We start from the raw sequence: 56,116 nt of genomic DNA, 5'->3' as shown, positions 1-56,116 counted from the left end.
TGGAGCCAGAGCGTCCGAGGCCCCGCCGTCACGTCGACAAGGCATCAGCGCACCGGCAACATGATCACCGCGAACATCGCACTGCTGTCCGACTCGACCCCCGGCCACTACGGCATCGCGGGTGACCAGGGCCTGGAGGGCCACACCGAGCTCCACCGCAACGGCAAGCTCGTCGACGGCCTCACGCATCCGGACGGTGGCGTCTTCCAGGTGCCGCCGGGCAAAGCCAGGTACCGCCTCGAAGCCGCCACGGACCGGGTCCGGACGGCCTGGGAGTTCGACTCGGAGGAAGGCACCGGCCCGCTCCCTCTCACCGCGGTCCGGTTCGAGGCGCGCGACGGCGGCAACCTCCCGTTCCGCCTGGACAAGACCGCCACGGCCGGTCGGACCAAGAAGCTCACCGTGGACGTGTCCTACGACGACGGAAAGACGTGGGAGCGAGGGTCGTACGTCCTGCTCGGCGACCGCGGGGTTCTGCTGAGCGTGAAATCGGGTCCGGTTTCCCTGCGAACACGTGTGATGGACGTCTACGGCAACTCAGGCGCACAAACCATCATCCGTGCGTTGACATAGATTGGAAATGACAACTCAGGAGGATGAGCGATGACGACCACCGCGGCCCGGCCCCGCATCACGGTACGGCGCGTGGTCTTCACGCTCGTCCTTCTGACGGTGACCACGCTGCTGTTCTGGGTGCCGTTCGAGGGCCTGTTCGCGGCGAGCGCGGAGTGGCCGGACCCGGTCCGCCCGATCGCCGCGATCGTCTTCGCGGCCGGTGCCATCGCCATGATCGTGCTGTTCACCCAGCGCAACAGCGACCGTGCCGCACGGATCTCCCAGTTCCTGCTCGGTTTCGTCTGGATCGCGTTCGTCTGGACGTTGATCACCGACGTGCTGAGGCTCGCACTCGCGCTGGGCGGCGTCGAGAACCCGTTCCGCTCCCGCCTGATCGCGGTCCTGCTCGCCGTGCTCATCGTCACCGTCACGATCTACGGCGTCTACGAGGCCATGCGCGTGCCGCGGATCAAGCGCCAGGACGTCGCCATCCCCCGCCTCGACCCCGCGTTCGACGGACTGACCGTAGCGGTCATCACCGACACCCACTACGGCGCCATCAACCGCACGAAGTGGTCGCGGGGAATGGTCGACGCGGTCAACAAGCTCAACGCCGACGTCGCCGTGCACGTCGGCGACATCGCGGACGGCACTGCCGAGCAGCGCCTGGAACAGGCCACCCCGCTCGGCGACGTCAACACCCAGCACCGCTTCTACATCACCGGCAACCACGAGTACTACTCGAACGCGCAGGGCTGGATCGACCTCATGACCCGCCTGGGATGGAAGGCCCTGCACAACGAGCACCACACGCTGGAGCGCGGCGATGCCCGCCTGGTGTTCGCGGGCATCGACGACATCACGGCCGACCACTCGGGCGAGCCCGGCCACGCCGCCGACCTCGCCCTCGCACTGCGCGGGGCCGATGACACCGCCCCGGTCGTGCTGCTCGCGCACCAGCCGTCGGAGATCCGCAAGGCCGTCGACGCGGGCGTGGACCTGCAGCTGTCCGGGCACACGCACGGCGGCCAGATCTGGCCGTTCCACTACCTGGTGCGGCTGCAGCAGCCGGTCGTCGCCGGCCTGAGCAGGCACAGCGACCGCACCCAGCTCTACACCAGCCGCGGCGCCGGGTTCTGGGGCCCGCCGATGCGCGTGTTCGCGCCGAGCGAGATCACCCTGCTGACCTTGAAAGCGGGCTGACTCTCACAGGCCGGTGAGGTGCCCGCTGTCGTTGAACCTGACGAGCCTCGGTGACTTGCCGGTCGTGTAGCGGATGACCGTCAGCGCGGCGTTGTCGTGGTTCAGCGTCAGCCACCGCTCTGGCGGGGCGTCCAGCGCGTCCCGGACCAGCCAGCTGATCAGGAACGAGTGCGTCACCACCAGCACCGGGCCGTCGCCGGGACGCGCGAACCGCGTCTCGGCCTCATGCGCCAGGGCGGGCCCGCGAGTGCGCTCCGACTCGGGGAACTGGTCGAAGAACTCGTCGTGATCAGGGACGAAGTGCGGCACGTAGTCGTCGGCCGCTGCCTCGACCCTGCACGGCACGCGCAGCACTCCGGCGATGATCGACGCGGTTTCGGTGGCACGAGGCAGCGGACCGTGGTGAACGGCCGCGAAACCCGTGCCGCGCAACCGTTCCGCGAGCAGCTCGGCCTGCTTTCGACCGCGTGCGGTCAGCCGGGACTCGTCCTTCGTCGCCTCACCGTGCCGGACCAGATGCAAATCTCTCGTCACGCCGTGCAGTCTGCCTTGATGGCACTCGCGGCGTGATGGGCGTAGGTGGGTCCGGAGCTGTTCCAGTCCTGACCTCGGGTGAGCAGCTGCACGGTGAGGTTTCCGCTGGCCTTGAACTTCCCCGCGCTGACCCACTGGCCGCGCTTGTCGACCTGCTTGATCGCGAACGACGCCATCGGGGTGCCGCCGACGCCGTTGCGGTCGAAGATGTAGTACACGGTCGGGTTACCCCCGACCTCCTCGAGGTTGCCGTTCGGGATGTGCACCGACACGTCGCACGTGCCCGACGCGGCGAACGTCCACATGCCGTACGCGGAGCTGTCGTCACGGCGTGCATCGCCGGACATCGGGATCGACACGAAGGTCGAGCCGCACTTGCCGTCCCCGTGGTCGACCCAGCCCTTCCTGCCGTCGCGGTACGAGCCGACGTTGGTGTAGCCGCCGCAACCGGGGCCCGTCGTGAACGACTTGGCACCACTGGGAGCCCGGTTGCCGTCGTTCGCGGGCGGTGGCCCGGCCGGTGTCGTCGTCGGGATCAGGCCCAGCATGGAGGACGCGAGCGTCGGGTTCATGCTGTTCGACGGCGCCGCAGAGGACTCGTCCGGCAACGCCTCCGGCGGCGTGATCAGGCCGGGCACGTAGCTGTGCGAGGGCTGCGCGAGGTCCGTGCCGCCGTCGCCCGACCCGCCACCGAAGGACACGATCGCCACTCCCGCGAGGACTAGGAGTGCGGTCACGGCGGCGATCGCGGCGATGCGCGGGTTGAGCGGACGGCCCGGTGGCTTCTCCTCCGGCACCGGCAGATCACCGGCCGAGGCCCAGCGTTCGCGGCCCCTGGCGCGCGCGGCCTCCATCAACACTGGGTCCGGCGCCAGATGGCGCTCGGTCGGTGGTTCGTCGGGGAACTCGGTGGGCACGGAGCGCAGTGTGCCAGGGACACAGGGCCACTCGAACGCGTGGTTCTTTCACGAACGTGTCGTTTGAACTCAATGCACCGCACGCTGTGTAGGCCGCTCGGTCGTTTCGTCTACGTTCCGTCACAACGACTGACCAGCAGGGTCCTCGAAAATTGACTGGTGAGTCAAGCTAAGTACCGTCCCGCACCTGCGCACACCGGGCCCGCGGGCCGGAAAAACCGGATCTTGTCCCGGTTTCCTGGTCACGGTCGTGAAACACCTGCGAAACGCCTTGGTCTCGCGGCGTTTCAGAGGGTGCTTTGCCCGCTGTGGCACGAGGTTTAGGGTGCCCGGCATGTCAGGTAGACAGGTAGTCGTGCTGCTGGCCGCCCTCGTGGCCGGCTGCGGCACGACGATCCAGGGTTCCCCCGTCGCCGCTCCGTCGTTACCCACGGCGTCGCCATCGCAGACCGTGACCGTGGTGACGCCACCGCCGAGCAGCAGCGCCGCACCCCCGCCGTCCTCCGCTCCCCCGCCTCCACCGCCACCGGCGAAGTTCGGCAATCCCAACGGCACCGCCGCGGTGCCACCGGAAGCCGCCGCCGAGGACACCTCCAAGCCCACCCGCGTGATCGGCACCGGCACGCCCGCGAGCTGCACATCGCAGGCCGTGGTCGACGCGGTCGCCGCCGGCGGGATCATCACGTTCAGCTGCGGGCCGAACCCGCTCACCATCCCGATGGCCGCCACCGCGAAGGTCCGCACGAACTCCGGCGCGAAGGTCGTCGTCGACGGCGGCGGCCGGATCACGTTGAGCGGCCAGGGACAACGCCGTGTGCTCTATCAGAACACCTGCGACAAGGCGCTGGGCATCACGACCTCGCACTGCCAGGACCAGGACGCGCCGACGCTGGTCGTCCAGAACATCACTCTCGCCGACGGCAACTCGACCGGTGACGCGGCCGAGGGCGGTGGCGGCGGCGCGTTGTTCGTGCGCGGCGGCCGGCTCAAGGTCGTGAACTCCCGCTTCTCCGGCAACAAGTGCGATGCCACCGGCCCCGACCTCGGCGGTGCGGCGATCCGCGTGCTCGACCAGTTCCGCGACGGACCCGTGTACATCACGAGCAGCACGTTCGAAGGCGGTGTGTGCTCCAACGGCGGTGCGTTGAGCAGCATCGGCACGTCGTGGGTGGTGCTCAACAGCCTGATGAAGGGCAACAAGGCCATCGGCCGTGGCGCCAACCCGGCGCGCGGAGGCACGCCGGGCGGCGGCAGCGGTGGTGCGATCTACAACGACGGCAACACGTTCACCCTGCGGGTCGTGGGCTCGCTGATCGAGGACAACCAGGCCAACGAGGGCGGTGGCGCGGTGTTCTTCGTCAGCAACGACAACTCGGGCAGCATGTCCGTGGAGGGCTCCACGTTGCGCCGCAACCCCAGCCTCGGCTTCGAGACCATCAAGGGGATCTTCTACCTCGGCGCGGGAGACAAACCGAAGGTCACGGCCTCGACGATCCAGTGACCCTGCCCGCCACCAGCAACAGCGCCAGCCCGAGCACGCACATCGTCAGGCTGAACCCGTAGACCCAGCGGAAACCGAGCTGCTGGGACGCGCCGAGCAGCGCGCCCGCGATCATGCCGCCGACGATCTGGGTGTTGCTGAACATCGTCGACGCGTGGCCTGGGCGGCCGAGGTCGAGGCTCTGGAAGTAGGTGAGGCCCACACCCATCACGAGCGAGATGACGGTGGCGTGCAACAGCTGTGCGGCCATCACCTGCCAGACAGCGTCGGTGAACAGCATCAGGCCGTGGTAGCTCAACGCGATCACCGCGCCCACGAGCACGAGCTTGTGCTGCGACATGCGGTTCGCCAACGACCCGAACCACAGGATCATCGGGATCTCCAGCGCCGCGCAGAGCCCCATCGCGAGACCGGCGTCTCCCGCGGTGCCGTGCAGCTCGGTCGTGACGAACAGGGGCAGGCCGCTCACCGCGAGCCCGACCGCGCCCTGCAGGAACACGAACGCCGCGGCGACGACCGACATCCCGCCACGCGACGGCCCGGTCTCCTCCTCCTCGACCTTCTCCTCCGGCTCGGCCACGGGGACCGGGAGGGTGAAGGCGAGCACCGCGACGCCGAGCTGCAGCAACGCCGTGGCGGTGAAGAGCCCGACCCACCCGGTCTCGGCGACCATCAGCGCGGCCAGCGGCGGCCCAGCCACCCACGCGACGGACAGGAGCGTGCGCAGGACGCTGACCATCATCGACGGTCCCCGCGAGACCGCGCGGCCGTAGGCGAAGATCTGCGGGAGCAGCGAGGACGTGATCGCCACGAAGATCACGGACGTGCCGAGCAGGAACCAGTAGTCGCGCAGCACGGCGAAGAGGCCGTAGCCGATCGCTCCGGAGACACCGCCCGCGACGAGGAGGTACCGGCGTTGCACCCGGCCGTCCGACAGCTTGCCCATGATCGTGCTGGCGAGCACGGACGCGAGCGGGCTCGCGATCAGGAACGCACTCAGCTGAACCGGCGTGACCTTGACCTCGGAGGTCAGGAACAGCGAGTTGAACGGCATTGCGAACGCCATCGAGACGCCGGAGACGACGCTGATGACGGAGAGTTGGAGGAACGTCCGGGAAAGGAGCGGCGAGGAGGATCGCTCGCTGAGTGCCGTCACCACGCCATCGTGCGTGTTGACTGGTGAATCAGGAAACCAGATTTCTCATGATGCGGGCAAGATCTCACACAACGACGATCGCGCCGTCCCTTCGGTGATCTGCACCACCCCTGAGCAGCCCGGATCCGGTCATTTCGACGACCTGGCAACCGCCGAAGAACATGCTCGGAGCGCGGAAGAACGTCACCGGAAGCTCGCTTTCCGGTTTGATTCCCGGTTCCACGTGAAGATGATCTCCACTGAGGTGCAGGCGTGGCGCGTCGACGGCGACCTGGGCCGGCATGCCGCGGTCGAGGACGTTCACGAGCACCTGCAGGATCGCGCCGCAGATCCGGCTGGAACCCGCGCTGCCGAGCACCAGTTCGGCACCGCCGTGGTTGGTCACCACGGTCGGCGCCATCATCGACGGCAACCGGTCGCCCGGCGCGTGGCTGAAGAACCCGTCCGGTGACAGGTCCTCCTCCCCCATCATGTTGTTCAGGTGCACGCCGGCGATGGAGATCCCCGAGCCCGCGCCGTTCGTCGTCGTGACCGAGCACGCCGTGCCGTCGGCGTCCAGAACCGAGATGTGCGTGGTGGAGCCGAGGCGGTTCAGGTGCGTCTTCGGCGTGGCCATCGCGCGAATGAGGTCCTGCTGCGACGGGTTGTCCGGCAACGCTTCCAGCATCTGCGTGAGCAGCGCGCCACCCGCCGCGGGTGGCGGGTTCGTGTGGATGTCACGGCCACGGTGCCGCACGTGCAACGGCTCTCTGAGCGCGACTTCGTAGGCCGCGAGGTCCGCTTTGGTGAGGCCGCCGCCGTTCGAGGTGATCGAGTCGGCGATCGCGACCGCGATGTCGCCGGTGTAGAACGGGGCCGCGCCGTCGCTGCCGAGCCGTTCGAGGGCGTCGGCGAGCTCGGGCTGGACGAGGAGCTCGCCTTCCTCGAAGGCGTTGAGGCCCGCGCTGTGGGCGAGCGGCAGCAGCAACGACGTGACGTAGGCCTGGTACCGGTTGACCCGGTGGCCTTCACGGGCGTGCTTCGCCGCGATGGTGACAAGTTCGTGCAACGGCGCCCTGCCGTAGGTGGCGGCCTTCGCGGCACCGGCGGGCATGCCGTAGGCGGCCACGGACGACGGTCCCACGTGGAATTCCTGCTGCGCGTCACCGAAGTGGACGATGATGGGGTCGAGCGGGGCCTTGTCGCCGTTGCTGTCGCGCCCTGGGGCCTCGGCGGAGAAGTCGAGCAGCACAGGGGTTTCACCGGCCGGTGCGATCATCATGTATCCGGCGGCGCCGAGACCGGTCAGCAACGGCTCGGTGACGCACGACGTGAGCATCGCCGCGACGGCCGCGTCCACGGCGTTCCCACCGGCACGCAGCATCGCCGCGCCCGCCTGTGCGGTGAGCGGGTGGCCCGCCGCGATCGCGCCTCGCACCGTTGACCTCCACGAAGAGAAGGCAAACAACGGTAGACCTGTATGCGATCAGCGAGCCACCCGACCCGCTTTCTACTTCTTCGTCGCGGTGTAGTTCCGGAAGTTGATGTAGGTGTCGAGGATGTCCGACGACGCGCTCTCGACGGACCGGTAGATGCCCCACTTCGGGCGGACGTAGTCGCCCTCGTCCGGGATCCGGACGCCGGAGCGCTTGCCCTGCACCGCGATCGGAGCGTTCGCCCCCGTGCCGTTGCGCAGCACGAAGCCGACCGTGCCGCTGGAGCCCGGCGTGATCGTCCACTCGACGGTGACCCACTTGTCGCGCAGCGGGGCCAGGTTCGTGGAGGCGATGTCCGGTGCGCCGGACGTGGCGAACGCGCGCGCCCGGATGGTCTCGGTGCTACCGCTGCGGCTCAGCGACAGGGTCGTCCACGGGCCGCCGTTGGTCTTGGGCGTCTTGGTCTGGAAGATGTGCGTGAATTTGCTGGTGCCGTGCAGCGAGGACGGCATGTACATCTCGTACGAGATGACCCACGTCTCGCCGTTCTTCATCTTGATGGCGCTGCCGTTGCTGACCATGCCCTTGGACTCGGTGCGCTGGCGGTCGCCGCCGCCGGTGGTGTCGCGGTCGTCCTTCCAGATGTTGAACCGGTAGTGGTCGCCCTCGACGACGATGTACTTGCCCTTGCGGCTGGGGAACTTGTTGCCGCGGTCGACCTCGATGCCCTCGAACGCCTTGAGGCCGTCGGTCTGCGGGTTGGGGTTCCACGCGGGAGCGAGAGCGGCCGCGGGGCTCACGGTGACGAGCATCAGGGCTGCGGCCGTGAGGGCTGCCCTGCGGGTGATGCGCGATTCCATCGTTCGGTGCGTCCTTCCTGGCGGCGTACGACAGGGGAGCACATCGGGCGGCGGAGAGCGATGTCCTTACGTCACCGAAGGTAGGAGGTCTTGGCCTGCGGTGTCAACGAAAGTGCCACCGAATGACGGAAGTTGCCAAGATTCATCGGAGCTTGAGCGCCACCGAGGGTTGAGGGGCCGGGCGAAACGGGTATTTCGACGACCATGGAGTGGATCACTCGGCTGATGGAGACGCTGGGCTCACCCGGCGCGGGGCTGGCGGTCGCGCTGGAGAACGTGTTCCCGCCGGTGCCGAGCGAGGTGATCCTGCCGCTGGCCGGGTTCACCGCCGGTCAGGGCAAGATCTCGCTGATCGCGGCGGTCCTGTGGACCACAGCGGGCTCGGTCGCCGGCGCGCTCGTGCTGTACGGCCTGGGCGCGTGGCTCGGGCTGGAGCGGATGCGGCGGATCGCGGACAGGCTGCCGTTCGTCACGGTGTCCGATGTGGACAAGGCCGACGAGTGGTTCGACAAGCACGGCATCAAAGCCGTGTTCGCCGGCCGGATGGTGCCGGTCGTGCGCAGCCTGATCTCCATCCCCGCCGGGGTGTCCGGGATGCCGATCGCGAAGTTCACGCTCTACACCGCGGCGGGCAGCCTGGTGTGGAACACCGCGCTGATCCTCGCCGGCTACGCGCTCGGCGAGAACCACCAGCTGGTCGACCGCTACCTGGGCTGGGTCTCGACGGCGGTGCTGGTCGCGCTGGCCATCGCCATCTCCTGGTTCGTGATCTCCCGCGTCACAGCACGCCGTTCGTAGACCACCGACGCCAGCGCGATCGCCAGGCCCGCCAACGACAGTCCGACACCCACCCACGCCGTGGAGGTGTAACCCCAGCCCGCCGCGATGGCCAGGCCGCCGAGCCACGCGCCCGCGCCGTTGGCGACGTTGAGCGACGAGTGGTTGGACGAGGACGCGAGCGACGGCGCGTCCGGCGAGGCGTCCATCAGCCGGATCTGCAGGGCGGCCGCCAGGATCTGGATGACGAAGCCCAGCAGGAACAGGAAGAGGAACATGAGGACCGGAGTGCTCGCGGTCAGTCCGAAAAGGACCAGGATCACGCACACCGCGATCAGGCCGCCGAACACCGAGCCCATCGCGGACCGGTCCACGAACCGGCCGCCGAACGTCGCGCCGAGCGTCATGCCGAGGCCGAACACCGCGAGCATCCACGGCACGACCGAAGCGGGCAGGCCGGCGACCTCGGTCGTCAGCGGGGCGACGTAGGAGTAGACGGCGAACATGCCGCCGAAGCCGATCATGCCGGTGAAGATCGCGAACCACACCGTCGGGCGGCCGAACGCGCGGACCTCGCTCTTCATCGACGCGCCTTCGACCCTCTGCAGCCTCGGCACCCAGAGCGCGATCGCCGCCGCCGTGATCACCGCGATCACCGCGACCGCGAGGTACGCGGTGCGCCAGCCGATCTGCTGGCCTGCCGCCGTTGCGAGAGGTACGCCAACGAGGTTCGCCACGGTCAGTCCGACCATGACACGCGCGACCGCTGTGCCGCGCCGTTCGGGAGCAACGAGCGTGGCGGCGACAACGGCCGCGATACCGAAGAACGCGCCGTGCGGCAGCCCGGCGACGAACCGTGCCACCAGCAACAACGTCTTGTCCTGAGCGGCGGCCGACAACCCGTTGCCCAGGGCGACCGCGAGCATCAGGCCGATCAGCATGCCCTTGCGCGGCAGCTTGGCCCCGAGCACCGCGATCAGCGGCGCGCCGACGACGACTCCGGCGGCGTAGAGGCTGATGGCGTGGCCCGCCTCGTAGTCGGGGATGTGGAAGGTCTCCGCGATCTGCGGCAGCAGTCCCATCGTCGCGAACTCGGTCGTACCGATGCCGAACCCGCCGAGCGCGAGAGCGGCCATGGCGCGGGTGGTGTTCACTGCTGCTCCGAGGCTCGGGTTAGTTAGCTACCGGAACGATTTTACGGTCGTTCTGACGCGCTTCAGAAGCCTCTGGCGCGGTGAAGCCCATCACGCCTGAACGAGATGAGGGGAGCTTTCATCAACCTCAGGCTGATGAAAGCTCCCCTCATCAAGAGAGCACGCGGTGGATCAGATGCCGAATTGGATCAGATCCTGGGGACCTCGACGAAGGTCCTGCCGTTGAGCGGCTGCGGCGCACGGGCGTTGCCCGCGGTGAACAGCCCCTGGAAGCGCGCGATGGTCGCGGCCGTCACGTGCTGCTCGCCGGTGAGGTACCACTCGACACCCTCGGTGAACGGCGCCGTGGTGAGCGAGCCGGTGTAGTGCAGCGTGTGGTGGTTGAGCGGCAGCAACCGGTTGAGGTTGACGGGCTCGATGTCCACCGGCTCACCGCACTCGGGCGCGAGCTTCGCCAGGACGTCGTCCACGACGGAGTGTGACCCGATGACCAGCGGAACGCCGACCACCAGCAGCTTGCCCGCCGCACTGCGGTGCACCAGGTGCATCTCCAGCGGCGTGTTGCGGCCGAGGAACTGGTGCTCGGACGGCGTGTGGAAGTGGAACTGCACCAGGTCGTACCGGGTGCCGGCGACGGTGACGTGGCCCGATCCGGGCTCGACCTCCGCCTCCTCCGTCTCCTCGTGGTCGCGGGTCGTGCAGCCGTCCGGCTTGTCCGCGTCCTTGCGGATGTACTTCAACTCCAGCGCGGAGACCCCGTACGTGACGTCGAGCTTGGGCGCGTGCGGATCGAACCGGATCGCGTTGGGCGTGACGTTGACGGGACTCTGCTTCGGTGTCCCCGACTCAGCCGTGCCAACCGCGAAGAAGGTCGCGGCGAGCACAAGCGGCAAGAGAGCCGGAAGGGACCGTCGTAGGTTCATTCGCTCACTTTTCACCCGATCGAGTGAAAAGGGCACCGAAGTGTGGCCACGCTCTCACGGTTCCGTATTAATTCCCGGTCTCAATTGGACTCCAGCCCTCTATAGCGCCTGGTCAACGGGGGAGATCTGGACGACTTCGGGGCAACGATTGGTGAACAAAGGCGTTCTTGATCTCGATTGTCCGATTCGCTCATATTTGCCGGTTTCGAATTGAGCGACCTGGCTCGCCACAAGTTCAACGCGTGCTACAGGATTGACTGATGGGGTTGAGCGAGCTCATCGCGAAGTACGAGGTACCGGGAGCACAGGTCGCCGTGCTGGCCAACGGGGAGATCCAGGACGAGGCCGCAGGCGTGCTGAGCCTGCACACCCAGGTCGAGACCACGACCGACTCGGTGTTCAAGATCGGCTCGATCACCAAGATCTGGACGGCCACACTGATCCAGCAGCTGGTGAACGAAGGCGTTCTGGAGCTCGACCGTCCCGTCCGCGACCACCTGCCCGGTTTCCGGCTGAGCGACCCGGCCGCCACCTCGGCGCTGACCGCCCGCCACCTGCTCACCCACACCGGCGGCATCGACAGCAACCACTTCACCGACACCGGCACCATCGAGGAGTTCGTCGCCGCCCTCGCCGACGCGGACCACTGGTTCCCGCCCGGCACCGTCTTCTCCTACTCCAACAGCGGGTTCGTGGTGCTCGGCCGGCTCGTGGAGGTGTTGCGCGGCAAGCCTTTCCACGACGTGCTGCGCGAGCGTCTGGTCACGCCGCTGGGTCTGCGCACCGTCGCCACCAACGCGGACGAGGCGATCCTGCACCGCGCCGCGGTCGGTCACGTCGAGTCCGTGCCCACGAAGAAGTGGGCGGTCGCCTTCTCCACGGCACCCAGCGGCTCGCACCTCGCGATGAGCGCACGCGACCTGCTGGAGTTCGTCCGCCTGCACCTCACCGACCCGGCGCTCGCGGCACTGCGCGAGCCCCAGCTCGACTCGGTCCCGGACTTCGGCGACGGCGTCGCCGGCTGGGGACTCGGCTGGATGCTGTACCCCGGCGGCGTCATCGGCCACACCGGCGTCTCCAAGGGACAGAAGGCTTTCCTGCGCGTCGACCCGTCGGCTGGTCTGGCGGTGGCCGTGCTGACCAACAGCACGAACGGCGAGCAACTGGCCCACGAGATCTTCAGTGAGGCAGGCATCGAGGCGGAACCACCACCTGTCCCGCCCTCGAACCCCGCACCCGTTGACGACTGGATGTGCGGCACCTACCGCAACACCCTGTACGACATCACCCTGACGATCGAGGACGACCAAGCGTTCCTGATCTACCGCCCGCGCAACGAACTCGCCGCGTCCTTCCTCGGCAAGCCCGAGAACCGCGTCGAGGTCGTCCGCCTGGGCGACAGCACGATCATCACCACCGACGGCCGGCGGGTCCACTCCCTGGTCGGCTCCGACGAGAACGGCCGCGCCAACTTCCTGCACAACGGCGCCGCCGCGTGGAGGATTGCCTGATGGTCACCGTCGCCGACGTCCGCGCCGTGGCACTGTCGTTGCCACGCACCACCGAACACCTCATCCGCGACCGCGTGAAGTTCCGCGTTGGCCAGATCGTCTACGCGGCCCTCTCCCGCGACGAAACCGTGCTGGGCTTCGGCTACCCACGAGAGGAACGCGAAGCCCTGGTCGCGAGCGACCCCGTCAAGTTCGCGTTCCCGAGCCAGTCCGACATGCGGTTCCAGTGGGTGCACGCCTCCATGGCCGAGCTCGACGTCGAGGAGATGACCGAGCTCGTCATCGGGGCTTGGACGATGTGCGTGCCCAAGAAGGTGATCCGCGCCCACCTCGGTGAGGATTATCTTTAGTCAACACTGAATCTATAGAGCTGGCTGTCCTTCAGCGCACAGGCAGCCGACCCCTCGTTCGATCCACTCCTGCCCTGCCCACTCGGGGTGCCGCTCGACCAGCACCGCACGCACCTCGGCCACGACGTCCGCTTCCTTCATCGCCGAGTCGCGCCGGCGCCAGGTCTCGTCCCGCAACTCGCGCAGGTAGTCCCGCACGCCCTCCAACACCTCCGGACCACCTGTTGTCCCGTGCCCCGGCACGACGACCCGAGGCTCCGCGGCGATCAACCGGCCCATCACCTCGATCCACGCGATGCCGGACACGTCGGTGTCGTGCGGCGGGAACCACGGGAAGATCGCGAACTGCCCGGTCTCGGCCAGGTCGCCGGTGAACAGCACGCCCGCGTCCGGCACCTCGATCACCTGGTCTCCCAGCGTGTGCCCGCGCCCGGTCGGCCGCAGCACAACGGTCCGGCCGCCGAGATCGAGTGAGTGCACCCCGTCGAACACCACGTCCGGCACGGGGATCGTGACGTCCGCCAGCCGTTCGGCGATCGCGCCACCGAGCCCGCGGAACATCTCCAGGTAACCGGATCCCTTGCGCGCCAAGTCATCGGCCTGCGCGCGGTTCACCACGTACGAGCCCTCGAACACGGACGCACCGAACGCGTGCTCCGGGTGGAAGTGCGTCGTCGTCAGGTACAGCCGCCGCCCGCGAGCCACCTCCGACGCGAACGCGAGCACGTCGGAGGCGTTGGCAACACCCAGTCCCGTGTCCACCACGAGGACGGCCTCTCTGCCGCTGATGACGCCGATGTTGGGCACGAGGCCGACGTGGTTGTTCGGAATCACCACGACGTCGGAGGCGATCTCGACGGCATCGGAAACCTGGACGACGGGGTCAGGAACGTTCATGCTCCTACCCCACCGCCGCACCACCGGGTTCGTCCAAGACCGGCTCGGTGCACCCGATACCGGACGAGTATCGTGGCTGATCATGGAGCTGCGGACGCTTCGCTATTTCGTCGCGGTCGCCGAGGAGCTGCACTTCGGCCGTGCCGCGCACCGGCTCCACATGAGCCAGCCGCCGCTGAGCCGGGCGATCAAGCACCTCGAGACCGACCTCGGCACCACGCTCTTCCACCGCTCCCCCGCCGGCGTCACGCTCACCGACGCCGGCCACACCCTGCTGCACGAGGCCCAGGCGCTGCTCGACCAGGCCGACCGGATCCGCGCCAAGCTCGCGCGGGCGACCATCACCGTCGGCATCCTCGCCGACCACGGCGCCGCCGCACTCGCCGCCGCGTTCCGGCGCCGGCACCCCCACGTCGAGATCCGCATCCGCGAGGCCGACCTGACCGATCCCACCTGCGGCCTGCGCTCCGGCCAGGTGGACGTCGCCCTGACCCGCGGCCCGTTCGACTCGACCGGCCTGAAAACCCTTGTCCTGCGCCGAGACCCGGTCGGCGCGGTCCTCAGGGCGGACGATCCGCTCGCACAACGGGACGGTCTCACCATCCAGGACCTCGCCGGCCGGGACTGGTTCCAGTTCCCGGAAGGCACCGACGAGATCTGGCAGAGCTACTGGAACGGCGGCGAACCCCGCAGGGGACCGACCGTCCGCGCGGTCCAGGAGTGCGTCCAGTCCGTGCTGTGGAACGGAACCGTCGGCCTGGCCCCGCTCGGTCACGACCTGGGCGAGCTGAAGGTCGTGCCGCTGGCGGACATGCCGCCCAGCCCGGTCGTGATCGCGTGGAAGAGGGATGACCCGCTGACCAGAGCCTTCGTCGAGGCAGCGACTCAGGCGTACGGGTCTGCCTGACTTTACATCTCACCCCTACTTGTCAAACCGGTTTACATCTCCTACCGTTTTGTAAAGCCGACGGGAGGAACGAGATGATGACAGGCACTGTCACGCCCGGTTCGACCGAGCAGTGGAAGGACGGCAAGCGCTACCTGTGGCTGATCGGCCTGGTGGTCCCGTCGCTCGCCTTCGCGGCACTGGGGCTGCACTCGCTGACCGGGTGGGGTGTGTGGCTGTGGACCGGGCCGATCGTCGTGCTGGTGATCGTTCCGGCCATCGACCTGATGGCGGGCCTGGACCGCTCGAACCCGCCTGACGAGCTGATCGAGGCGCTGGAGCAGGACCGGTACTACCGGTGGATCACGTTCTTGTACCTGCCGGTCCAGTACGCGGGCTTCGCGACGGCGTTCTGGGTGATCGCGACCGGCGATCTGTCCGTTGTGGACAAGGTCGGTCTCGCGGTGTCGATCGGCTGCATCGGCGGTATCGGCATCAACACCGCACACGAGCTGGGACACAAGAAGGAGAGCCACGAGCGCTGGTTGTCGAAGATCGCACTGGCGCAGAGCTTCTACGGCCACTTCTACATCGAGCACAACCGCGGTCACCACGTGCGCGTCGCGACGCCGGAGGACCCCGCCAGCGCACGGGTCGGCGAGAGCTTCTACCGGTTCTGGCCGCGCACGGTCGCCGGGTCGGTGAAGAGCGCCTGGCACCTGGAGAAGAAGAGGTACGGCCGACGTGATCGTCATCCGTACCGGATCGGCAACGACGTGCTCAACGCGTGGCTGATGTCGGCGGTGCTGTGGGGCGCGATGCTCTGGTGGCTGGGGCTCGGAATCCTGCCCTACCTGGTGTTGCAGGCCGTGGTCGGCTTCTCGTTGCTCGAGGTCGTGAACTACATGGAGCACTACGGGATGCTGCGGCAGAAGGTCGGGACACCCGGCCGTGTCCGCTACGAGCGGGTGAATCCCAGCCACAGCTGGAACTCCAACAACATCGCCACGAACGTCCTGCTGTACCACCTGCAGCGGCACAGCGACCACCACGCGAACCCGGTGCGGCGCTACCAGACGCTGCGGGACTACGAGGAGTCCACGGTGCTGCCCACCGGCTACGCGGGCATGATCCTGCTCGCGCTGGTGCCGCCGTTGTGGCGCCGCGTCATGGATCCGCGGGTGCACGTCCACTTCGAGGGCGACATCAGCCGGGCGAACATCCACCCGCCCGCACGGGCGAAGGTGCTGGCGCGCTACCCGCTGCCGCAGGCGCCGGCCGGCTCGGCACCGGCGCCCGACACCACCGTCGTGCCCGGCGGCGACGCCGAGGGTGGCCGTTGCCCAGGATGCGGTTACGTTTACGACTCCGCGGTCGGCGCTCCGCGCGAGGGGTTCCCGGCGGGAACGCCGTGGTCGGCGGTGCCGGACTCCTGGTGCTGCCCGGACTGCGGGGTGCGGGAAAAGGTCGACTTCGTCGCCATCGGAGCCCCATGACAGCACTGCGCGACGCGATCGTGTCGGTCACCGCCAAGCTCATCACGGACCAGGGCTGGCAGGCGGTCACCATGTCGCGACTGGCCGCCGAGCTGAACGTGAGCAGGCAGACCGTCTACAACGAGGTGGGTGCCAAACCCCAGCTGGCGGAGGCCGTCGTGCTCGCCGAGCTCGAACGCTTCCTCGCGGTGGTGACCGACGCCTTCGACAAGCACCCCGCCGACGTCCTCACCGCGATCCACGCCGCCGTGCGCGGCGTGCTGGAGCTGGCTCGGGACAACGCCTTGCTGCACGCCGTCGTCTCCGCGACGCACGGAGCGAACACGGAACTGCTGCCGCTGCTCACCACTCACACCGACGGGTTGCTCGACGCGGCGAAAGCCGTTGTGTCGCGCTGCCTGCGGAGCTACGAGCTGCCGCTGGAGCCGCCCCAGCTCGAGATCGCGGTGGATCTGGTCGTCCGGCACGTGCTCAGCCACGTGATGCAACCGTCGAGCTCACCGGCCGAGACGGCCGACGCGGTGACGTGGGCCGCGGCGAAGTTGCTGTCGTCAACTACGCGGCCCTGAAGGGCCGAGCATGAGGACTCGATCCCATGGGCGTTGTTTGCGTTCCTCGTCCACGGCTGGCTGCGCGTGTGCGGGCCGCATCTACCAATGGCTGTTCAGGCAGCTGCCGGGTCGGGCACGTTGACGTGTACCCACACCGACCGTGCCCGGTTTCGGATGTTCACGGCGGCGACGACGTCGGCGGGTCCAGCGAGACCGCACCGGCGACAGTGAAAATGGTCCCTGCTGGGACGGTTGGCGCGGTCGGTGTGCCCGCACCGCGGGCACCTCTGGCTGGTGTACCGCGCGTCGACGAGCAGCACCGGCACACCGGCGCGTTTCGCTTTGTAGCGGAGGTGCTGTTCGAGCCGGTGGAACGGCCAGGTGTTGAGTGTGGCTCGCTGGTGCCGGGAAACCGTGACCCGGTCACGGATACCGCCAGGTCTTCCAGGGCGATACCGCGGCCGGTGCGTTCGGCAACAGCCACAATCTGCTTGGCGATCCTGTGGTTCACGTGATGAGCGTGCCGTGCTTCTCGCTTCGCGCGACGTTTCAACCGGCGGGTCGCGGACTTGGTGCGCTTGGCCTGCAACTCGGCACGTTTGCGGGCATGCCAGCGCCGATAGCGCCGCAGCCGGCGCCCCTGGAAGTTGTCCAGATCGCTGGTGGTCGCCAGGTTCACGATGCCCCGGTCCACCCCGATCCAGTCGACCGGTTCGAACTCGGGCTTTTCCTCGACATCGCAGGTGGCGATCAGAAACCACATAGCGTCGCGGAACACCAGGTCCGACTCGCCCCGCCGATACGCCCGCAGCGTCGTGAGCTGCTCCGGCGAACCCGTGAACCGCAGGTGCTTCACCCTGCCCGCAACAGTCCAGATCGACACCGTGCCCGCGTCGTGCTGCCACGACAAGCAGCGGTCATCGAACGGCTGCGCCGCCTCAGACCGGAACCCGATCGGTTCCGACTCCGCCTTCACCCGCCGCCTACTACCCGCAGGGCCGAGGTTGCCGTTGCGGATGTTCGCGTGCAACGCGGCGTAGGCGTCCGCGACCTTCTTGATCACATGCTGGGCGGCCTGCGCACCCAAACCCCGCGCCTTCAACGCGGCGTAGGTGGGCTTGCGCAGCGCATACTCACGAAACACACCCGTCTCGAACGCCACCCGCGACACCTCATCGGCGGCGTCGTTGCACGCCTGCAGAGTCGACCGCAACGCCGCCGCCTGCTCGGCGGTCGGCAGCAGCTTCACCTGCACGACGAGCTTCACCCGACCGACCATACCGAACACGCGTTCGACACAGCCGCCTGGGTTCGGACCACGACGTCATATCCCAGCGTCCGGGCTTTCCCGCAGTGCCAGGGCGCCGCGGAACCGCAGAGCACATTCCTCCCGGCCGTAAACGGCCGGGGTTCCTGCGACAGCCTCGCTGAACACGGTCAGTCGCCGAGAGCGGCCTCCAGGAGGTCGCCCAGCTGGTCGAGCTGCGCGGCCGACAGCGCGTCGAACGAGGACGCGACGACGCGGTCGACAGCGTCCTGACCCGCGGCACGCAGCCGGGCCCCCTCATCGGTGAGCCGGTGACGCACCGCCCGGCCCGGCCCCGAGACCCGTTCGATGAGCCCGCGCTCGGCCATGCGCACCGCCAGCGAGCCGAAGGACTGGTCGGTCTGGAAGGTCAGCACCGCGAGGTCGTGCAGGGAGGCGTCCGGCTGACGGTGCAGGTGGCGCAGGGTGTCCCACTGCACGAGCGACAGCCCCAGCGGGGGCGGCGTTCACACGATGACCGCCTTCGCGGACTTGCTGGCCGAACGCACCCACTCTCGGGTGCTGGTGCCCACCCACCCCGGGTTCGGCGGCACGCCGAGACCCGCCGGGCTGACCGGCGTCGCCGAGCTCGCCCGGCTCTACGTCACGATGCTGGACGAGCTCGCCCTCACGAACGTGACGGTGATCGGCAACTCGTTCGGCGGCTGGCTGGCCGCCGAGATCGCCCTGTGCGCGAGCCCTCGCGTCAGCGCGGCGGTGATCGTCAACGGGATCGGCATCGAGGTCGACGGCCACCCCATGACCGACATCAGCGGCTTCACCCTCGCCGAGATCCAGTCGTACTCGTGGCACGACCCCGGCAAGGCGCCCGCACCGCCGGCCGGTGCACGCACGGGCCCGAGCCCGGACGTCCTGGCGCTCATCGGCTACACCGGCCCGTCCATGTCCGACCCGGCCCTGGCCGACCGGCTCTGCGACGTGGACGTCCCCGTCCACGTGTTGTGGGGCGAAAGCGACCGCATCGTCGACTCCGCGTACGGCAAGGCCTACGCCGCCGCGATCCCGTCGTCGACGTTCACCACGCTCCCCCGCACCGGCCACCTGCCGCAGCTCGAGACACCGGAGGAACTGCTCGGGGCGCTGCTCGCCGCCGGGTGACCCCGCTAGAAGTGGTCCCTCCGCGTCAGCTCGTGCTCCATCGCGTCGGCGCGGGAGACCAGCAGGGTGAGCGGGCGCTCGAACTCGTCCCTGATGCTCAGGTCCTCCAGCGGCGCCACGTGCTTGAGCAGCGCGAGGCCGTCCACGACCGCCGCACCGCCGAGCTCGGGCAAGCCGGCCAGTTCGAGAAAGCGGAGGAGGTCGACCTCGTCGGCACGTCCGACGGGCGAGGAGATCTCCACCCATTCGCTGCCGTCCAGATCCGGCAGGTGGTGCACCGAGACCTGCTGCGTCCGTTCCCCCGCCGTGTCCAGCCGGAAGCGGAGCCAGTCATCGGTCTCCTCCAGCACCTCGTACCGGAGCCGGACATAGTTGATCACTTCGATCCACGACGTCACGCCAGGTCCCTCTCGCCGGTCTGCCTGGTCACACCGTAGCGTCGCGACCGTGGCGACACGCCGAACACCACCGGCATTCCACTGTGGACGTGACCGGCCGTCAGCGTGCGGAGCGCCTCCGCGGTGCGCGATCAGCGGTCACCACCGGCTCTGTGGAGCGGCCGGCGACGAGTGCGGAAAGCGAGCGGAGGAAGGGCTCACGATCGGCCTCCGGCAGCCGGGCCAGCACCTCGTCGTAGAGCTCACCCAGCACGCTCTCGGTGGACGCGACCAGCTCGCGCCCCTCGTCGGTGACTTCGACGACCCGCGCGCGGCGGTCCGTCCGCGACGGCGTGCGCGTTGCCAGGCCGTCCTTCTCCAGCGCGTCGACGGTGTGCACCATCGTGGACTTGTCCAGGCATGCGAGGTCGGCGATCTCGCCCTGCGTCTTCTCACTCTCGTCGGCGCACATCAGCACAGTCACGGCACGCAGGGAGGCGCCGGCCCCCTCCAGCCGCTGAGCCGCCATCAGTTCGATGTCGCGGCTCAGCAGCAGGAGCTGGACGACCAGGTCGCTCGTGGTCCGGGCGCTGTCCATCCCCCGAGCGTACTGCTCCATTCCGAAACCATCGCGAGTTCAACTAACCCCGGCTGTAGCCCCATTTGGTGCGCGTCGCCGCGTCCTCGATGCCGGTGAAGCCCTCGTTCGGCACGAAGTGGTCCTCGCCGAAGTCCATGTCGGTGTCGTCGGCGTTGCCACCGATGCCGTCGGCGCCGACCGCGAACATCGCCGCGGGATTGCCGCCCTGGTCCATCAGCGTGTCGTGCTCGTTGAACTGGTGCTGGTGCCACGAGCCGGACAGGTGCCCCAGCTCGTGCGCCGCGATGTTGCCCAGCGCCCGGCCGATGAACTTGACCTTGTCGCTGTCCGCCCTGACGTAGGTGTTGAGCGAGACGGACGGACCCGCGGGCTGGCTCAGCAGGTCGAGCTGGACCATCGCGGTCTCCTCGTGCCCGAAGTTGCCGGGGTCGATGGACTGCGCGATCGCCACCGTCGGCACGCCCGACTCGGCGATCGTGCCCCCGATGACGAGCCGGCTGACGTTCTTCTGGCCCCACGGGTCGGCGTGGTCACGGCTGTTCAGCAACTTGACGCCGAAGTTCCCGTGCAGCGCCAGGTTTTCCCGGATCGTGCCGACCGCGGCGGACACGACCGCGTTCTCGTCCTTTTCGGACAGACCCCAGTTCGCCAGGAACTTCGAGAGCGGAGACAACTGCTTCTCCCCCGGCACACCCCAGACCGACGTGTCCACGAGCGCGCCGTTGAAGTCCACGAACACCGTCTGCGGACCGGCCTTCTCGCTGCCGGGCCGGAACGCCTTGACCGTCAGCTCGTAGCGGCCGGCGCCGTCCTCGACGCCGACGTAGTAGCGACCGTCGCGCGGCGCCAGGTGGTCCGCGGCCGCGTTGCCACCGCCGGGCAGCGGGTTCTCCTTCGGGTAGACGCCGGAGAAGTCCTGCCGGGAGCCCATCACCTCGCGGCCCCTGGTGTCGTGCACGACGATCTTGCGCGCGGAACCCGTGACGGAGGTGCCGACGACGTCGCCCGCTTTGAGGTCGACGGCGAAGAAGTCCTTGTCCCCCTTGCCTTCACCGGCCGCGAGCGTCAGCTCGTAGGTGCCTTGGGTGTTCTGCGTGCCGGTGACGCGGACGAAGTGGTCGGCACCGGCGGTGAGCTCGATCTCGAGGCCGGCGTCGGTGCTGACGCCGACCGTGTCGTTGGCCGCGATCTCGTTGCCTGCCGCGTCGAACACCGTCAGCACGGTGTCGAGGTCGCTGCCGTCGGTGCGGGTGGCGATGGTCGTGAGTCCGGCACCGCGCAACCTGTGGAAGTCCTGATCCTGCCCCGCGATCTTGCCCGTCGTGCGGATCGCTCGGTGGGTGGTGCCGACGCCCGTGTCGCTCGCGGATGCCTGCGTGTCGTTGGGCTCGGCGAACTCACCGACCGTCGGCATGGTCGGGTCGGCGAGCAGCGATCCGGTGAACACGGCGCCGCGGTGCTTGCGGAAGTCTGTGGACTCGGCGGTCCAGGGACTGTCGTTGCGGCCACGCGCCGAGGTGGGCTCACGTTCCGCGTAGGTGTAGCCGGGCGCCTGGGCGTTGAGGATCCGTGCCTTGGTCTTGGCTTCCCGCGCCCGTGCCGCCGTGGTCAGGTCGGCCTTGGCCGGATCTTCGAGGAAGGCCAGCAACGGATCCGGTTGTACGGGCGCCGGTGCCGCCACGGCGGTCTGCCCGCTCAGCACCAGCGCGGTGACGGCGATCGCTCCCAGCAAACGCATGCATCCCCCAGTGGTAGATCAACCAGACCTACACCGTGGGGAGGACCCGAGACCAGGATTCTGGCCGAATCAGGACATGTGTACGGACACCGCGTAGTCGCCGTTGCGGAACTCGTCCCGGTCCCAGGTCGCGAACCGCTCGGCCAGCTTCAGCCCCGCCCGCGCGCAGTGCTCGTCGTACTCCTCGACCGTGTACCCGCGATCAAGGCTGAACCCGGCGATGAGGATCTTGCCCACGTGCCTGGCCACGCCCGCGACGAGCTTGTCCTGCGTGCCGGGCTCGGTGAACAGCGGCACGTTGCCGGCCATGACGACGACGTCGAACGTGCGTTGCAGATCGAGTTCGGCCAGGTCGGACTGCACCCACGTGATCTCGGGCGCGCGTTCCCGCGCGTGGGCCAGCATCGACTCGTCCCGGTCCGCACCCACGACCTCGATGCCGTGCCTGGTGAGCTCGATGGCGACCCGTCCGGTGCCGCACCCGGCGTCCAGCACGGTCTTCGGCGCGTACGCGCGCACGAACGTCGCCTCGCCGTGCACGTCCATCCCCGACTCGGCGAGCGAGTCGAACCTGCGCTGATACTCAGCCCCGTTCCACACGCGTTGAGCATAGATCCGAAGATCGGCGGATACCGAACGCCGGAGAGCGCTGCCAAGGTCGAGAGCATGACGCGCTTTCTGCTGGCAGTGGCGTTGCTCGTGGCGGCGGCCTCTCCCGCGCACGCCGCACCAGCCCGATGGGTCGGCACGTGGGCCGCCGCGCCGTCCTCGGCCGTACCGGGAACCGAGAACGGCTACCCGAACTTCTCGGTGCGCAACATCGTGCACGTCAGTGCCGGTGGCCGCGAAGTCCGCGTGCGTTTGTCGAACGCCTTCGGCCGCACCCCGGTGGTGTTCGGCCAGGTGACCGTGGCCCGCGCGGCCGACTCGGACACACCCCTCGCGGTGCCCGGCACCATGCGCACGCTGACGTTCGGCGGCTCTTCGTCCGTGACGGCCCCTCCCGGCGCCGACGTGGTCAGCGACGGCGTGGCACTGACCGTGCCCGCCGACTCGGACCTGCTGGTGAGCGTCTACACCCCGTCGCCGGGCGGTCCTGTCACACACCACCAGCTGACCATGCAGAACTCGTACTTCACCCGCGACGGCAACCACACGGCGGAGGAGTCCGCGGCGGCCTTCCGCGAACGCACCACGAACTGGCACTTCGTCTCGGGCGTCGACGTGCGCTCGTCGACGTTGCGCGGCAGCGTGGTCGCGCTCGGCGACTCGATCACCGACGGCGCGAACTCGACGTGGGGCGCGAACCTCCGCTGGCCCGACCAGCTCGCCGACCGCGTCAACACCCGCCTGGGCGTGCTGAACGCGGGCATCAGCGGCAACAGGCTCCTGCTGGACGGGCAATGGGCGGGCCCGAACGCGCTCGCCCGCCTGAACCGCGACGTGCTGACCCAGTCCGGCGTCCGCTCGGTCATCGTGTTCGAGGGCATCAACGACATCCAGCAGACCCCGCACGAAACCAACCCCGACAAGATCATCGCGGCGTTGAAGCAGATCGCGTCCCGTTCGCACGACCGCGGACTGCGGGTCATCGGGGCGACGATCACGCCGTTCAAGGGCTGGAACAGCTACACCGACGAGCTGGAAGCGGTGCGGCAGGCCGTGAACGCGTTCATCCGCACCAGCCAGGACTTCGACGCGGTCGTGGACTTCGACGCGGTGATCAGGGATCCGGCGGACCCGCAGCGGATCAGGCCCGACTACGACGAGGGTGACCACCTGCACCCCGGTGACAAGGGGTTCGAGGCGATGGCGAAGGCGGTCGAGATCGCCACACTCTGACGTCCGACGAACTGATCGCCAGGCGCTGAGAGACCTGGAGGGAGAGCCGGCGTTGGTGCTGCCGGCTCCCCCAGCAGGTCGGGTGCTCTGCGCGGTGACGTACGCCTGAACGCCTAGCCCTTCATCCAGTGGTACTGGAGGTGCACCTCCCACGGCTTCGCGACCCGGTCGAGGAACATCAGGCTGTCCATCCGGCAGTTGCAGGCGTTGCCCTCGCGGCTGTTCTGTGGGTAGCTGCCACCGATCTTGATCCCGCGCGGATCAGTGGCCGACGTGAGATCCGGCTCCGGTTCACCTTCCAGCTTCCACGGATCGCCCGCGACGACGTACTTGCCGGCCAACGGCTTTCCGTTGCGGTACAACGCCATCGCGCCGGTGTCGAAGTCGAACGTGGCCGCGAGAAACACCCATTCGCCATCGGGCAACAGCTTCTGCCAGGGTTCGGCCGCCGCGAACGTCTGCGAGTTTCCACCGTCGATCCTCCTGGCCAGGGCGACGAGCTTGAGCTCGCCGTCGACCTGGATCAACTCCAGCAGCGCGCGCACCGCGTGGCCGTTGGAGTCGCCGGACAGCACGCCGGCCAGACCGATCGCGCCGTAGAGGTCGTTCGGGTTGGCCGAGTTCGAGTTCGGGGCCGGGTTCTGGCCCGTCATCTTGACCCAGCCCATGATCGACGCCTGACGTGCGCCGTTGAAGGCACGCAGACTGGGCACTCCGGTCTCGCTGTACAGGCCCGCCTTCCAGTCGTCGTTGCCCGCGCTCAACGGATTGATCTGCTTGAGCTGCAACGAGTTGCGGCTGCGCCGGAACGCACCGTCGCGCACTCGCATGTCGGCGCCGCCGTTGATCAACGACAGGGCGGTGCCTGAACGGCCGCTGTCCTTTTCCAGGGCCTTGTTGCCGCGCACCGGGTGCTCGAAGTCGTAGTACGACACCAGGTTGCGGGACAACGTCGGCAGCACCGTGCCGAACGTGGCTTGGGCGGGTGCGGCCAAGCCGACGCCGAAGGCAAGAGCAACACCAAGTACCAGCAGTCGTCTCATCACTCGAGCCCCTTGCCCTGCACGCGCAGGTCGCGCAGCCTGCCGATGTTGTCGAACGACCCGAAGCCGACACGGCCCGAGGAGAAGGTCTTGTCCACAGCGGTCATCAGCGGATACGGAGACCCGTCCACGTACACCGCGATCTCGCCCGAATCGGCGCAGTGCTTGACCCGTACGCGATGCCACGCGGTATCAGTCACCGCAGGAGCAGCACCGACCGAACGTGCGGCATCCCATTGATGGTCGAGCCGCAGGCGGTCCGCGTTGTTGACGACGAAGATCCCGTTGTGCGGATAGATCTTGTTGTCGGACGAGAGATGCGCGTAGTAGAACTCGGTGTCGGACTTGTAGCCGAACACGATGATCACGTCCCGGTTGGACTCGGACACCGGGGTGTCCAGTCGGACCGAAGCGTCGATTTGCACCGAACCGAACGTCGGGCCCTTCTTCAGAACCGCGTACTCGAACGGCCGACGCGGGCCGGGGCGTGCGGAACCGGGTTGTGCCAGCACGACTTCACGACCTGGGAACTGCCACAAAGCGGGCGTCACCGGCTCCCATGAACGGGCAGAGGAAGCACCGTGGACGAAGTCGTGGCCGGAGCGACAGGAGGCGAAGGTGCGAGCGCCCGTCACCTTCCAGATCTTGCCGTTCGCCTTGGCCAGCAAGTAAAGCTCGCCGTCAGCGTCCTGGCCGAACCTCAGGTCGACGCGGTTCGGGTCGTTGACCAAAGCCTTCAGAGTGGTCAGCCGGCCATCGGCGTACACCATCATTTCGCGCGTCGTGGCCATCGGCCTGCCGGTGCGCATCTCGCGCTCCTCGGCGTAGTAGATGAGGCCCTTCACACCCTCGCCGTAGATGTACTTGCCGCGCAACGAAGGGATCTTTGACCCGCGATAGACGAAGCCGCCCATCAACGCGTTGCCGCTGTCGGCGCACGGACGCGAGGAGGCGAGCCGGTTGTGGTCGAACGCGGTGACGGGATAGGTGTAGCCGTGCTTCGCGTCGTCAGCAGGCAGCGGGAACACGCCGCACGAAGGGTCACCGCGGCGGAACTCCCAGAGGCCCTCCCGCTCGCTCCAGCCGAGGTTGGCGCCCTTGCGCACCTCGTAGACCGAGTCGACGGCCTTCTCGCCGATGTGGCCCAGGAACATCTTGTGCGCACCGCGGGAGTCCCAGCTGAAGCGGTACGGGTCGCGCATGCCGTACGCGTAGATCTCGCCCAGTGCGCCCGCCTTGCGCAGGAACGGGTTCGAGCGCGGGATGCCGTACTGGCCGTTCACGCCGTTCTTGCCAGCGGGATCGATGCGCAGGATCTTGCCCTGCGGCAGCGCCAGGTCCTGCGGCACCGTCGTCGAAATGCCGATGCCACCGTCGCCCGAGGCGATGTACAGCAGGCCGTAGTCCTCGTCCCACCAGTGGGCCGTCGGGTTGAAGCCGATCTCCTGGAAGCCGTGGATGAACGTCGCGTAGCCGACGCGCATGATCTCGCGGCGGGTCCCGGAGAACACGTCGGCGCGAGGGTCTGAGGCGGTCCACTCGGTGATCACGCCGTGGACCTGCATGTTCGCCGGGGACGGCAGATCCGGCTTCTTCGACGTGAGTGCGTCACCGGTTTCGGTGTGCACGGTGTAGAACTTGCCGTTGCGCTTGAAGTTCGGGTGGAACGCCGCGAACCCGAAACCGCTGCCCAGGCCGCGGTGGGTGTGGAAGTCCGGGCCGACGGCCGCGCCCAGGTCCAGGAACGCGTGCTCGACGCCGTGATCCAGCAGGTACAGCTTGCCGTTCATGTCCGGCACGAACAGCCGGCCGGAGCCGTCCGGCACCTCGCCGAGGTAGTTGATCCGGTTGTAGCGGCGCAGCCGGGCGTCGGTCGGCGGTGGCACCGGTTTGGACTCCGGCAGCTGCGCGACCTCGGTGAGCTCCAGGCCGATTCCGGACGCCCCCGGCGTCGGCAACGGGTCGGCGATCGGCGCATCCGGCTGAGCCGATGCGATGGGCACGAACAACGCTGAGAGCACGAATGTTGTGACAGCCAGCCGAGAGAACCGTCTGTACATCCCCACCACCCTGTGGGCCAGGCCGTGCCAGCACGGCAGCGGAAAGCGCTTTCCAATGCAGCGGCACCCGGAATCTACCTAGCTAATAGGGTGGTTACAACCCTCACCTCCGACCTTTGGTCACCCACTCGTACTGTCCGCGCACCTCGTCTGCCGTCAGGGCGCGGTCCAGGAACATGAGTCCGTCGAGCCTGCAGTTGCACGCGTTGACCTCGCGGTTGTTCTGCGGATGACTGCCGCCGACCTTGATTCCGCGCGGGTTCGTGGCGGACGTCAGGTCGGGCTCGGGAGCTCCGATGACCTTCCAGGGATCTCCTTTGACCGCGTAGGAACCGTCGACCTGCTTGCCGTCGACGTAGAGGCCGATCGTGCCGTTGTCGAAGTCGAACGTCCCCGCGAGGAACACCCACTTCCCCGGCGGCAGCAACGTCTTCCAGTCGGCGTTGGCCACGAAGAACTGCTTGTCACCGCCGTCCACCCGGCGGCCGAGCGCGATCAGCCGCATCGCGCCGTTGTGGTTCTCCGTCTCCAGCAGGGCGCGCGCGGCATGCCCGTTGGAGTCGCCGGACAACACGCCCGCGATGCCGATCGCGCCGTAGAAGTCGCCGGTGCCTGACGAGTTGGAGTTCCGCGCGGGCGCCTCGCCGGTGATCTTCACCCAGGTCATGATCGACATGCCGCGCGCCTTGTTGAACGCCTTCATCGACGCGACGCCGGACGAGCTGTAGACGCCGGCCTTCCAGTCGTCGTTGCTCTTGTTGTTCGGCCGCACCTGCTTGAGCTGCAACGATGTCTTCGAGCCCGGGAACGCGCCGTCCACCGTGCGCATCGCCGCGCCGCCGTTGATCAGCGAGATCGGCGTGCGTGAGTCGGCACGGCCGATGTCGTCCTCCTTCTTCGCGTCACCAGCGGAAGGGTGCTCGAAGTCGTAGTGGTTGACGACCGCGGACGCGATGCCGGGGAACACTTCCGAAGGAGGCTGGGCCTGCGCCGGTGCGGCGAGCGCGAGGACGAGGCACAGTCCCGGCAGAGCTTTCCTCATCGCTGTCCCTTCCCGCTGATCCTGAGGTCGGCGACGCGGCCGATGTTGTCGAACGAGCCGAACCCGGCACGTCCCGACTTCAGCACCGTGTTCGTGGCCGTCATCAACGGCTGCGACGAGCCGTCCACGTACACCGCGATCACCCCGGTGTCCGCGCAGTGCGTGACGCGGACGCGGTGCCACTTCATGTCCGTCACGGCGGGCGGCGCGCCGACGGAGCCGTTCCACTGGTCGTCGATGCGCAGCCGGTCGGCGTTGTCGACGAGGAAGATCCCGTTGTGCGCATAGATCTTGTTGTCCGACGACAGATGCACGTAGTAGAAGCGCGTGTCCGACTGGTGGCCGAACACGATCACGACGTCGCGGTCCTTCTGCGAGACCGGCGTGTCCAGCCGCACCTGGGCATCGACGGTCACGTTGCCGAAGACCGGCCCCTTGGTGACCACGGCGTACTCGTTGGGCCTGCGCGGACCCGGCCTCGCCGCACCGGCCTTGGACAGCACCACCTCGTTGCCGGGGAACCGCCAGCGCGAGGCCGTGACGGGCTTCCAGTCCCTCGCGGCGGTGACATCGCTGACGACATCGCTGCCGGAGTCACAGGCCTCCAGGGTCTGGACGGTGCCGGTGACCTTCCAGATCTTGCCGTTCGCCTTGGCCAGCACGTAGAGCTCGCCCGCCGCGTCGGTGCCGAGTCGCAGGTCGACGCGGCTCTTGCCGGCCAGCGTCTTCATCGTCGTGCGCCTGCCCGCCGAGTCGTACACCGCGAGCTCGAACGTCTTCGCGATCGGCGCACCGGCCCGCATGTCCTTCTCGTCCGCGTAGTACAGCAGGCCTTTCACGCCCTCGCCGTAGACGTACTTGCCCTGCAACTGGGGAATCGCCGTGCCGCGGTAGACGAAGCCGCCGATCAACGCGTTGCCGCTGTCGCCACAACCCCCGTTGGGCCGGTTGTGGTCGAAGCCCGCGACCGGATACGTGTAGCCGAACTTCGCGTCGTCGGCGGGCAGCGGGTAGAGCTGGCACTTGGGGTCGTTGCGGCGGTAGGTCAGGTGGCCTTCCCGTTGCCCCCAGCCGAGATTGGCGCCGGGCTTGACCTCGTAGACCGACTCGACGACCTTCTCGCCGATGTGGCCGAGGAACATCTTGTGCGTGCCGCCGGAGTCCCAGCTGAACCGGTACGGGTCGCGCATGCCGATCGCGTACAGCTCGGCCAGCGCGCCCGGCTTGCCCAGGAACGGGTTCGAGGGCGGGATGCCGTACTTCTTGTTGCCGCTGTTGGTTCCCGCCGGGTCGATGCGCAGGATCTTGCCCTGCGGCACCTTCACGTCCTGCGGCACGTCCGAGCGATAGCCGATGCCGCCGTCGCCCACCGCCAGGTACAGCAGTCCGTCGGCGGGGCCGAAACCGATCTCCTGGAAACCGTGCAGGTACATGGCGAACCCGATGCGCAGCAGTTCGCGCCGCGTGCCCGCGAACGTCGCGGCCTTCGGGTTGGTGGCGGTCCACTCGGTGATCACGCCGTGCACCACCGCGTTGGACGGCGACGGAAGATCCGGCTTGCGGTTCTTCAGCGCGTCCTTGGCTTCGGTGTGCGCGGTGTAGAACTTGCCGTTGGAAGCGAACTGCGGATGGAACGCGACGAACCCGAACCCGCTGCCGAGTCCCTGGTGGTTGTGGAAGTTCCCGCCGATGGTGGCGCGGACGTCGAGGTACGTGCGCTGCCCGCTGCCGTCGCGGTTGAGCGTGTACATCTTGCCGTTCATGTCCGGCACGAAGAACCTGCCGGAGCCGTCCGGAATTTCGCCGAGGTAGTTGACCCGGTTGTACTGCTTGAGCCTGCTGTCGCCGGCGGCGGGCGTGGTCGACGACTGCGGCAGCCGCGCGATCTCCTGCAGCTTCACGCCCGTTCCGGACGGTGCGGGTGCCGGAAGTGGGTCAGCGACAGGCCCGGGTTGCGCGGCAGCCTGTGGCACCAACGAAGCCGCTGTGAGCGCCAGTGCCGCGAACAGGACCGAGAACGATCGTCTGGACACATCCACCACCTCGTGGGTCAGCTTGGAAAGCGCTTACCACGCGGCGGCTTGCCAGACTTTACCCACGGGTGCTCGGCCTCACAAGTGCGCTGGTCAAGCCCGGTCAAGCTTGAGTCAGGAAGATGTAGCCGGTCGCCAGCACCAGCGAGAACAGCGACACGCCGAACGCGTACCCCGGTGGGGTCACCGGTGGCGACGCCAGCAGGACCTTCTGCCCCTCCTCGGGCGGCAGCCACAACGCCAGCATCGCCTTCGTGGAGCCGAACAGCTGCCACACCACGATGACGGCGAAGCCGACGCGGTTGACAGGCGGGATGTGCTGGATGTTCGGCGCCAGCACCAGCCAGCCGATGAACAACAGGAACGCCACCACTGTTCTGATCAACCATCCGCCCGCGGTGACGGTGCGGTCCGCCGTCCGCCGCATCAGGTTCATCACCGACGCGGCGAGCAGAAGGGTCACCAGCACCACCGGGACCGCGCGGACGAAGTCCCCGGCTAAGATCAACCCGAGCGGCGGCGCGGCGGCGGTGCCGATCATCATGCGGCCGAACCTCAGGTAGTTGGTGATGTAGCGAGGCGCGCGGAAGGTGTCGACGCCCGTGGGCACGGTGACCATGCCGCGCTCGCCCGGCATGCCGGTGACTGCGGTGCGCAGGAACTCGTACAGCTCCTCCGGTTGTTGCTCCCGGAAGTCGAGCCACTGGTAACGGCGCAGCTCCGCGTCGTCCTCCGCCAGGTGCAGGCTCGTCGCCAGCACAAAGACGGCACGATCACCGAAGACCTCCCGCGCGTTGCGGATCACCTCGGCCGGGGTCCGCGTGCTCACCACGACGAACGCCCACCGCGGATCGCCCTCGTCCTTGGCGAACCCGGCGGCCTCGCACGTTCCGGCGATCACGTTCGCGATCGGCTTGTCCTCGGGATGGCACCACACCCAGTAGGTGGCGGCGGAGCCCACGCCGGTCACCTGTTTCAACGCGTCGATCTTCGGCCGGTAGAGGGCCCACATGTGGGCGAACCGGCGCATGCGGCGCTTGCTCACCCGATGGCCTTTGAAACGGCCGCGAATGTGGTCGTAGCCCAGCCCGGTCGGCATCTCCAGGTGGATGGTGCGTGAGCGCGCCACCAGCACCGCGCCGAACACGGCGGCCGCACCCGCGGCGAGGTAGAGCCACGCCGAGTCGGTCCGCGGGTCCGGCCCGGCCGCTGCGAGATAGGACCTGCCGCCCACGATCAGCGTTCCCACCACGGACAACACCACGCTGAGGCACGACGCGGCCAGCCCCTCCCGCAACCACGAGGGCGACACCGTCCGCCGGAACAGGCGCACCATCAGGTAGATCAGCCCGCCCGCGACCAGGACGTTCGCCAGCGCCGCTGCGAAGCCGATCCGCGCCAGGCCAGCATGAACCGGCTGGAGCACTTGGCCGATGTCCCAGCCGAGAGTGGCGCCCACGCCCGCTGTCACCGTGCAGAACAGCAGCACCGCCCACAGCAGAGCCATCTGCCGCGACAGGGGGAACCGGCGCCGGGGGCGTGGCTCGACCTGGCCCCAGATGACGCCGACCAGCCTGCGGGCCTCGGCGAAGAAGCTGCCGCGCAGATCGTGCACCGACGTGAGCTCCGGCGGCAGTTCGGTGTCGTGAACCAGCGCCACGTGCACCGGAGTGCCGTTGCGGAGCGCGCGTTGCCACTCCCCCGTGACCCACTGGGATTTGACGGCGGCGGGCGACCCCACGACGACGAGGGCGTCCGCGTGGTCGATCGCGGCGTTGATCGCGATCTCCCAGTCGGTGCCCGGCCGCAGGTGCTCGACGTCCAGCCAGGTGCTGACTCGGCCGGACGCGGCGAGCACCGAGGTGAGCGCCTCGGCAGCGTGGAAGTCCCGCCTTGAGTAGCTGACGAATACGTTCGGCACCGATCAATCGTGCCCTGTCACGGCTCCGAGCAGGTCACGGATGTGCGCGGTCACCGAGGAGAACGCAGGACGGGCCATCGTCTCGGAGTAGTCGCGCTCCGAGGGCAGGTCGACGTCGATGACCTCCTTGACCACTGCGGGCCGTTGCGTCAGCACGATCACCCGGTTCGCCAGGTACACCGACTCCGCGATCGAGTGCGTCACGAGCAGCACGGTCGTGCCGGTCTCCCGCCACACCCGGTGCAGCTCCACGTTCATCTGCTCGCGGGTCAACGCGTCCAGCGCGCCGAACGGCTCGTCCATCAGCAGCACGCGTGGCTGATGCAGCAGCGCGCGGCACAACGCCACGCGCTGCTGCATGCCACCGGACAGCTCGTGCGGCAGGGCGTTCTCGAACCCTGAGAGTCCGGTCATTTCAATGAGCTCGTCGGCGCGCTTACCGGCCTCCGCCGGGTTCATGCCGCGCATCTCGGCCTGCAGCAGGATGTTGCGCCGCGCGGAACGCCACTCCAGCAACGCCGCCCGCTGAAACACGAACCCGATGTCGTGCCGCGGCCCGCGGACCTCCTCGCCGAGCAGCGTCACCGAGCCCGAAGACGGCTTGAGCAGGCCGGAGACCAGCTTCAACAGGGTCGACTTGCCGCAGCCTGACGGCCCGACGATCGACACGAACTCGCCGGGAGCGACGTCGAGCGAGACCTGCTGGATCGCCGTGACCTCCGTGCGCTTCGACTGGAAGCGCACGGAGACGTCGTCGATCGCGACGGCGGAGGTGGTGGTTCCCAGAGTCACGCTCATCCCTTCGGGGCAACGCTTTCTTCCCAGTACGCCGAAGGCTCGGACGCTTCCTTGATGATGCCGGTCTTCTGGAACGTGTCGATGGTCTTCTTCCAGTCGTCCACCGTGTTGACGCCCGGCGCCTTGTCCTTCGTGGCATCGGTGTGCAGCAACGTCAGCGTCGTCTTGAACTGCTCCAGCACGACCGCCGGCGACGGCAGCTGCTCGGCGGCGCCCTTCATCGACTCTGCCGCGGCCTCCGGTGCCTTCTCGGCCGCCGTCCACGCCTCCTGCGTCGCCGTGACCATCTTCTTCACCAGGTCGGGGTCCTTCTGCAGCATGGACTTGCTGGTGAGCAGCCCGTTGCTGAAGTAGTTCAGCCCGAACTCGGAGAACCGCAGGTACGAGACGTCCTTGCCGGACTTCTCCTTGATCGTCGGCCCCTGGTCGGACGCGAACCCGAGCAGCACGTCGGTGCGGCCGGAGATGACCGCGGCCATCTTGCCGGCCGGGTCGATGTTCTGGACGGAGACGTCGGACTCCTGCATGCCGTTCTGCTTGAGGAACGCCGGGAAGGTCTTCGTCAGCGCGTCACCCGCGGTCGTGGCGACGGACTTGCCCTTGAGATCCTCCGGCTTCTTGATGTTCTTCTCGGTGAAGAACTGCACCGACGCGGGCGTAGTCTGCAGGAACACCCCGATGCTCTTGGCAGGCACACCCTGCTCGACCGCGGTGGCGAGCGCGGACGTGTCCGCCCAGCCGAAGTCCGTCTGGCCGGCGCCGGTCGCCGTGACGGTCTTGCCGGAGCCCTGGCCCGCCTGGATCTTCAGCTTGATGCCGTGCTTCTCGAAGATCCCCTGCTTGACCCCGTAGTAGAACGGCGCGTGCTCGCCGTACGGGTACCAGTTGAGAGTCAGCGTGACCTCTTTGGTCTCGCCGCTGCCGCCCTGTGAGGACGTGCCGCCACCGCCTCCGCAGGCGGCAACCACCAGCATCGCGGGGAGAAGGCCTGCGAGCAGTTTCTTCATGATCCGCCTTTCGCTAGAAGGGTTGTGACGGCGGCGCCTCGCCGGCTGGCGTGCCACGGCAGCATCAGCTGTTCCGCGAGGTCGAGCAGGAGGAAGAGCAGGATGCCGACGAGCGAGATGACGATCAGGCCCGCGAAGAGCATCGGGGTGTCCATGTTGCCGTTGGCCTGCAGGATCACGTAGCCGAGACCCTCGTTGGAGCCGACGAACTCACCGACGACAGCACCGGTGACGGCCAGCGTCACGGCGACCTTCAGGCCGGCGAACAGGTGCGGGAGCGCGGCCGGGAAGCGGATCTTCACGAACGTCTTGACCGGGCCGCCGCCCATCGTGGCCGCGAGCTCGAGCATCTCGGTGTCGACCGATTTGAGACCGGTGACCGTGGAGATGACGACCGGGAAGAACGCCATGAGCACGGCCACGATCACCTTGGGCTCGAAGCCGAAGCCGAGCCACACCACGAACAGCGGCGCGATGGCGATCTTCGGGATGACCTGCGCGAACAGCAGGATCGGGTAGGCCGTGCTCTCGATCGTCCTGGAGTAGACCATCGCGACGGCCATCAGGACGCCGAGGACGCCGGCGATGACGAAACCCAGGATCGTCTCGTACGTGGTCACCCAGGTATGACCCCAAAGGTAGGACCATTTGTCCACGAGCAGGTCGAACGTCTTGCCCGGCGACGGCACCAGATAGGCCTCGACGAGGCCCGTGACGGTGATGAGGTGCCAGATCGCGAGACAGGCGACGAGCAGTGCGGCCGGACGCCACGCCCGCTCGATCACACCACGCCAGCGGTCCCCCGAAACCGGTTTCACGAAGCTCCCTAGGTCGAAAGCGCTTTCCCGTACGCTATGTCCGGCTTCACCGACCGGTCAAGGTGGAGGATCGATCAAGCTGGACCAGACCACCGACTTGACGTCTCCACCGTCGAAGGTCATCCGATCATTGGCACCGGCGCGTAGGCGTTTCCCGCGTGGTCACGACCGCGCGCGAGGTAGACCTCGTGCGAGCCGGACTTGAGAAAGCGGACAGTGGTCGGCATGTACCGCATGGTGTAGCCGCAGCGCCGCATTGTGCTGCGGTTCGGCGGACTGCCGTGTACCAGCATCGCCGAGTGGATGCTGCAGGCGCCCCGCTCCAGCTCCACGTCGACGGCGCGCGACTCGTCGACGGACGTTTCCTGGTTGAAGAACGAGTCGGCGTTACCCGTGTGCTCGACAGGGGCGAGATGACTGCCGGGGATCACGCGCAGGCAGCCGTTCTCGACCGTCGACGGGTCGATCGCCAGCCACACGGTGATCGCGTCGCCCGCCGGGTCGATGCTGTCGCGCCAGAAGTGCGCGTCCTGGTGCCACGGAACGGGTTTGCCGTCGCCGGCGGGTTTGCAGATGAAGTGCGACGAGAACAGCGCGATGTCCGGGCCGATCAGCGACTCGACGAGGTCCAGCACGTCCGAGTCCAGCAGCCACTCGAACAGCGCCGGGTCGGTCAGGTGCGGCACGTCCATGTGCTCGGGACGCTCGCCCTCCGGCAGCGCCGCCAGCTTCCGCTCGAAGTGCTGGGCCAGTGCCTCGAACTTCGACGGGGCCAGCAGGCGGCCGTGCGTCTCGTAACCGTCGGTCTGGAACATCGGTTCACCTCACGAGTAGGCCGGTCTCCTTGTCATAGCGCAGAACGCGTGCGGGCGGTGCGTCCACGGTCACCGTGGTGCCGATGGCGGGTTCGTCGTCCTCGGGCACGACGTACCCGATCTGGTCCTCGCCGCAGTCCAGCGTCACCAGCGACGTGACGCCGAGGTTCTCCACAATGGACACCGTGCCGGTGAACAGTCCCGAAGCGGCCGGTGTCAGGTACTCGGGCCGGACACCGACGACGACGTCTCCGCGCGGCACCAGGTTCATGGGCGTCGAGCCGATGAAGTTCGCCACGAACGTGTCGGCCGGCCGCTGGAACACCTCACGCGGCGTGCCGAGCTGCCGGATCCTGCCCGCGTCCATCACCGCGATCCGGTCGGCCAGCGCCAGTGCCTCGGCCTGGTCGTGCGTCACGAACACGGTCGTCAGCTCCAGCTCGCGCTGCAGCTTCTTCAAGAACGTACGTGCTTCCAGCCGCAACCGGGCGTCCAGATTGGACAACGGTTCGTCCAGCAGCAGCACCTCTGCCGACGCGGCCACCGCACGGGCCAGCGCCGCCCGTTGCTGCTGGCCACCGGAAAGCTGCCCTGGGCGGCGATCCAGCAACGCCCCGAGGCTCAGCCCGCCCGCCGTGCGCACAGCGGTCTCCTGCTGCACGGACTTCGCGACACCGCGCACCCGCAACGGATAAGCGATGTTCTCCGCCACGGTCATGTGCGGGAACAACGCGTAGTCCTGGAACACCATCGCCACCCGGCGGTCACCGGGCTGCAGCCGGGTGACCTCACGCGGCCCGATCGACACCGCACCCTCGGAGGCGCCTTCCAGGCCTGCGATGGTGCGCAGCAAAGTCGTTTTGCCGCAGCCGGACGGGCCGAGCAGGGCGAACAGCTCGCCGTCGAAGATCTCGACGTCCAGCGAGTCCACCGCCCGCACCCCGTTGGGGTAGACGGTGGAGAGACCGGCGATCGTGATGCCCGCCATCAGCTCTTGATGCCTCCGTGGAATCGGAACCCGTACCGCTTGTTCACGAACAGGTACAGCACGACCACCGGGATCGAGTACAGCAACGAGAACACCGGGATCACCGTCAGGTTGGCGCTGCCGCCCTCGTCGTACAGGGTGCGCAGCAGCACCGCCGCCGGCTGCTGACCGACGTCGCGCAGCAGCAGGAACGGCAGCAGGAAGTTGCCCCAGGCGTTGACGAACGCCCAGACGAAGATGGTCGCCACACCGGGCCGTGCCACCGGCAGCATGACGTGGCCGAGCACCTGCCACGGCGAGGCACCGAACACCCGCGCCGACTCCTCGTACGAGCGCGGCACGGCGTCCATGAAGTCCTTGAGGATGAAGATGGCCGCGGGCAACATGCCGCCCGCGATCACCAGCGCCGTGCCGAACTGCGAGTTGATCAGGCCGAGCTGCAGCATCATCACGAAGATCGGCACCATCGCGGCCGTGCCGGTCACCACGGACGACAGCAACAGCAACAGGTACAGCAGCAGATCCCGTCCAGGAATCCGCACCCGTGACAGCGCATAGGCCGCCAAAGCCGCCAGAACCGTCGTCACCACCGTGGCGATCGCACACAGGATCAACGAGTTCACCAGTGACGACAACGTGTACGGGTGGTCGAAGGTCGCCGAGACGTTCGACAACGTCCAGTCCGGCCACCGCAACCCGAGGCCGGGCTTCGAGTCGAACGGCGCGGAAGCCAGCCACAGCATCGGCACCGCGAAGAACGCCAGCACCACCGTGATCAGCACGTAGAAGCCGATCCTGCGGAGAATCCACAGTGGACTCATGCACGCCTCCGCAGCAACCGCAGGTACACCAGTGCGACAGCCAGGTTGCCGATCAGCAGCAGCAACGACATCGCCGACGCGTAACCGAGCTGCCCGCTTTCCAGCGCCTGCCGGTAGATCAGCACCGGCAGCACCTCCGACTGGTGGTTCGGGCCACCGGACGTCAGCAGGAACGGCGTGAAGTCGTTGGCCGTCCACAGGCTGATCAGCAGCGTGTTCGTCAGCACGTGCCCGCGGATGTGCGGGAACACGACGTCTCGCACGGTCTGCCAGCCCGACGCACCCACCAGCCGCGCCGTTTCGAGCTGCGACGGCGGCACTGCGGCCAGCGCCGACGTGTAGAGCAGCATGGAGAACGCCGTGCCGCGCCAGATGTTGAAGATGATCAGGCTGATCATCGGGTACTGCACCAGCCACGACGTCTCCGGCGAGCCGAGCAGCAGCCCCAGGGTGCCCGTGTCGCGGCTGAGGACGGCGAACCACAGGAACGCCACGACCGTGCTGGGCAGGATCCACGAGAGCAGCACCAGACCCTCGACCGTCCGCCGCAACCACTGGCTTGCCGACCGCAACAGCCACGCCAGCGCGAAGCCGAGCACGTTCTGCCCGATCACCGCCGAGAACAGCACGAACAACGCCGTCAGCCACACCGAGTTGGTGAACAACGGGTCCTGGACGGCCTCGAGCACGTTGTCCAGCCCGACGACCCGCGGGTTGGCCGCAGCGGGTCCGGTGAGCTGGTAGTTCGTGATGCCGATGTAGAGCGTCCACAGCGCGGGGAAGACCAGGAAGATCCCGATCAGCACCAGCGCCGGCGCGACGAACCCGACGGCGCGCCGGACGCCCAGACCCGAACTGTCCAGACCCGAACTGTCCGGCACGGAGCTAGCCAACGTTCTCCTCGCCGACCGCCTTCACCACTGCCTCTCGGTAGGCGCGAGCAACGTCGTCAGGACTCTTGCCGGACACCACGTCCGCGGTCGCCTGCTGCAGCGCCGCCGACACCTTGGGGTAGTTGGCGAGGCCCGGCCGGTACCGGGTGATCGGCAGGACCTTCTCCGCGATGAACGAGAGCATCGGGTCACCCGAGAGGACCTGGTCGTTCACGTCCTGGCGCTGGGTGAGCTGCGCGGTGCCCGCCAGCGACTCCTTCACGGCCTCGGCGGAGTTGAGGAACTGCATGAACTCCCACGCCTGCTTCGGGTACTGAGTGTTCGGGTTGATCACCCGCACGCCGCCGCCGGACATGCTCACGAAGTCCTGCCCGCCGACCCCGGCACCGGAAGTCTTGGCGGGAACCAGAGCCCAGCCCACGGCCGCGTCGCGATCGGCCATCTTCGCCACGCCGTTCTTCGGTTCCACGACGGAACGCCAGAAGTAGTCGCTCTCCAGCAGGATGCCGATCTTGTTCTCGCTGAACAGCGTGAACGACCGCTGCCTGCCGTTGGCCTCCTGCTGCAACACGGGATCGCCCAGGCCACCGCCGTAGATCTTCTGGTAGAGGCCGAGCACGTCCTTGACGTTGCTCGAATCTCCTTGCCACTTCCCGTTGTCGTAGATGGGTTTCCCGGTTCCGACGAGTGCGGGCAGCACGCCCTGCATGGTCGTGGCCTCACCCATCGCGGTTCCGGCGTTGAGCTGGATCGGCGTCACGCCCAGAGCTTTGAGTTTCGCGCCCGCGTCGAGCACGTCCTGCCACGACTTGGGCTGCCAGTCCGCGGGCAACCCGGCCTGCGCGAACAGCTTCTTGTTGAAGAACAGCACACGCCCGTCGGTGCCCATCGGAACGCCGTAGCGCTTGCCGTCGAACTCGCCGAGTCCCTGCACGGCCTTGGGAATCTGGTTCCAGCCGTCCCAGTCCGTCTTGCCGACAACGTCGTCAAGAGGCTTGATCTGGCCCGCCTGCGCGAACTCGCCCAGCCAGATGCCGTCGATCTCGATGATGTCGCCGCCACCGCCGGTCTTGAGGTCGAGCGCGACCTTGGTCTTGAAGTCCTCGTCGCCGGTGCCGTTCTGCTCGAACTTGATCGTCGCGGTGACGCCCTTGGCCTTCTGCTGCTCGGTGAACTTCGGGATCACCCAGTTCTGCAGCCAGTTCGCCCCGCGGGCGTTCTTCCCGCCCAGCGCCGCGTTCGCGACGATCGTCAGCGTGATCTCCTTGGCGTCGGCGTTGCGCGCCTGATCACCGCCCTGCGTCTGACCGAGACAGCCCGCTAGCAACCCGCACACCGCCAGCAGCCCGAACATCTTCGTTCGCCGCATCCGTGATCTCCCCACCCAGATGACCAGCTGGTCCGTCAGCTCCCAACATGGCACTGGATCATCGGCGCCACAAGCTCTCAGCCCCCTCTCAGCGCGCGCCTGGAAGGCTTCCGCACGAAGGGGGTAGATCAACAATGCACCTGCTGATGGCGGCTGCCCTTGCCGCGTCAACCTTGATATCGCCGCAGCTCAGCGGCCCGTTCTCGGTCGGCACGTTCGACGCTCACCTCACCGATTCCGCGCGCCTCGACCCGTTCCAGCCGTCGAAGAACCGGGAACTGATGGTGACCGTCAGCTATCCGGCCCAGCGCAAGGGACAGCAGGCGCCGTGGCTGGCCCCGGGCTTCGCCACGGCGGCGGACCCGATCCTCTCCAGCCCGGCGTTCCTCGACGTTCCCGCCGGGACGGTCAACTGGTCCGGCACGCTGCGACAGGCCCGAGTGGACGCGCCGGCAGTGCCGGGCAAATGGCCTGTTGTGCTGTTCTCACCGGGACTTCAGGCACCACGCGAGTTCTACGCGAGCACCGCTGACGACCTGGCGAGCCGCGGCTATGTCGTGGTGACCGTGAGCCACACGTACGAAAGCCTGCTCGTGGAGTTCCCCGGCAACCGCGTCGAGTTCGGCCAGACCGACGGCAGCCCGGAAACGATGAAAAAGGTCATCGACACGCGGGTCGCCGACATGCGGTTCGTGCTCGACAAGGTGCCGGGCCTGCACAGGTGGGCCGACACGAGCCGGGTCGGCATCGCAGGGCACTCGTTCGGCGGTTACACGGCAGGCGAGACGATGGTGCGCGACCGGCGGTTCGACGCGGGCATCAACATCGACGGCGCGATGGAGCACACCGGCGACGGCGGCACCTACGCGCCCGGCGAGGTGGTCACCAAGGGCCTGGACCGGCCGTTCCTGCTGTTCGGCGGTGACATGGGCGAGCGGGAACTCTCGCACGTGGACACGAGCCTGACCCGGACGTGGGCCGACTTCTGGCCGAACCAGCGCGGCTGGAAGCGGGACGTGCACCTGGACGACGGCGCGCACTTCGGGTTCAGCGACCTGCAGTGGTCGGTGCCGCAGATCGCTCAGGTCACGCCGGAACGCCGCGCAGGTCTCATCGGGACGATCAACCCGCGGGATGCGCTGAAGGCCCAGCACGACTACGTGGCCGCGTTCTTCGACCTGCACCTCAAGCACCGCGGCACGAAGCTGTTCGACCGGCCGCGCCATCCGGGGATCCGTCTGGTGGAGTGATCGATAACGTGGACGGGTGACCGCTCGACGCACCATGCTCAAAACGCTCGCCCTGCTCCCTCTCGCCGGCTGCGCGGCCAACCAACCCCCTGCCCTGGCACCGACAACGACCACAACGACGACCAGCGCAACACCCGTACGGCACGACGCGCTGTTCGAGCTGGAGAAGAAGTTCGACGCACGGCTGGGCGTCTACGCGGCCGGCGTCGGCACGATCGAGCACAGGGCGGACGAACGGTTCGCCTTCTGCTCGACGTTCAAGGGCCTCGCCGCGGCCGCCGTTCTGCACCGCAACCCGATGACGCACCTGGACACCGTCATCACCTACACCGAGGCCGACCTGATGAAGAGCTCGGCCATCACCAAGCAGCACGTCCAGACCGGCATGAAGCTCCGCGACCTGTGCGACGCCGCGGTCCGGTTCAGCGACGGCACGGCGGGCAACCTGCTGCTCCGCGACCTCGGCGGCCCCGCGGAGCTCACCAGGTACCTGCGCGAGCTCGGCGACAACGAGACCCGCATGGACCGCGTCGAGCCCGCCATCACGGAAGCGACGCCCGGCGACCCGCGAGACACCGCCACCCCGCGCTCGCTCGGCACGGATTACCAGCGGCTCGTGCTCGGAGACGCCCTCCCACCTGAGAAGCGCGACTTCCTGAAGGACCTGCTGGAACGCTCGGTCACCGGAGCCAAGCGCATCCGGGCGGGCGTGCCGCAGGGCAGCAAGGTCGCGAGCAAGACCGGCACCGGCGACTACGGCACGGCCAACGACATCGCCGTCGTGTGGCCGCCCGGCCGGGAGCCGATCCTGATCGCGATCATGTCGAGCAGGTCTTCCGCGGACGCCAAGTACGACGAGGCTCTCATCGCCGAGGCCACCGCCTACGTCGTCAAGACCCTCATCTGACCGAGGACACGTCCGCCCACACGGTCTTCGAGTCGGGGTACCGGTAGTGACCCCACACCTGCGCCAAACCGTTCACCAGCAACAACCCGCGCTGCCGCCGCCCCAGGAACCCCATCCGCCCGAGCTGCGGGAAGCGGCCGGGCGTTCCGTCGTCGACCTCCACCCGCACGACCTCGCGTTCTGGCAGGCGAAGGATTCGGGCACGACGTGGTGCGGCGGCGTGGTGGTAGGCGTTGCTCACGAGTTCCGTGGCAACGACCATCACGTCGACCACCACGTTCTCGTGCATCCCCAGCAGAAGGCGGCGCACCTCCGCTCGCACGTTCGCGAGCGGCAGGATTCCCTCCGGTAGGACGAGGTCCAGTCGTTCGCTGGACCGTCCTGCAATACCCATCAGCATCTCCCCGCGCCCTGTTCGTTCAAGGCACGAGGATCCGTACCCACGAGCGCGTAAATCGAAACCCTTCGAACTGGAATCACGGTCGCCTCGGAAGATCGGCCCACACCACAGTACCTCCGTGCGCCCTGTCCACGCCCCAGCGATCGGACAGCCGCGCGACCAGGACCAGGCCATATCCCCGCTGTGGACGGGAGACCTTGCGCAGCGGCGGGTGGGCGCGGGCATCGTGCGCGATCTCGACGCGGAACCTGGACTTCTCCACGACCACGCGCAGGAACGACGGTTCCGAGGTGTAGCGGTAGGCGTTGCTGACGAGTTCGTTGACCACCAACAGCACGTCGGCGACGCAGTCGGTGTTCTCGCCCATCAGCTCCAGGCGCACCCAGCGCCGGACGGTCGCGAGTGACGGCCGCTGCCTGCCCAGTGGGAGGTGTGCCGCCTCGCCCGTCCTCGCTGCCTGGTCGCGCGCCAAACCGCTCCTCGGTCAGTTGATCAGTTCGGGGGCGGGTTACCCGATTGCATCGGCCGCCAAACCAACGAGTTCACAAGCTTGAACTCCGGTTAATCTGATCACGCCGCCGCAACTCCAGGGGGAACCGCGTGCTCAGATCCTTGTCGCCCGTGCTGGTTGCACTGGCGGTGATGTATTCGGCGCAGCAGCTGCTCACACCGATCTTCGCGCCGCTGTCCAACGATCTCAACCTCACCGCGACCCAGCTGGGGCTCGTGCTCACGATCGCCTCCGTGGCGTTCACCCTGGCGAGCCCGCTCTGGGGACTGGCTCTCGACGCCATCGGGCTGCGTGCCGTGCTGATCGCCGGGCTCGTCCTGTGCGTGGCCGGGCTGGCCGGGTTCGCCGCGGCGGTGACGTTCGGCCTCGACGAAACGCTGACGCCCGGCCTCGCGTTCACGTTCATGCTGGTGTTCCGCAGCTTCCTGTTGAGTGCCGGGCTCGCGGTGCTGCCGGTCGCCGCGCTCGCCGTCGCGGGCACCGTCACGGTGGGCGAAGGGGAACGCACTCGAGCCGTCGGCCTGGTCGGTGCGGCGCAAGGACTTTCCGCCGTGATCGGACCGCCGGTCGGTGGCGCGCTCGCGGTGGTGTCGCTGATGTTGCCGCTGTACCTCGCGCCGGTGATCGCTCTGCTGCTCGCGGTCGTGGTCCTCCTCGTCTTCAAGCCGCCCGTCGAACGTCCGCAGCAGACGGTCCAAACGCGGCCGTGGGAGCTGTTGCCCGCCTTCGGCGTCGGGTTCCTGATGTACCTGTCGTTCGGACTTGCGCAGGTCGTCGTCGCGTTGCTGGTCAGGGAACGGCTGGAGTTCACCACCTCTTCGTTCGCTGTCGGCGGCGTGCTGCTCGTCTCCGCCCTCGGGCTCGTCATGACGCAGGGCGTGGTCGTGCCGCTGGTGAAGTGGCCTGCCGCCCGGTTGATGCGCACCGGTGCGCCGATCGCGATGGCCGGCTACGCGGTTCTGGCGGTTGCGACGTCGTTGTGGCTGGCGGCGGTGGCGTTCCTGGTGGTGGCGGTCGGACTCGGCCTGGCGGTCTCCGGGTTCGCCGCGGCGGCCTCGCTCGGCGTCGGACCGAAGCGCCAAGGCCTGGTGGCCGGACTGGTCAACGCCACTTACGGGCTGACGTTCATCATCGGGCCGATGCTGAGCACCCTGCTGTACGACTTCGAACAGGTCGCGCCGGTGATCGCCGCCGGAGTGGCCGCCGCACTCGCGTGCGCGTTGTCGCTGGTTCAACTCACGCCACGGGTCCCGCAACCGGTGGCGTGACCGCGGCTCAACCGGTCGGCCGCGGTGCGAGGATCTGGCCAGGTTCGAGCTGGAACGCCCGGCGCAGCTCGCACAACGCGTAGTGCGAGCGGGACTTCACCGTCCCGGTCGGCACGCCCAGACACACAGCAGCCTCGGTGTACGTGCGGCCGTTGTAGTAGAGCTCGGTGAGCACGCGCCGGTGTTCATAGGACAGTGACGCGAGCACGGTTCCCATCACCAACGAGTCGACGACGTGCTGCGCGTGATCCGGTATCGGTTCCGGTTCGTGCTCGCCGGTCTCGTGCGGCCGCACCGTCCTGGCCCGTGCCCTGTCGATGACGACGTTGCGCGCCACCGTGATCAGCCAGCCGCGAGCGGACGACCCGTCGGCGAACGATTCGGGATGCCGCCACGCCCGCAGGAAGGTCTCCTGCACCACGTCCTCGGCGGCCGCGCGGTCTCCGGTCAGCCGGGTCGCGTAGTTCAGCAGACTGTGGTGGTGGTCCTCGTAGAGCACGTGGAGGAAGTCGTGCATGCCGGTCAGTGAAATCGGCACCCTGCCGGGAGGCAACGACCCTGTCCAATCCGATAAGGAATCCCTTACCGCATGCGGGCCATTACTCTGCGCACGTGAGGCGTTACTTCAGCATGCTCGTGCTGGCACTGCTCGCCGCGACGGCCGTGGCCGTCCCCGCGCAGGCCCACGCCGAGCTCAAGAGCAGCAGTCCGGCGTCCGGCGCGGCACTCGACACCCCGCCCCAGCAGATCGAGCTGACGTTCAGCGGCGTCATCAGCCTGCCCGACGGCGACGCGGTCACCATCACGGGACCCGACGGCGCCAAGTGGCCGGTCACCCAGGCGCACGCCGTCGACAAGACGATCACCGCGACGGTCGACTCCGCCGCGGCCAAGGCGGGTGCGCACACGCTTGCGTGGCGCGCGCAGTCCGACGACGGTGACGTCATCACGGGCACGTTCACCTTCACGATGAACGTCGCGGCGCAGACGTCGTCCGAAGCCCCGACCTCCTCCGTGACGATGAGCGCGCCGGTGTCCAACGCTCCCCCGTCGACCACGTCATCGGAGTCCGGTGGCGTTCCCGCCTGGTTGTGGATCGTGGTCGTGCTGATCGTGCTCGTCGGCGTGATCCTGCTGGTCCGCCGCCGCAAGACCTAGCCGCTTGCGCAGGAGGTCGCGTTCGGCGGGGTGCTCAGCCCGTTCGAGCGCGGCCTCCAGCGCCGCGACCGGGTCTCTGCCGAGCCGCGTCAACAGATCCGCACGGACGGCGTGGAACAGGTGGTAGCGGTCGAGTTCGAGCGCGTCGACCTCGTGCAGCGCCTTCTCCGGACCCTCGACCTCCGCGACCGCGACCGCGCGATGCAGTGCCACGACCGGGCTCGGCGTGATCGCCATCAGCTGGTCGTAGAGCGCCACGACCTGGTGCCAGTCGGTCGGCGGATCGCTGTGCACGGCGTTGATCGCGGCCTGGATCTGGTACGGGCCCGGCTGGTTCCAGCGCAGGCAGCGGCGCACGATGTCCTGGCCCTCGGCGATCAGGCCCGCGTCCCACTCCGACCTGTCCTGGTGTTCGAGCAGGACGATCTCGCCGTCGCGCAGCCGTGCCCGCCGGCGTGACGCGACGAGCAGCATCAACGCCAGCAGCCCCCACACCTCGGGCTCGTCCGGCATGAGCCCCGCCAGCACCCGGCCGAGCCTGATCGCCTCCGCCTCGAGGGACTCCCTGTCCAGGTAGCCCTCGTTGAAGATCAGGTAGACGACGGCGAGCACCGCCTTGAGGCGTCCTGGCAGGTCGGCGTCGCGCGGCACCCGGTACGGGATGCGGGCCGCGCGGATCTTGCCCTTCGCCCGCACGATCCGTTGCGCCATCGTGGGTTCCGGCACCAGGAACGCCCTGGCGATCTCCGCCGTCGTCAGGCCGCCGAGGAGTTTCAACGTCAACGCGACCTGGGCCTGCAGCGCCAGCGACGGGTGGCAGCACGTGAAGATCAGCCGCAGCCGGTCGTCGGGCACGTCTCCCACCTCCTCGTCCGGCTCGTGTTGAAGCAGTGCGGCCTGCACGTGCTTCTCGTGCCCCTTGGTCTCGCGGCGCAGCCTGTCGATCGCACGGTTGCGGGCGGTCGTGATGATCCAGCCGGCCGGAGCCGGCGGCACGCCTTTGACCGGCCACTGCTCGGCGGCCGTGGTGAAGGCGTCCTGCACCGCCTCCTCGGCGAGGTCGATGTCGCCGAGAACGCGGGTCAGGACGGACACCGCGCGGCCGTACTCCGCGCGGAAGATCTCCTCGATCATCAGAACGCGATCGGCCTGACCTCGATCGACAACGGGCTGAGCACGGTCGCGAGCCTGCGTCCCCACTCCAGCGCCTCGTCCAGATCAGCGGCCTGGATGACCGTGAAACCGCCGATGTGCTCCTTGCCCTCCACGAACGGGCCGTCGGTCATCAGCACGTCGTCGTCCTTGGCCCGCAGCACGGTCGCGGTCGACGGCGGGTGCAGACCGACCGCGAACACCCAGGCGCCCGAGGTCTGCATCTCCTCGTTGAGCTTCCCCAGGTTCTCCATGATCGGGTCGAGCACCTCGGGCGGAGGGACCTCTCCGTCGGGCTGGTAGATGCTGAGCAGGTACTTCTGCGTCATGGTGGTCTCCTTTCGCCCCTTGTACGAACGCGGGCCGCCGGAATCGACAACCATGGCGACATGATCCCGTCGATCCATCCGCTCGACGACTCGGCCGCGAGCCTGGCGCGGGGAACCGCGAAAAGGGTGCGGTGAACCCACCACCCGTCCGCCGCCGAGTGGTGGGTTCGGTTCACCGAGGTCAGCTGGGCACGGGCACGCAGTCGTGCATCGAGACGAGTTGACGCCGCATGCGTTCCCGCAGCAGATCGATCACCTCGGTGACCGTGTTCGCCTCCGCGTACGCCTGCACCTCGACCCACTTCAGGTCGAGCCTGGCGTGCGCGTGGATCACGGACTTGTCCGAAGTCAGGTTGACCCACGCGAAGTCGACACGGTCCGGGGCGTACCGGTCCAGCGAGCCGATTCGCGCTGACGCGTAGTCCCTGGCCTGCTCCGGAATGGCGTCCGCGAGCGAGACCTGGATGTAGTCCATCGACACCTGCCTCCTCAAGGCCACGCGGCATCGCAACGTGGCCGGTCCGACGATACGAATCCGATCGCAACGCCGAACCAGGCGTTGGTCCCGACAGCGCAGGGTCTTTCTCCTGAGATGATGGTGCGGCTGGGGGACCTGGTGATCTCACTGGACCAATGCGGAGACCTTCTGGTCGAGCTGTTCTTCGCTGGGAGCGCCGGTGAGCAGTTCCACCGAGCCGTCAGTGCGCACGAACGCGAACGTGGGCTGAGCGGTCACGCCGAACCGCTTCCACACCGAACCGTCGAGGTCCGCCAGGTGCGGAAACCCGGTCATCTCGTGGTCGGACACGAACTTCTTCATCGCGTCGAGCTGGTCCTCCGCCGCGACACCGACGAACTGAACCTTGTTGTGGCGCTTGGCGATCTCCGCGACGGTCTTCGCCTCGGCGTTGCACGACGGGCACCAGGGCGTCCAGAACCACAGCACGGCAGGCTGGCCGACGAGCTTGTCACCGCGGAACTCCGCGCCCTCCAGGGTTTTCGCGGTGAACTGGAACTTCTCAGGTGGCGGCGCCTTCTCCGCACATCCCGTGAGCAGCAGCACCATTCCGAGCAGCACTCCGAGGAAGCGCATGGGCTCCTCACCTCCTGTCTGTGCGTACGGCCTTGCGCCTCCTCCGGTTCAGCCACCAAACGCCGGCGACCGAAAGCTGAGCGCCGATCGCTTACGTGACTGATCTATCCGACACACCTTGTGGCTTCCCGATTACGCGCGGTATGGTCTAGACCTTCAACCGCCGCCGCGATGTAACTGCACGCAAGCACATCAAGGCAAAGGAAGTCACATGAAGAATCGACCCAGGCTTGCTGCCGCTCTGGCAGGCGTTCTGGCGGCACCGTTGGTCCTCGTGGCTCTCCCCACCGGTACTGCGTTCGCGCACGGCTATGTGTCTTCGCCTGCCAGCCGTCAGGCGCAATGTGCCAGTGGCGCTGTCAGGGACTGCGGGGCCATCCAGTACGAACCGCAGTCCGTCGAGGGCCCGAAGGGCCTGCGCAACTGCCACGCAAACCTGTCGCAGTTCGCCGTGCTCAACAACGACAGCAAGGGGTGGAAGGTCGCGAACGTCGGCCGCACGGTGAAGTTCAACTGGACGTTCACGGCACGCCACCGCACTCGTGACTACGAGTACTTCGTCGACGGCCGCAAGGTCGCGACGTTCAGCGGCAACAACCAGCAGCCTCCGGCCACCGTCTCGCACAGCGTGAACCTGGGGTCGGCCGGCCGGCACAAGGTGCTCGCCATCTGGAACATCGGCGACACCCCGATGGCGTTCTACTCCTGCATCGACGTCAACGCGAGCTGATCACCGATCGGTGCGCGAGTTCCCCTTCCGCTCACGCACCACCTGCTCGACGTCGAACGGCATGAGGTTCAACGGCGGGCCCGACAACGGTTTGCGCAGTGCGTCGAGGATCTTCGCGTTCATCTCCCCGATGATCGCGCGCGCCTCGTCGTCGGTCGTGGCCGCCAGGGCACGGGCCTTGGCGGTCTCGGCCTGCTTGCGCAGCACCAGGGAAGGGGGCAACCCTGCATTGCCCTCTTCCTCCCGCACCTTCTTCTTGATCCACCAGTCTTCTTCGAGCGGCTCGCCCGCTCCCGGCAACGGCTTGCCCGCGCTCGGCAGGCCGTCGAACTCTCCGCGTTCCTGGGCTTCGCGGATCTGCTTGTCGATCCACGACTCGAAGTCCATGCCCGGCGGTTTGCGTTGCGTCATGGGGAGAACCTCCTGACTGCGGCTTGAATCGCCTCGACGAACGCGGGGCTGCCCTTGTGGCCGGCGTCGTCCACGAGGGTCAGCTCGGCGTCCGGCCACGCCTGTGCCAACGCATGGGCCGTGTCCGCCGGACAGCTCATGTCACGACGGCCGTGGATCAGCGCGGCCGGGATGCCCGCGAGCTTGCCGGCGTCGCGCAGCAACGAGCCGTCCTCGACGAAACCCAGGTTCGCGTAGTAGTGCGCGATGATCCGCGCGAGCGCGATTATGTCGTCGGACGCCCGATCGCCGAACACGGTCGCCTTGCCGAAGCTCTCCAGCGACAGCACGGTGTCCTCCCACCGGCACCACTCGAGCGCGGCCTGCTCCCGCACGGCGCGGTCCGGGTTCTCCATCAGGTCCGCATACGCGCGCACGACGTCCGGCGCGTCGCCGACGTGCGCGCTGAACCGCTCCCAGGCCTCCGGGAAGAACCGGGAAACGCCCTTGTAGAGCCAATCCAGCTCACGGGCGGACGAGAGGGTGACCGCGATCAGGATCATCTCGGTGACGCGTTCGGGGTGACGTTGCGCGTAGGCGATGCCGAGCGTGACACCCCAGGATCCGCCGTACACCAGCCACTTCTCGATGCCGAGGTGCTCGCGGAGCTTCTCCATGTCGGCGATCAGGTGGTCGGTCGTGTTGAGACCCATGTCCACGGCGGGGTCGCTCGCGTGCGGCGTGCTCTGACCGCAGCCGCGCTGGTGAAAGATCACCAGCTTGAACTTCTCGGGGTCGAGGGCCTTGCGGGCGCCCTTCGCCGGGCCGCCCGGACCTCCGTGGAGGAACACGGCAGGCTTGCCGTCCGGGTTGCCGACGACTTCCCAGTAGATCTGGTTGCCGTCCCCGACGTCGAGCATGCCGTGTTCGTAAGGCTCCATGATCTTCAGCGTAGCTAGATCCTCACCAGTTTCCAGGTCAACCCGGCGTCGTCGGACCGGTAGACCTCGGCGAACTCCTGACCGGGTCCGCCGCGCACCAGCGTGGCGTGCCGCGGGTCGGAGAACGCCAGGTCCTCGAACGGCGGCCCGCCGAGCGTGAGCAGCGTGTCCCACTTCTCGCCGGGACCGCGGTGGACGAACGACCAGTCACGTCCGGTCGCGGCCACGAGTGCCGCCTCAGGAGAGATCGCGAAGCCGGTCGTGATGCCCTCACGCGGCGGCACGCTGACAACTTTGAAGGGCCCGCCGTCAGACCTGAGCAGCTCCTTCGTCATGTTCCCGAAGCCGGGATCGAAGCTGCACAACGCATAACGGTCGGTGCCGACCGTGCCGAGCCGCGTGGCCGCGAAGACCGTGCACGGCGCGGGTTCCTCCAGCCAGCCAGACGGAGACCGCGTCCAGTACCGGTTCTCCTCACCGAACCTCGACAGCGAAACCTGGCCTTCCGCGATGTCGCCGAACGCCTGGCCCTTCACCTCGATCCCCGGCACCGGCTGCCACGAGCCGAACCACAGCTCGCGGTGGAACAACCTGCTGGACGTTCCGTCGTAGATCACCGCGAGGAACCCTGAGCTGTCGAACCCCAGTGCCCCAACGGTTCCCTTGATTCCCGACGGTTCCCAGCGCGTGCCGCCGTTGCTGGTGACGAAGAGCTGCTCGCCATCGGTCACCATGCCCGCGGCGTCGTTCGCGAAGACCACCCGCAACCGATCCGTCTCCGGCACGGACAGCGCCGGCGTCTTCACGCGAGTCCACGACGTCCCGCCGTCGAGCGTGCGGACGAGCTGCGGGCACTTCGCGGTCTGGCACAGGGTGTCCAGGCCCAGCACCCAGCCGCGGTCAGCGGACACCCAGGACGTCGACGCGGGCACGACCCCGGTACCGGCGTGCGCGACCGAAGTGGTCAATCCCGTCAACAACAGTGAAATCACAAGAACAGCAATGCGTTTCCCCCACATCGCCTTCTCCCCTCAAGAGGCTGATTCCCACTCAACACCTCTTGCCCGTGAAGCGGCAACCACCCAGACCGCCACCAGCACACCCGCGCCACCGCTGAGGATGAACGTCAGCTCAGGCCCGACGGCGTCCAGCAGCAGACCACCGCCGATGTACGAAACCGCCGCGGCCACACCGATTCCGCCGTAGAAGTTGCCGAACACCCTGCCTGTTCGATCGCCGGGCACGAGCCGCTGGATCAACGTGCTGTGCGCGACGTCCATCGCCGCGATGCCGATCCCGCGCACGGTCTGCAGCGCGAACGCCGACGCGACACCCCACGCGAGACCGGTGAACAGGTTGCCGGCGCTGCTGATCACGAAACCGGTGACGAGCAACGTGACCATGCTCAGCCTGGCCGATCCCCTGGCCAGCAAGGCGTAGCCGGCGAGCAGACCGATGCCCACGGCACCGAGGACCACTCCGGCCACGCTCTCGGACTCGCCGAACACGACCATGGTCAGCTGCAGCAGCGCCACGTCGTCGATCGCGGTGCACGCGACGACACCGCAGAAGCCGAGGAAGACGATCCGCAGCGCCCGGTTGCGCCAGATCTCGCTCAGGCCGGCTTTCACGTCGGTGAACAAGGTCTCCCCCTGCTCCGACGGCACGATCAGCTTCGGCAGCCGCAGCAACAACAACGCCGACAGACCGAACGAAACGGCGTCCACGAGCAGCACGCCTCGGGTGTCCATGAACTGCAGGAGCGCGGCGGCGAGGAACGGCCCGATCACGTCGGCGCTGTTGGAACCCAGGCCCATCACGGTGTTCGCCTGTCCGAGGTCCTTCCGCGCGACCAGGCTCGGCACGGCCGCCCGCGAGGCCGGGATGAAGATCTGACCGATCACGGCTCGCACACCGACGAGCACGAGCAGGATCGGCAACGGCGGCAGGGTGAACGCGATGACCGCCAGCAGCACGCCCTGCGCGACCTCGCAGACGATCATGACGGTGCGCCGGTCGAACCTGTCGCTGATGACCCCGGTCAGCGGACTGAGCAGCGACGGCGCGAAGTCGCCGACCAGCAGCAGCGCGGCCACCGCGATGGCCTTCCCCAGGATCGACTGCACGTGCACCATCAGCGTGACCAGGCTGAGCGCGTCCCCCACAACAGAAACGACCCGTGCGGTGCCGAGCACGCGCAACGGGCCGTTCTCCTTCAGAAGCGTCAGCACTCGCTCATCGTGCCAACACCTGTTCGAGCTGGTCAGCCAATTTATTCATGATCTTGGCGTAGGAGGCGTAGCTCAGCGGGGCCACCGCGTTCCACTCCACGAACCGGTTGGCCTGCACGGCGGGCAATGCCTGGAAGACCGGGTGGCCCTCCTTCATCTTCTCCGGGCCGAGCACGTGCTGGCGGGTGTCCCACATGATCACGTGCTCTTTGTAGGTGCCGGAGTTCTCCCACGACAGCGACTGGAAGTAGCCGCCACCCTCGGTGTCTGGCTTGTCCGGCGTGAGCAGCGGCAGGCCGAGCTCCTTCGAGTACCAGTCGAGGTCGGGGTTGCGGGCCGGCACCGCGACGTAGAAGAGCTTCGGGTCCGCGCCGACGACCTGGATCTTCTGGTTCGCCGCCTTCATCTTCGCGCCGATGGCCTTGAGCCGGTCCGCTGCCTTGGTGAACGCCTCCTCGTCGGCCTTCACCTTGGCCGACTCGACGTCACCGCCGAGCGCCTTGGCGAGCTCGCGGAAGCGCTTGACGCCGTCCGGCAGCTGGATCTTGGACTGTCCGATGCCGACGGTCGGCGCGACCTTGAGCACCTTCTCCTCGAACTCGGCTGTGAGGTGCCAGAGCCCGGTGACCTCGGGGTAGTGGCCCGCGACGACCAGGTCGGCGTTCAGCGCGGCGAACTTCTCGAAGTCGATCTCACCGTAGCCGGGGCCGGTGACGTCGGTGACCTGGCTCGGGTCGATGCTGCCGGCCTCGGGGTCGGTGCTGCCGTCCGCGCGCTTGAGCGGGCCGAACGTGCCGACCACGTTGACGCCGAAGTCCTTGAGCGCACCCGCGGCGGACACCTGCGCGACGACGCGCTCCGGCCGCTTCGGCGCGGTGACCTCCTTGCCGCGATCGTCCTTGAACGACCACTGGCCCTGTTGCTCCGTGGGAGCGTTCCCGCCACACCCGGCCACTAGGCCGAGCAGCAGAACCGCGGCGACTGTCCTGCGCACCTGTCCACCTCCTGAGTTTAGCCTTACCTAACCTATCAAGAGGGCGTTGAGGAAGTTGGCGTCCCATGTCGATTCCGAGGCCGTTCCTTCGACGAGGTAGTAGAGGCAAAGTTCCGGATCGGAGGGTCGTCATGATCGCCACGCTCATCGCAACACTGGTCGAGGAAGACCACGCGGAGAACAACGGCGTTCTGGCGCCTGACGACCGCCTGACCTGCCACGTGCACGGCAGGTGGATCCACCAGTGCGTCTCGTCGCCCGTGCACGTCAACCCGGTCACGCGACACCGCTGGTGCCGCGGCTGCGACGCCGAGCTCGGCGTGGCGGTCGACGAGCTCTCCGGTGATGTCGCGATGCGCTGCCCCCGCTGTGGGCGCGGGGGCAGCGCCGCCACCGCCCGGCTGATCGCCGCGTGCCGTGCCTCGATCGAGGCACACCGGGCGGCCTGATCGCTGAACCCTGTCGACTGTTCGGCCGTACGCCTCCTCAGAAGTTGTTTCCGACTCTCTGAGGAGGCCGCGTGCCCGGCCGACGTGCTGCAAGGACCACCGCTCTGGCCGCCGTAGTCGCCGCGACGGTGGTGTCGATGCCTTCGGCGCACGCCCAGCCCGCCGACGACGCGCTGAAGGCCTACACCGACCTGACGCGGGAGGCGGAGAAGCTCAGCCAGGACCACCTCAAGGCCCAGAGCGACCTGTCCAGGGCGAAGGCGATCGTGGTCGCCGCCACCGAGGCGGAGAAGAAGGCGCTGGCCGAGTCCGAGCAGTATCGCGGCCAGGTCGACGTGCTGACCACCGCGTCGTTCGAGGGCGCCAGGCTCAACAACCTGTCAGCGTTTCTGACGTCGACGTCCCAGCAGGACTTCCTGGAGCGGATGGAGGCGATGAACATCATCGCCGCCGACCAGAACGACGCGGTATCGCGGATGAACGCCACGCTGGCCGCCGCGAAGAAGGCGAGCACCGACGCGACCACCGCGGCAACCGCCGCGGAGAAGTTCGCCGCGGACGTCTCCACGCGCAAGGTCGCCATGGACCAGCAGGTGACGGTCGCGCGGACCAAGTACCAGTCGCTGTCCGCGCCGCAGAAGCAGACTTTGGCGGCTCCCGGTCCCAAGGTCTCCGTGTCGGTACCGGCGGGCGCGGCCGGGGTGGCGCTGAACTTCGCGCTGGGCGAGCAGGGCAAGCCGTACGTGTTCGGCTCGAACGGGCCCAACTCGTGGGACTGCTCGTCGCTGATGCAGGCCGCCTACCGGGCAGCAGGGGTGTCCATTCCTCGTGTCACCTACGACCAGGCGAAGGTCGGCCGCGGAGTGGGTCGCGGCGAGGTCGCGCCGGGCGATCTCATCATCTACTACTCAGGTCAGTCGCACGTGGCCATGGCCGTGGACGGCACCCGCGCGGTGCACGCGTCCACTGAGGGCGTGCCGGTGAAAATCGCCAACATCGACTCGATCGGACCCATTTCGGTGATTCGCCGGGTGGTCGGGTGACGCTTCTCTCCCACCCCGCGATAAACCGACGTAGGCGACCGTGAGAGCGTGCTGGCCGGTGAACTGTTGGGGACCCGGTGGTGGACGAACACAAGGTCGTTCCGTAACCTGTCCGAGACCTTCGGCCCAGCAGTTAACCCACTCGGGGCACACGCCAAGGTTGCCGCCTTACCCGCAGTAGTTCTCGCGGGGCGGCTGCCAGGACAAAGGAGGACCCGCGACGTGTTGTCGCACCCCTCACGCCGCACCGTGCGTGGAGCGTTCGTGGCGACCGCAGCGGTCGTCGCAGCAGCTCTCCCCACGGCCCCGGCCACCGCACAGCCTTCTGCCGCTGACGCGCTCGCGAAGTACAACGAGCTCTCCGAGAAGGCTTCCAAGCTCAACCAGGACCACCTCAAGGCCCAGGACGACCTGAAGGCCAAGCAGGGGGAACTGGACAAGGCCAAGGGTGACCTCGCGGTCGCCCAGAAGGCCGAAGAGTCCCTCCGCGGACAGGTCGACGTCCTCACCGAGGCCACCTACTCGGGCGCGCGTTTCAACCAGATCTCCGCGCTGCTCGTGAGCGACTCGCAGCAGGACTTCCTCAACCGCATGTCGGCCATCAACATCCTCGCGGCCGACAACGCCGAGGCGCTGAAGAACCTCACCGACGCCGTCAACGCGGCCGACGCCGCGACGAAGTCGGCGAACGACGCCACCGAGGCGTCGAAGAAGCTGCTCGGAGAGGTCGAGCAGAAGAAGGCCGACCTCGACAAGCAGCTCAAAGAGGCCAAGGCCCAGTACGACTCGCTGAGCGCCTCCACGAGGAACGCGCTGAAGAACGCCGGCGACATGTCGAACATCTCGGTCCCGCCCGGCACCGCCGGCAAGGCCGTGCAGTTCGCTCTCGACCAGCGCGGCGAGCCCTACGTCTACGGCTCCAACGGCCCGGACTCCTGGGACTGCTCGTCGCTGATCCAGAAGGCCTACGCCTTCGCGGGCGTGTCGATCGGCCGCACCAGCTACGCCCAGGCCGCCGCGGGCCGCTCCGTCAGCCGTGGCGAGGTCAAGGCCGGCGACATCATCGTCTACTACTCCAGCCAGTCCCACGTGGCCCTGGCGATCGACAACGTGCGTGCCGTCCACGCCTCCACCGAGGGCGTGCCGGTGAAGATCGCCGACATCAACTCGATCGGCCCGATCAGCGCCATCCGTCGCGTCGAGGGCTGACGTCGCTCGTGAAGCGCCCCCTTCCCGGCCTCCGGTCCGGGGAGGGGGCGTTCTGCTTCACCCGTTCTGCTTCACCGGTCTTGCTTCACCCCGGGGTCAGGTGGGCTGATCCTGGCGGGCGATGGCGAAGGCCGGGTTGCCCTCGGAGTCCTGACGCACGTCGAGGACCTTGTCCTCGAGGTACTGGGCGGCAGCCGGTTCCATGATGACCTTGGCGCCCGCGGGGGCCGCCACCACCTCGTCACCGTCGACGGGTTCGCTCAGCGACAGTTCGAGGGCCGCCTGGCTGTTCTGTTCGGCGGCCAGAGCAAAGCGCAGGCCGACGTCGTCGGTGGTGCCATCCGACTGTGACGTCAGCTCGTTGATGACCTCAGCAGCCATCGGCGTCACTTCCAGCATGTCGGCCCCTTCAGCAGGAAACAAGAAACTCGTTCCGTGTTCCCAGCCTGAGCCGAGTTCAACCACCGATCATCAAAGTCGCAGGTAATTGGCCTCATGCAACGCGATGGGCCGGGCGTGTCACCTCATTTCGGACGTGGCCGCACGTCGAGCACACGCGCTGCACGGGGATCAGTTCGGCGACCAGGCGCCACGAGTCGGCGAACGACGGTGCCTGCACGCCGGGCACCAGCAGGCTGTCGAGCACCTCCTGGCGGCGGCGGCCCTTCTCGCGGCTGCGTTCGACCGGGTCGCGGCGGTGAGCCAGGGCGCGCGACTCCGCCCGTGCGCGCTCGCCCCTCGGACGTCAGACCGGGCGTGGCGCGAGGCGCGTGCAAAAGCGGCG

General features: G+C 67.9%; 60 protein-coding genes and 1 pseudogene (1 of these 61 cut by a window edge). 20 read left to right on the top strand and 41 right to left on the bottom strand.

The genetic code is table 11. From position 1 onward, the window contains the following. Together FXN61_RS11410 and FXN61_RS11405 are read left to right on the top strand one after the other, a co-directional pair. Positions 1–573 carry the 3' end of a S8 family serine peptidase gene (locus tag FXN61_RS11410; RefSeq protein ID WP_167972995.1) on the top strand. Its footprint begins 2,388 nt before the window's first position, so the window shows 573 of its 2,961 coding nt (coding positions 2,389–2,961); its start codon lies beyond the left edge, outside the window; its stop codon occupies positions 571–573. A gap of 30 nt (positions 574–603) precedes the next feature. Further along, positions 604–1,758: a metallophosphoesterase gene (locus FXN61_RS11405; protein WP_167972993.1), complete on the top strand. Its 1,155-nt coding sequence runs from the start codon at positions 604–606 to the stop codon at positions 1,756–1,758. Between the two features lie 3 nt (positions 1,759–1,761). On the opposite strand, the gene FXN61_RS11400 is transcribed toward FXN61_RS11405, so the two are convergent. Together FXN61_RS11400 and FXN61_RS11395 are read right to left on the bottom strand one after the other, a co-directional pair. Next, a complete protein-coding gene (locus tag FXN61_RS11400; protein WP_312877658.1) occupies positions 1,762–2,292 on the bottom strand; it encodes a histidine phosphatase family protein in 531 nt (176 codons plus the stop codon). Beyond that, a complete protein-coding gene (locus FXN61_RS11395) occupies positions 2,289–3,209 on the bottom strand; it encodes a hypothetical protein (RefSeq protein WP_167972991.1) in 921 nt (306 codons plus the stop codon). Before FXN61_RS11395 ends, FXN61_RS11400 begins: the two co-directional genes overlap by 4 nt. A 334-nt stretch (positions 3,210–3,543) precedes the next feature. Here FXN61_RS11395 and FXN61_RS11390 point away from each other — a divergent pair, with 334 nt between their 5' ends. After that, on the top strand, positions 3,544–4,710 hold the full coding sequence (locus FXN61_RS11390) for a hypothetical protein (RefSeq protein ID WP_167972989.1): 1,167 nt from the start codon (positions 3,544–3,546) through the stop codon (positions 4,708–4,710). Here the strand turns inward: FXN61_RS11390 and FXN61_RS11385 are convergent. The 3 genes from FXN61_RS11385 to FXN61_RS11375 all read right to left on the bottom strand — a co-directional run bounded on the left by FXN61_RS11385 (position 4,688) and on the right by FXN61_RS11375 (position 8,141). Next, positions 4,688–5,866 carry an MFS transporter gene (locus FXN61_RS11385; RefSeq protein ID WP_312877657.1) on the bottom strand — a complete coding sequence of 393 codons (1,179 nt, stop codon included), beginning with the start codon at positions 5,864–5,866 and terminating at the stop codon, positions 4,688–4,690. The two genes, FXN61_RS11390 and FXN61_RS11385, sit on opposite strands and share 23 nt — an antisense overlap. 64 nt (positions 5,867–5,930) lie before the next feature. Next, a complete protein-coding gene (locus FXN61_RS11380; RefSeq protein ID WP_223165401.1) occupies positions 5,931–7,283 on the bottom strand; it encodes a gamma-glutamyltransferase in 1,353 nt (450 codons plus the stop codon). Between the two features lie 72 nt (positions 7,284–7,355). Further along, positions 7,356–8,141 carry a hypothetical protein gene (locus FXN61_RS11375; protein WP_246291281.1) on the bottom strand — a complete coding sequence of 262 codons (786 nt, stop codon included), beginning with the start codon at positions 8,139–8,141 and terminating at the stop codon, positions 7,356–7,358. A gap of 204 nt (positions 8,142–8,345) precedes the next feature. On the opposite strand from FXN61_RS11375, the gene FXN61_RS11370 reads away from it, so the two are divergent. Next, positions 8,346–8,939: a DedA family protein gene (locus tag FXN61_RS11370; RefSeq protein ID WP_167972985.1), complete on the top strand. Its 594-nt coding sequence runs from the start codon at positions 8,346–8,348 to the stop codon at positions 8,937–8,939. On the opposite strand, the gene FXN61_RS11365 is transcribed toward FXN61_RS11370, so the two are convergent. After that, on the bottom strand, positions 8,846–10,072 hold the full coding sequence (locus FXN61_RS11365; protein WP_312877656.1) for an MFS transporter: 1,227 nt from the start codon (positions 10,070–10,072) through the stop codon (positions 8,846–8,848). The two genes, FXN61_RS11370 and FXN61_RS11365, sit on opposite strands and share 94 nt — an antisense overlap. A gap of 188 nt (positions 10,073–10,260) precedes the next feature. Continuing rightward, positions 10,261–10,956: a carbonic anhydrase family protein gene (locus FXN61_RS11360; protein ID WP_167972983.1), complete on the bottom strand. Its 696-nt coding sequence runs from the start codon at positions 10,954–10,956 to the stop codon at positions 10,261–10,263. 299 nt (positions 10,957–11,255) lie between these two features. On the opposite strand from FXN61_RS11360, the gene FXN61_RS11355 reads away from it, so the two are divergent. Both FXN61_RS11355 and FXN61_RS11350 read left to right on the top strand, forming a co-directional pair. Then, positions 11,256–12,506: a serine hydrolase domain-containing protein gene (locus FXN61_RS11355; RefSeq protein ID WP_167972980.1), complete on the top strand. Its 1,251-nt coding sequence runs from the start codon at positions 11,256–11,258 to the stop codon at positions 12,504–12,506. Then, the gene (locus FXN61_RS11350) at positions 12,506–12,856 is read left to right on the top strand and encodes an MmcQ/YjbR family DNA-binding protein (RefSeq protein ID WP_030472290.1); all 351 of its coding nucleotides are present in this window, start codon (positions 12,506–12,508) and stop codon (positions 12,854–12,856) included. The genes FXN61_RS11355 and FXN61_RS11350 overlap by 1 nt, the downstream gene beginning before the upstream one ends. A 12-nt stretch (positions 12,857–12,868) precedes the next feature. On the opposite strand, the gene FXN61_RS11345 is transcribed toward FXN61_RS11350, so the two are convergent. Further along, positions 12,869–13,753, bottom strand: coding sequence for an MBL fold metallo-hydrolase (locus tag FXN61_RS11345; protein WP_167972978.1), 885 nt, complete (start codon positions 13,751–13,753; stop codon positions 12,869–12,871). Between the two features lie 82 nt (positions 13,754–13,835). Here FXN61_RS11345 and FXN61_RS11340 point away from each other — a divergent pair, with 82 nt between their 5' ends. The 3 genes from FXN61_RS11340 (at position 13,836) to FXN61_RS11330 (ending at position 16,704) form a co-directional block, all read left to right on the top strand. Beyond that, positions 13,836–14,660, top strand: a complete 825-nt coding sequence (locus tag FXN61_RS11340) for a LysR family transcriptional regulator (protein WP_167972976.1) — start codon at positions 13,836–13,838, stop codon at positions 14,658–14,660. Between the two features lie 74 nt (positions 14,661–14,734). Continuing rightward, the gene (locus tag FXN61_RS11335) at positions 14,735–16,135 is read left to right on the top strand and encodes a fatty acid desaturase (protein ID WP_376770624.1); all 1,401 of its coding nucleotides are present in this window, start codon (positions 14,735–14,737) and stop codon (positions 16,133–16,135) included. Beyond that, positions 16,132–16,704 carry a TetR/AcrR family transcriptional regulator gene (locus tag FXN61_RS11330; protein ID WP_167972974.1) on the top strand — a complete coding sequence of 191 codons (573 nt, stop codon included), beginning with the start codon at positions 16,132–16,134 and terminating at the stop codon, positions 16,702–16,704. The genes FXN61_RS11335 and FXN61_RS11330 overlap by 4 nt, the downstream gene beginning before the upstream one ends. 95 nt (positions 16,705–16,799) lie before the next feature. Here the strand turns inward: FXN61_RS11330 and FXN61_RS56240 are convergent, their stop codons facing one another. The 3 genes and pseudogenes from FXN61_RS56240 to FXN61_RS11320 form a co-directional block, all read right to left on the bottom strand. Further along, positions 16,800–17,117 (bottom strand): zinc ribbon domain-containing protein, encoded by a 318-nt coding sequence (locus tag FXN61_RS56240; protein WP_376770625.1) that lies wholly within the window; start codon positions 17,115–17,117, stop codon positions 16,800–16,802. An 11-nt stretch (positions 17,118–17,128) separates the two neighbouring features. Then, a pseudogene (locus FXN61_RS56235) lies at positions 17,129–17,449 on the bottom strand (transposase); the annotation flags it as partial. Positions 17,450–18,123: 674 nt separating this feature from the next. Further along, a complete protein-coding gene (locus FXN61_RS11320; RefSeq protein WP_446684936.1) occupies positions 18,124–18,432 on the bottom strand; it encodes a MarR family winged helix-turn-helix transcriptional regulator in 309 nt (102 codons plus the stop codon). Between the two features lie 34 nt (positions 18,433–18,466). Here FXN61_RS11320 and FXN61_RS11315 point away from each other — a divergent pair, with 34 nt between their 5' ends. Further along, positions 18,467–19,111, top strand: coding sequence for an alpha/beta fold hydrolase (locus tag FXN61_RS11315; RefSeq protein WP_167972972.1), 645 nt, complete (start codon positions 18,467–18,469; stop codon positions 19,109–19,111). A gap of 5 nt (positions 19,112–19,116) precedes the next feature. Here the strand turns inward: FXN61_RS11315 and FXN61_RS11310 are convergent, their stop codons facing one another. The 4 genes from FXN61_RS11310 to FXN61_RS11295 form a co-directional block, all read right to left on the bottom strand. Beyond that, the gene (locus FXN61_RS11310; RefSeq protein ID WP_167972970.1) at positions 19,117–19,509 is read right to left on the bottom strand and encodes a hypothetical protein; all 393 of its coding nucleotides are present in this window, start codon (positions 19,507–19,509) and stop codon (positions 19,117–19,119) included. A 100-nt stretch (positions 19,510–19,609) separates the two neighbouring features. Then, on the bottom strand, positions 19,610–20,086 hold the full coding sequence (locus FXN61_RS11305) for a MarR family winged helix-turn-helix transcriptional regulator (protein ID WP_167972968.1): 477 nt from the start codon (positions 20,084–20,086) through the stop codon (positions 19,610–19,612). A gap of 43 nt (positions 20,087–20,129) precedes the next feature. Next, positions 20,130–21,827: a hypothetical protein gene (locus FXN61_RS11300; protein WP_167972966.1), complete on the bottom strand. Its 1,698-nt coding sequence runs from the start codon at positions 21,825–21,827 to the stop codon at positions 20,130–20,132. A 69-nt stretch (positions 21,828–21,896) separates the two neighbouring features. After that, positions 21,897–22,427, bottom strand: a complete 531-nt coding sequence (locus FXN61_RS11295; protein WP_312877655.1) for a class I SAM-dependent methyltransferase — start codon at positions 22,425–22,427, stop codon at positions 21,897–21,899. Between the two features lie 66 nt (positions 22,428–22,493). Between FXN61_RS11295 and FXN61_RS11290 the strand changes: the two genes are divergently transcribed. Then, a complete protein-coding gene (locus FXN61_RS11290; RefSeq protein WP_167972964.1) occupies positions 22,494–23,669 on the top strand; it encodes an SGNH/GDSL hydrolase family protein in 1,176 nt (391 codons plus the stop codon). Positions 23,670–23,782: 113 nt separating this feature from the next. Here FXN61_RS11290 and FXN61_RS11285 read toward each other — a convergent pair whose 3' ends face one another. From FXN61_RS11285 to FXN61_RS11225, 13 genes are all read right to left on the bottom strand, one after another. Continuing rightward, positions 23,783–24,712: a LamG-like jellyroll fold domain-containing protein gene (locus FXN61_RS11285; protein WP_246291278.1), complete on the bottom strand. Its 930-nt coding sequence runs from the start codon at positions 24,710–24,712 to the stop codon at positions 23,783–23,785. Further along, positions 24,712–26,733, bottom strand: coding sequence for a PQQ-dependent sugar dehydrogenase (locus FXN61_RS11280; RefSeq protein ID WP_312877654.1), 2,022 nt, complete (start codon positions 26,731–26,733; stop codon positions 24,712–24,714). Before FXN61_RS11280 ends, FXN61_RS11285 begins: the two co-directional genes overlap by 1 nt. Before the next feature lie 142 nt (positions 26,734–26,875). Further along, positions 26,876–27,814 carry a LamG-like jellyroll fold domain-containing protein gene (locus tag FXN61_RS11275; RefSeq protein WP_167972960.1) on the bottom strand — a complete coding sequence of 313 codons (939 nt, stop codon included), beginning with the start codon at positions 27,812–27,814 and terminating at the stop codon, positions 26,876–26,878. Next, positions 27,811–29,847, bottom strand: a complete 2,037-nt coding sequence (locus FXN61_RS11270) for a PQQ-dependent sugar dehydrogenase (RefSeq protein WP_312877653.1) — start codon at positions 29,845–29,847, stop codon at positions 27,811–27,813. The genes FXN61_RS11275 and FXN61_RS11270 overlap by 4 nt, the downstream gene beginning before the upstream one ends. A 103-nt stretch (positions 29,848–29,950) precedes the next feature. Further along, complete coding sequence (locus FXN61_RS11265; RefSeq protein ID WP_167972956.1) at positions 29,951–31,768, bottom strand: toll/interleukin-1 receptor domain-containing protein; 1,818 nt, start codon at positions 31,766–31,768, stop codon at positions 29,951–29,953. A 3-nt stretch (positions 31,769–31,771) separates the two neighbouring features. Beyond that, the gene (locus tag FXN61_RS11260) at positions 31,772–32,566 is read right to left on the bottom strand and encodes an ABC transporter ATP-binding protein (RefSeq protein ID WP_167972954.1); all 795 of its coding nucleotides are present in this window, start codon (positions 32,564–32,566) and stop codon (positions 31,772–31,774) included. Continuing rightward, positions 32,563–33,573: an ABC transporter substrate-binding protein gene (locus tag FXN61_RS11255; protein WP_167972951.1), complete on the bottom strand. Its 1,011-nt coding sequence runs from the start codon at positions 33,571–33,573 to the stop codon at positions 32,563–32,565. Before FXN61_RS11255 ends, FXN61_RS11260 begins: the two co-directional genes overlap by 4 nt. Next, positions 33,570–34,391, bottom strand: a complete 822-nt coding sequence (locus tag FXN61_RS11250; protein WP_167972949.1) for an ABC transporter permease — start codon at positions 34,389–34,391, stop codon at positions 33,570–33,572. The genes FXN61_RS11255 and FXN61_RS11250 overlap by 4 nt, the downstream gene beginning before the upstream one ends. 119 nt (positions 34,392–34,510) lie before the next feature. Next, a complete protein-coding gene (locus tag FXN61_RS11245) occupies positions 34,511–35,206 on the bottom strand; it encodes a phytanoyl-CoA dioxygenase family protein (protein ID WP_167972947.1) in 696 nt (231 codons plus the stop codon). Between the two features lie 4 nt (positions 35,207–35,210). Further along, positions 35,211–36,194: an ABC transporter ATP-binding protein gene (locus tag FXN61_RS11240; protein WP_167972945.1), complete on the bottom strand. Its 984-nt coding sequence runs from the start codon at positions 36,192–36,194 to the stop codon at positions 35,211–35,213. Then, positions 36,194–37,015 carry a carbohydrate ABC transporter permease gene (locus FXN61_RS11235; RefSeq protein WP_167972943.1) on the bottom strand — a complete coding sequence of 274 codons (822 nt, stop codon included), beginning with the start codon at positions 37,013–37,015 and terminating at the stop codon, positions 36,194–36,196. Before FXN61_RS11235 ends, FXN61_RS11240 begins: the two co-directional genes overlap by 1 nt. Continuing rightward, positions 37,012–37,908 (bottom strand): carbohydrate ABC transporter permease, encoded by an 897-nt coding sequence (locus tag FXN61_RS11230; protein WP_188134943.1) that lies wholly within the window; start codon positions 37,906–37,908, stop codon positions 37,012–37,014. Before FXN61_RS11230 ends, FXN61_RS11235 begins: the two co-directional genes overlap by 4 nt. Next, entirely contained in the window at positions 37,901–39,277 is a 1,377-nt protein-coding gene (locus tag FXN61_RS11225; protein ID WP_223165399.1) for an extracellular solute-binding protein, read from the bottom strand. The genes FXN61_RS11230 and FXN61_RS11225 overlap by 8 nt, the downstream gene beginning before the upstream one ends. A 134-nt stretch (positions 39,278–39,411) precedes the next feature. Here FXN61_RS11225 and FXN61_RS11220 point away from each other — a divergent pair, with 134 nt between their 5' ends. Next, positions 39,412–40,527, top strand: coding sequence for an alpha/beta hydrolase family protein (locus tag FXN61_RS11220; RefSeq protein WP_167972941.1), 1,116 nt, complete (start codon positions 39,412–39,414; stop codon positions 40,525–40,527). Positions 40,528–40,561: 34 nt separating this feature from the next. Continuing rightward, positions 40,562–41,434 (top strand): class A beta-lactamase, encoded by an 873-nt coding sequence (bla, locus tag FXN61_RS11215; RefSeq protein ID WP_167973003.1) that lies wholly within the window; start codon positions 40,562–40,564, stop codon positions 41,432–41,434. Here the strand turns inward: bla and FXN61_RS11210 are convergent. Next, on the bottom strand, positions 41,427–41,828 hold the full coding sequence (locus tag FXN61_RS11210) for an ATP-binding protein (RefSeq protein WP_167972939.1): 402 nt from the start codon (positions 41,826–41,828) through the stop codon (positions 41,427–41,429). The genes bla and FXN61_RS11210 overlap by 8 nt on opposite strands. 82 nt (positions 41,829–41,910) lie before the next feature. Then, a complete protein-coding gene (locus FXN61_RS11205) occupies positions 41,911–42,306 on the bottom strand; it encodes an ATP-binding protein (protein ID WP_167972936.1) in 396 nt (131 codons plus the stop codon). A gap of 149 nt (positions 42,307–42,455) precedes the next feature. Here FXN61_RS11205 and FXN61_RS11200 point away from each other — a divergent pair, with 149 nt between their 5' ends. Then, entirely contained in the window at positions 42,456–43,613 is a 1,158-nt protein-coding gene (locus FXN61_RS11200; RefSeq protein WP_167972933.1) for an MFS transporter, read from the top strand. Between the two features lie 7 nt (positions 43,614–43,620). On the opposite strand, the gene FXN61_RS11195 is transcribed toward FXN61_RS11200, so the two are convergent. Continuing rightward, complete coding sequence (locus FXN61_RS11195; protein WP_167972930.1) at positions 43,621–44,130, bottom strand: sigma-70 family RNA polymerase sigma factor; 510 nt, start codon at positions 44,128–44,130, stop codon at positions 43,621–43,623. Between the two features lie 95 nt (positions 44,131–44,225). On the opposite strand from FXN61_RS11195, the gene FXN61_RS11190 reads away from it, so the two are divergent. Continuing rightward, on the top strand, positions 44,226–44,771 hold the full coding sequence (locus FXN61_RS11190) for a copper resistance CopC family protein (RefSeq protein WP_167972927.1): 546 nt from the start codon (positions 44,226–44,228) through the stop codon (positions 44,769–44,771). Here the strand turns inward: FXN61_RS11190 and FXN61_RS11185 are convergent. From FXN61_RS11185 to FXN61_RS11170, 4 genes are all read right to left on the bottom strand, one after another. Beyond that, positions 44,673–45,905, bottom strand: a complete 1,233-nt coding sequence (locus FXN61_RS11185; protein WP_167972925.1) for an RNA polymerase sigma factor — start codon at positions 45,903–45,905, stop codon at positions 44,673–44,675. The genes FXN61_RS11190 and FXN61_RS11185 overlap by 99 nt on opposite strands. Beyond that, on the bottom strand, positions 45,905–46,252 hold the full coding sequence (locus FXN61_RS11180; RefSeq protein WP_167972922.1) for a YciI family protein: 348 nt from the start codon (positions 46,250–46,252) through the stop codon (positions 45,905–45,907). The genes FXN61_RS11185 and FXN61_RS11180 overlap by 1 nt, the downstream gene beginning before the upstream one ends. A gap of 181 nt (positions 46,253–46,433) precedes the next feature. Continuing rightward, positions 46,434–46,727 carry an HPF/RaiA family ribosome-associated protein gene (locus FXN61_RS11175; protein WP_167972920.1) on the bottom strand — a complete coding sequence of 98 codons (294 nt, stop codon included), beginning with the start codon at positions 46,725–46,727 and terminating at the stop codon, positions 46,434–46,436. Between the two features lie 147 nt (positions 46,728–46,874). Continuing rightward, positions 46,875–47,345, bottom strand: coding sequence for a redoxin domain-containing protein (locus tag FXN61_RS11170; protein ID WP_167972917.1), 471 nt, complete (start codon positions 47,343–47,345; stop codon positions 46,875–46,877). Positions 47,346–47,556: 211 nt separating this feature from the next. On the opposite strand from FXN61_RS11170, the gene FXN61_RS11165 reads away from it, so the two are divergent. Continuing rightward, positions 47,557–48,075, top strand: coding sequence for a lytic polysaccharide monooxygenase auxiliary activity family 9 protein (locus FXN61_RS11165; protein ID WP_167972915.1), 519 nt, complete (start codon positions 47,557–47,559; stop codon positions 48,073–48,075). Here FXN61_RS11165 and FXN61_RS11160 read toward each other — a convergent pair whose 3' ends face one another. Genes FXN61_RS11160 through FXN61_RS11140 form a run of 5 tightly spaced genes read right to left on the bottom strand, consistent with a single transcriptional unit; the run spans position 48,076 to position 52,631 of the window. Beyond that, positions 48,076–48,486 carry a DnaJ family domain-containing protein gene (locus tag FXN61_RS11160; protein WP_167972913.1) on the bottom strand — a complete coding sequence of 137 codons (411 nt, stop codon included), beginning with the start codon at positions 48,484–48,486 and terminating at the stop codon, positions 48,076–48,078. After that, complete coding sequence (gene pip / locus FXN61_RS11155; protein WP_167972911.1) at positions 48,483–49,406, bottom strand: prolyl aminopeptidase; 924 nt, start codon at positions 49,404–49,406, stop codon at positions 48,483–48,485. The genes FXN61_RS11160 and pip overlap by 4 nt, the downstream gene beginning before the upstream one ends. A gap of 14 nt (positions 49,407–49,420) precedes the next feature. Beyond that, on the bottom strand, positions 49,421–50,386 hold the full coding sequence (locus FXN61_RS11150) for a hypothetical protein (protein WP_167972909.1): 966 nt from the start codon (positions 50,384–50,386) through the stop codon (positions 49,421–49,423). Between the two features lie 51 nt (positions 50,387–50,437). Beyond that, complete coding sequence (locus tag FXN61_RS11145; protein ID WP_167972907.1) at positions 50,438–51,637, bottom strand: MFS transporter; 1,200 nt, start codon at positions 51,635–51,637, stop codon at positions 50,438–50,440. Between the two features lie 4 nt (positions 51,638–51,641). Continuing rightward, entirely contained in the window at positions 51,642–52,631 is a 990-nt protein-coding gene (locus FXN61_RS11140; protein WP_167972905.1) for an ABC transporter substrate-binding protein, read from the bottom strand. 131 nt (positions 52,632–52,762) lie between these two features. Between FXN61_RS11140 and FXN61_RS11135 the strand changes: the two genes are divergently transcribed. The 3 genes from FXN61_RS11135 to FXN61_RS11125 all read left to right on the top strand — a co-directional run bounded on the left by FXN61_RS11135 (position 52,763) and on the right by FXN61_RS11125 (position 55,332). After that, a complete protein-coding gene (locus FXN61_RS11135; RefSeq protein WP_167972904.1) occupies positions 52,763–53,080 on the top strand; it encodes a hypothetical protein in 318 nt (105 codons plus the stop codon). Between the two features lie 71 nt (positions 53,081–53,151). Beyond that, positions 53,152–54,123, top strand: coding sequence for a C40 family peptidase (locus FXN61_RS11130; protein ID WP_312877650.1), 972 nt, complete (start codon positions 53,152–53,154; stop codon positions 54,121–54,123). A gap of 264 nt (positions 54,124–54,387) precedes the next feature. Then, a complete protein-coding gene (locus FXN61_RS11125) occupies positions 54,388–55,332 on the top strand; it encodes a C40 family peptidase (RefSeq protein ID WP_312877649.1) in 945 nt (314 codons plus the stop codon). Positions 55,333–55,428: 96 nt separating this feature from the next. Here FXN61_RS11125 and FXN61_RS11120 read toward each other — a convergent pair whose 3' ends face one another. Continuing rightward, entirely contained in the window at positions 55,429–55,797 is a 369-nt protein-coding gene (locus FXN61_RS11120; RefSeq protein WP_312877648.1) for an iron-sulfur cluster biosynthesis protein, read from the bottom strand. Positions 55,798–55,867: 70 nt separating this feature from the next. Between FXN61_RS11120 and FXN61_RS50650 the strand changes: the two genes are divergently transcribed. Further along, positions 55,868–56,116: hypothetical protein (locus tag FXN61_RS50650; protein WP_223165398.1), on the top strand; the 249-nt coding region annotated here is incomplete at its 3' end.

It is taken from the genome of Lentzea indica (genome assembly GCF_012184385.1).
GTDB classification, from domain to species: Bacteria; Actinomycetota; Actinomycetes; order Mycobacteriales; family Pseudonocardiaceae; genus Lentzea; species Lentzea indica.
Note: the sequence above shows the minus strand (reverse complement) of the source record. Positions and strands in the feature narration are given on the sequence as shown.

Coding starts and splice junctions, on each gene's coding strand:
- FXN61_RS11165 (WP_167972915.1), top strand. CDS start 47,557: ATGAAGAATCGACCCAGGCTTGCTGCCGCTCTGGCAGGCGTTCTGGCG.
- FXN61_RS11285 (WP_246291278.1), bottom strand. CDS start 24,712: ATGAGACGACTGCTGGTACTTGGTGTTGCTCTTGCCTTCGGCGTCGGC.
- FXN61_RS11330 (WP_167972974.1), top strand. CDS start 16,132: ATGACAGCACTGCGCGACGCGATCGTGTCGGTCACCGCCAAGCTCATC.
- FXN61_RS11260 (WP_167972954.1), bottom strand. CDS start 32,566: ATGAGCGTGACTCTGGGAACCACCACCTCCGCCGTCGCGATCGACGAC.
- FXN61_RS11180 (WP_167972922.1), bottom strand. CDS start 46,252: ATGACGCAGAAGTACCTGCTCAGCATCTACCAGCCCGACGGAGAGGTC.
- FXN61_RS11390 (WP_167972989.1), top strand. CDS start 3,544: ATGTCAGGTAGACAGGTAGTCGTGCTGCTGGCCGCCCTCGTGGCCGGC.
- FXN61_RS11370 (WP_167972985.1), top strand. CDS start 8,346: ATGGAGTGGATCACTCGGCTGATGGAGACGCTGGGCTCACCCGGCGCG.
- FXN61_RS11255 (WP_167972951.1), bottom strand. CDS start 33,573: ATGAAGAAACTGCTCGCAGGCCTTCTCCCCGCGATGCTGGTGGTTGCC.
- FXN61_RS11225 (WP_223165399.1), bottom strand. CDS start 39,277: ATGCGGCGAACGAAGATGTTCGGGCTGCTGGCGGTGTGCGGGTTGCTA.
- FXN61_RS11170 (WP_167972917.1), bottom strand. CDS start 47,345: ATGCGCTTCCTCGGAGTGCTGCTCGGAATGGTGCTGCTGCTCACGGGA.
- FXN61_RS11405 (WP_167972993.1), top strand. CDS start 604: ATGACGACCACCGCGGCCCGGCCCCGCATCACGGTACGGCGCGTGGTC.
- FXN61_RS11210 (WP_167972939.1), bottom strand. CDS start 41,828: ATGGGTATTGCAGGACGGTCCAGCGAACGACTGGACCTCGTCCTACCG.
- FXN61_RS11350 (WP_030472290.1), top strand. CDS start 12,506: ATGGTCACCGTCGCCGACGTCCGCGCCGTGGCACTGTCGTTGCCACGC.
- FXN61_RS11335 (WP_376770624.1), top strand. CDS start 14,735: ATGATGACAGGCACTGTCACGCCCGGTTCGACCGAGCAGTGGAAGGAC.
- FXN61_RS11135 (WP_167972904.1), top strand. CDS start 52,763: ATGATCGCCACGCTCATCGCAACACTGGTCGAGGAAGACCACGCGGAG.
- FXN61_RS11220 (WP_167972941.1), top strand. CDS start 39,412: ATGCACCTGCTGATGGCGGCTGCCCTTGCCGCGTCAACCTTGATATCG.
- FXN61_RS11355 (WP_167972980.1), top strand. CDS start 11,256: ATGGGGTTGAGCGAGCTCATCGCGAAGTACGAGGTACCGGGAGCACAG.
- FXN61_RS11235 (WP_167972943.1), bottom strand. CDS start 37,015: ATGAGTCCACTGTGGATTCTCCGCAGGATCGGCTTCTACGTGCTGATC.
- FXN61_RS11185 (WP_167972925.1), bottom strand. CDS start 45,905: ATGATCGAGGAGATCTTCCGCGCGGAGTACGGCCGCGCGGTGTCCGTC.
- FXN61_RS11245 (WP_167972947.1), bottom strand. CDS start 35,206: ATGTTCCAGACCGACGGTTACGAGACGCACGGCCGCCTGCTGGCCCCG.
- FXN61_RS11240 (WP_167972945.1), bottom strand. CDS start 36,194: ATGGCGGGCATCACGATCGCCGGTCTCTCCACCGTCTACCCCAACGGG.
- FXN61_RS11340 (WP_167972976.1), top strand. CDS start 13,836: ATGGAGCTGCGGACGCTTCGCTATTTCGTCGCGGTCGCCGAGGAGCTG.
- FXN61_RS11375 (WP_246291281.1), bottom strand. CDS start 8,141: ATGGAATCGCGCATCACCCGCAGGGCAGCCCTCACGGCCGCAGCCCTG.
- FXN61_RS11315 (WP_167972972.1), top strand. CDS start 18,467: ATGACCGCCTTCGCGGACTTGCTGGCCGAACGCACCCACTCTCGGGTG.
- pip (WP_167972911.1), bottom strand. CDS start 49,406: ATGGAGCCTTACGAACACGGCATGCTCGACGTCGGGGACGGCAACCAG.
- FXN61_RS11345 (WP_167972978.1), bottom strand. CDS start 13,753: ATGAACGTTCCTGACCCCGTCGTCCAGGTTTCCGATGCCGTCGAGATC.
- bla (WP_167973003.1), top strand. CDS start 40,562: ATGCTCAAAACGCTCGCCCTGCTCCCTCTCGCCGGCTGCGCGGCCAAC.
- FXN61_RS11275 (WP_167972960.1), bottom strand. CDS start 27,814: ATGAGGAAAGCTCTGCCGGGACTGTGCCTCGTCCTCGCGCTCGCCGCA.
- FXN61_RS11160 (WP_167972913.1), bottom strand. CDS start 48,486: ATGACGCAACGCAAACCGCCGGGCATGGACTTCGAGTCGTGGATCGAC.
- FXN61_RS11300 (WP_167972966.1), bottom strand. CDS start 21,827: ATGCGTTTGCTGGGAGCGATCGCCGTCACCGCGCTGGTGCTGAGCGGG.
- FXN61_RS11305 (WP_167972968.1), bottom strand. CDS start 20,086: ATGGACAGCGCCCGGACCACGAGCGACCTGGTCGTCCAGCTCCTGCTG.
- FXN61_RS11195 (WP_167972930.1), bottom strand. CDS start 44,130: ATGCACGACTTCCTCCACGTGCTCTACGAGGACCACCACCACAGTCTG.
- FXN61_RS11290 (WP_167972964.1), top strand. CDS start 22,494: ATGACGCGCTTTCTGCTGGCAGTGGCGTTGCTCGTGGCGGCGGCCTCT.
- FXN61_RS11175 (WP_167972920.1), bottom strand. CDS start 46,727: ATGGACTACATCCAGGTCTCGCTCGCGGACGCCATTCCGGAGCAGGCC.